This window comes from Bradyrhizobium sp. AUGA SZCCT0177, from assembly GCF_018130125.1.
GTDB lineage: Bacteria > Pseudomonadota > Alphaproteobacteria > Rhizobiales > Xanthobacteraceae > Bradyrhizobium.
The window spans coordinates 169546-225308 of the sequence record NZ_JAFCMA010000010.1; the positions used below are offsets into that span (position 1 = coordinate 169546).

Annotated in this window: 52 protein-coding genes and 1 pseudogene (1 of these 53 running past the window's edge); 28 read left to right on the forward strand and 25 right to left on the reverse strand. The window is 63.6% G+C overall.

From position 1 onward, the window contains the following. The first annotated feature begins 96 nt into the window (after positions 1-96). From JQ597_RS14305 to JQ597_RS14335, 7 genes are all read left to right on the forward strand, one after another. A complete protein-coding gene (locus JQ597_RS14305) occupies positions 97-756 on the forward strand; it encodes an amino acid ABC transporter permease (protein ID WP_212264900.1) in 660 nt (219 codons plus the stop codon). A gap of 13 nt (positions 757-769) precedes the next feature. Continuing rightward, positions 770-1420: an amino acid ABC transporter permease gene (locus tag JQ597_RS14310; protein WP_212264901.1), complete on the forward strand. Its 651-nt coding sequence runs from the start codon at positions 770-772 to the stop codon at positions 1418-1420. Next, positions 1407-2135: an amino acid ABC transporter ATP-binding protein gene (locus tag JQ597_RS14315; RefSeq protein ID WP_212264902.1), complete on the forward strand. Its 729-nt coding sequence runs from the start codon at positions 1407-1409 to the stop codon at positions 2133-2135. Before JQ597_RS14310 ends, JQ597_RS14315 begins: the two co-directional genes overlap by 14 nt. A 47-nt stretch (positions 2136-2182) precedes the next feature. After that, on the forward strand, positions 2183-2980 hold the full coding sequence (locus JQ597_RS14320) for a transporter substrate-binding domain-containing protein (RefSeq protein WP_212264903.1): 798 nt from the start codon (positions 2183-2185) through the stop codon (positions 2978-2980). A 38-nt stretch (positions 2981-3018) separates the two neighbouring features. Then, complete coding sequence (locus JQ597_RS14325; RefSeq protein WP_212034121.1) at positions 3019-3363, forward strand: RidA family protein; 345 nt, start codon at positions 3019-3021, stop codon at positions 3361-3363. Positions 3364-3429: 66 nt separating this feature from the next. Then, the gene (locus tag JQ597_RS14330) at positions 3430-4458 is read left to right on the forward strand and encodes a succinylglutamate desuccinylase/aspartoacylase family protein (protein WP_212264904.1); all 1029 of its coding nucleotides are present in this window, start codon (positions 3430-3432) and stop codon (positions 4456-4458) included. Between the two features lie 150 nt (positions 4459-4608). Beyond that, entirely contained in the window at positions 4609-5673 is a 1065-nt protein-coding gene (locus tag JQ597_RS14335) for a LacI family DNA-binding transcriptional regulator (RefSeq protein WP_212264974.1), read from the forward strand. A 10-nt stretch (positions 5674-5683) separates the two neighbouring features. Here the strand turns inward: JQ597_RS14335 and curA are convergent, their stop codons facing one another. The 4 genes from curA to JQ597_RS14355 form a co-directional block, all read right to left on the reverse strand. Next, a complete protein-coding gene (gene curA / locus JQ597_RS14340) occupies positions 5684-6703 on the reverse strand; it encodes an NADPH-dependent curcumin/dihydrocurcumin reductase (RefSeq protein WP_212264905.1) in 1020 nt (339 codons plus the stop codon). A gap of 161 nt (positions 6704-6864) precedes the next feature. After that, positions 6865-7488 (reverse strand): hypothetical protein, encoded by a 624-nt coding sequence (locus JQ597_RS14345; RefSeq protein ID WP_212264906.1) that lies wholly within the window; start codon positions 7486-7488, stop codon positions 6865-6867. Between the two features lie 135 nt (positions 7489-7623). Further along, positions 7624-9114: an IMP dehydrogenase gene (gene guaB / locus JQ597_RS14350; RefSeq protein WP_212264907.1), complete on the reverse strand. Its 1491-nt coding sequence runs from the start codon at positions 9112-9114 to the stop codon at positions 7624-7626. Positions 9115-9310: 196 nt separating this feature from the next. Further along, entirely contained in the window at positions 9311-9559 is a 249-nt protein-coding gene (locus tag JQ597_RS14355) for a hypothetical protein (protein ID WP_212264908.1), read from the reverse strand. Positions 9560-9695: 136 nt separating this feature from the next. Between JQ597_RS14355 and JQ597_RS14360 the strand changes: the two genes are divergently transcribed. After that, a complete protein-coding gene (locus JQ597_RS14360; protein WP_212264909.1) occupies positions 9696-11171 on the forward strand; it encodes an MFS transporter in 1476 nt (491 codons plus the stop codon). Between the two features lie 5 nt (positions 11172-11176). Here JQ597_RS14360 and JQ597_RS14365 read toward each other — a convergent pair whose 3' ends face one another. Further along, entirely contained in the window at positions 11177-11707 is a 531-nt protein-coding gene (locus JQ597_RS14365; RefSeq protein WP_212264910.1) for a hypothetical protein, read from the reverse strand. On the opposite strand from JQ597_RS14365, the gene JQ597_RS14370 reads away from it, so the two are divergent. From JQ597_RS14370 to JQ597_RS14385, 4 genes and pseudogenes are all read left to right on the forward strand, one after another. Continuing rightward, positions 11691-11867, forward strand: coding sequence for a hypothetical protein (locus tag JQ597_RS14370; RefSeq protein ID WP_212034130.1), 177 nt, complete (start codon positions 11691-11693; stop codon positions 11865-11867). The two genes, JQ597_RS14365 and JQ597_RS14370, sit on opposite strands and share 17 nt — an antisense overlap. Before the next feature lie 320 nt (positions 11868-12187). Then, a pseudogene (locus JQ597_RS14375) lies at positions 12188-13811 on the forward strand (ABC transporter substrate-binding protein). A 165-nt stretch (positions 13812-13976) separates the two neighbouring features. Continuing rightward, a complete protein-coding gene (locus JQ597_RS14380) occupies positions 13977-14144 on the forward strand; it encodes a hypothetical protein (RefSeq protein ID WP_212264911.1) in 168 nt (55 codons plus the stop codon). A 30-nt stretch (positions 14145-14174) separates the two neighbouring features. Further along, a complete protein-coding gene (locus tag JQ597_RS14385) occupies positions 14175-14336 on the forward strand; it encodes a hypothetical protein (RefSeq protein ID WP_212034131.1) in 162 nt (53 codons plus the stop codon). 68 nt (positions 14337-14404) lie between these two features. On the opposite strand, the gene JQ597_RS14390 is transcribed toward JQ597_RS14385, so the two are convergent. Further along, complete coding sequence (locus JQ597_RS14390; protein WP_212264912.1) at positions 14405-15097, reverse strand: RlmE family RNA methyltransferase; 693 nt, start codon at positions 15095-15097, stop codon at positions 14405-14407. Between the two features lie 212 nt (positions 15098-15309). Continuing rightward, entirely contained in the window at positions 15310-16353 is a 1044-nt protein-coding gene (locus tag JQ597_RS14395) for a Ppx/GppA phosphatase family protein (protein WP_212264913.1), read from the reverse strand. A gap of 195 nt (positions 16354-16548) precedes the next feature. Between JQ597_RS14395 and JQ597_RS14400 the strand changes: the two genes are divergently transcribed. Together JQ597_RS14400 and JQ597_RS14405 are read left to right on the forward strand one after the other, a co-directional pair. Then, positions 16549-18924 carry a xanthine dehydrogenase family protein molybdopterin-binding subunit gene (locus JQ597_RS14400; RefSeq protein ID WP_212264914.1) on the forward strand — a complete coding sequence of 792 codons (2376 nt, stop codon included), beginning with the start codon at positions 16549-16551 and terminating at the stop codon, positions 18922-18924. A 1-nt stretch (position 18925) separates the two neighbouring features. Then, positions 18926-20314 carry an FAD-binding oxidoreductase gene (locus tag JQ597_RS14405; RefSeq protein WP_212264915.1) on the forward strand — a complete coding sequence of 463 codons (1389 nt, stop codon included), beginning with the start codon at positions 18926-18928 and terminating at the stop codon, positions 20312-20314. A gap of 10 nt (positions 20315-20324) precedes the next feature. On the opposite strand, the gene JQ597_RS14410 is transcribed toward JQ597_RS14405, so the two are convergent. Then, complete coding sequence (locus JQ597_RS14410; RefSeq protein ID WP_212264916.1) at positions 20325-20933, reverse strand: 2-hydroxychromene-2-carboxylate isomerase; 609 nt, start codon at positions 20931-20933, stop codon at positions 20325-20327. 2 nt (positions 20934-20935) lie between these two features. Then, positions 20936-21736: a hypothetical protein gene (locus JQ597_RS14415; RefSeq protein WP_212264917.1), complete on the reverse strand. Its 801-nt coding sequence runs from the start codon at positions 21734-21736 to the stop codon at positions 20936-20938. Positions 21737-21911: 175 nt separating this feature from the next. Here JQ597_RS14415 and JQ597_RS14420 point away from each other — a divergent pair, with 175 nt between their 5' ends. The 3 genes from JQ597_RS14420 to JQ597_RS14430 all read left to right on the forward strand — a co-directional run bounded on the left by JQ597_RS14420 (position 21912) and on the right by JQ597_RS14430 (position 25448). Further along, complete coding sequence (locus JQ597_RS14420; protein ID WP_212264918.1) at positions 21912-22397, forward strand: YaiI/YqxD family protein; 486 nt, start codon at positions 21912-21914, stop codon at positions 22395-22397. 8 nt (positions 22398-22405) lie between these two features. Beyond that, positions 22406-24217, forward strand: a complete 1812-nt coding sequence (locus JQ597_RS14425; protein WP_212264919.1) for an ABC-F family ATP-binding cassette domain-containing protein — start codon at positions 22406-22408, stop codon at positions 24215-24217. Between the two features lie 151 nt (positions 24218-24368). Then, a complete protein-coding gene (locus tag JQ597_RS14430; protein ID WP_212264920.1) occupies positions 24369-25448 on the forward strand; it encodes a D-TA family PLP-dependent enzyme in 1080 nt (359 codons plus the stop codon). Positions 25449-25541: 93 nt separating this feature from the next. Here JQ597_RS14430 and JQ597_RS14435 read toward each other — a convergent pair whose 3' ends face one another. From JQ597_RS14435 to JQ597_RS14470, 8 genes are all read right to left on the reverse strand, one after another. After that, positions 25542-26723 carry a TIGR03862 family flavoprotein gene (locus JQ597_RS14435; protein ID WP_502754442.1) on the reverse strand — a complete coding sequence of 394 codons (1182 nt, stop codon included), beginning with the start codon at positions 26721-26723 and terminating at the stop codon, positions 25542-25544. 208 nt (positions 26724-26931) lie between these two features. Beyond that, on the reverse strand, positions 26932-27849 hold the full coding sequence (locus tag JQ597_RS14440) for an SDR family NAD(P)-dependent oxidoreductase (protein WP_212264922.1): 918 nt from the start codon (positions 27847-27849) through the stop codon (positions 26932-26934). A gap of 117 nt (positions 27850-27966) precedes the next feature. Then, positions 27967-28446 carry a MaoC family dehydratase gene (locus tag JQ597_RS14445; RefSeq protein WP_212264923.1) on the reverse strand — a complete coding sequence of 160 codons (480 nt, stop codon included), beginning with the start codon at positions 28444-28446 and terminating at the stop codon, positions 27967-27969. Between the two features lie 3 nt (positions 28447-28449). After that, complete coding sequence (locus tag JQ597_RS14450) at positions 28450-30183, reverse strand: AMP-binding protein (protein ID WP_212264924.1); 1734 nt, start codon at positions 30181-30183, stop codon at positions 28450-28452. A 10-nt stretch (positions 30184-30193) separates the two neighbouring features. Further along, complete coding sequence (gene mmsB, locus JQ597_RS14455) at positions 30194-31081, reverse strand: 3-hydroxyisobutyrate dehydrogenase (protein ID WP_212264925.1); 888 nt, start codon at positions 31079-31081, stop codon at positions 30194-30196. A gap of 33 nt (positions 31082-31114) precedes the next feature. Continuing rightward, entirely contained in the window at positions 31115-32188 is a 1074-nt protein-coding gene (locus JQ597_RS14460; RefSeq protein WP_212264926.1) for an enoyl-CoA hydratase/isomerase family protein, read from the reverse strand. Beyond that, positions 32185-33330 (reverse strand): isobutyryl-CoA dehydrogenase, encoded by a 1146-nt coding sequence (locus tag JQ597_RS14465; protein ID WP_212264927.1) that lies wholly within the window; start codon positions 33328-33330, stop codon positions 32185-32187. The genes JQ597_RS14460 and JQ597_RS14465 overlap by 4 nt, the downstream gene beginning before the upstream one ends. 21 nt (positions 33331-33351) lie before the next feature. Next, on the reverse strand, positions 33352-34848 hold the full coding sequence (locus JQ597_RS14470) for a CoA-acylating methylmalonate-semialdehyde dehydrogenase (protein ID WP_212264928.1): 1497 nt from the start codon (positions 34846-34848) through the stop codon (positions 33352-33354). Between the two features lie 99 nt (positions 34849-34947). Here JQ597_RS14470 and JQ597_RS14475 point away from each other — a divergent pair, with 99 nt between their 5' ends. Next, positions 34948-35862, forward strand: a complete 915-nt coding sequence (locus JQ597_RS14475) for a LysR family transcriptional regulator (RefSeq protein ID WP_212264929.1) — start codon at positions 34948-34950, stop codon at positions 35860-35862. 152 nt (positions 35863-36014) lie between these two features. Here the strand turns inward: JQ597_RS14475 and JQ597_RS14480 are convergent, their stop codons facing one another. Together JQ597_RS14480 and JQ597_RS14485 are read right to left on the reverse strand one after the other, a co-directional pair. Next, positions 36015-36641, reverse strand: coding sequence for a TetR/AcrR family transcriptional regulator (locus JQ597_RS14480; RefSeq protein WP_212264930.1), 627 nt, complete (start codon positions 36639-36641; stop codon positions 36015-36017). Between the two features lie 66 nt (positions 36642-36707). Then, on the reverse strand, positions 36708-37247 hold the full coding sequence (locus JQ597_RS14485; RefSeq protein ID WP_212264931.1) for a PaaI family thioesterase: 540 nt from the start codon (positions 37245-37247) through the stop codon (positions 36708-36710). 158 nt (positions 37248-37405) lie between these two features. Here JQ597_RS14485 and JQ597_RS14490 point away from each other — a divergent pair, with 158 nt between their 5' ends. Both JQ597_RS14490 and solA read left to right on the forward strand, forming a co-directional pair. Beyond that, a complete protein-coding gene (locus tag JQ597_RS14490; RefSeq protein ID WP_212264932.1) occupies positions 37406-38176 on the forward strand; it encodes an enoyl-CoA hydratase in 771 nt (256 codons plus the stop codon). A gap of 14 nt (positions 38177-38190) precedes the next feature. Further along, a complete protein-coding gene (solA, locus tag JQ597_RS14495; RefSeq protein WP_212264933.1) occupies positions 38191-39357 on the forward strand; it encodes an N-methyl-L-tryptophan oxidase in 1167 nt (388 codons plus the stop codon). A 57-nt stretch (positions 39358-39414) separates the two neighbouring features. Here the strand turns inward: solA and JQ597_RS14500 are convergent, their stop codons facing one another. Then, positions 39415-40230: an enoyl-CoA hydratase/isomerase family protein gene (locus tag JQ597_RS14500; RefSeq protein ID WP_212264934.1), complete on the reverse strand. Its 816-nt coding sequence runs from the start codon at positions 40228-40230 to the stop codon at positions 39415-39417. A 121-nt stretch (positions 40231-40351) separates the two neighbouring features. Between JQ597_RS14500 and JQ597_RS14505 the strand changes: the two genes are divergently transcribed. The 4 genes from JQ597_RS14505 to JQ597_RS14520 all read left to right on the forward strand — a co-directional run bounded on the left by JQ597_RS14505 (position 40352) and on the right by JQ597_RS14520 (position 44986). Further along, entirely contained in the window at positions 40352-42022 is a 1671-nt protein-coding gene (locus JQ597_RS14505; protein WP_212264935.1) for an FAD-dependent monooxygenase, read from the forward strand. Further along, positions 42019-42204: a hypothetical protein gene (locus JQ597_RS14510; protein ID WP_212264936.1), complete on the forward strand. Its 186-nt coding sequence runs from the start codon at positions 42019-42021 to the stop codon at positions 42202-42204. Before JQ597_RS14505 ends, JQ597_RS14510 begins: the two co-directional genes overlap by 4 nt. Before the next feature lie 176 nt (positions 42205-42380). Continuing rightward, on the forward strand, positions 42381-43574 hold the full coding sequence (locus JQ597_RS14515; protein WP_212264937.1) for an acetyl-CoA C-acyltransferase: 1194 nt from the start codon (positions 42381-42383) through the stop codon (positions 43572-43574). 113 nt (positions 43575-43687) lie between these two features. Beyond that, positions 43688-44986, forward strand: a complete 1299-nt coding sequence (locus JQ597_RS14520; protein ID WP_212264938.1) for an MFS transporter — start codon at positions 43688-43690, stop codon at positions 44984-44986. Between the two features lie 3 nt (positions 44987-44989). Here the strand turns inward: JQ597_RS14520 and JQ597_RS14525 are convergent, their stop codons facing one another. The 3 genes from JQ597_RS14525 to JQ597_RS14535 all read right to left on the reverse strand — a co-directional run bounded on the left by JQ597_RS14525 (position 44990) and on the right by JQ597_RS14535 (position 48338). Then, on the reverse strand, positions 44990-46342 hold the full coding sequence (locus JQ597_RS14525) for a carbohydrate porin (protein WP_212264939.1): 1353 nt from the start codon (positions 46340-46342) through the stop codon (positions 44990-44992). A gap of 25 nt (positions 46343-46367) precedes the next feature. Beyond that, complete coding sequence (locus tag JQ597_RS14530; protein WP_212264940.1) at positions 46368-47426, reverse strand: transporter; 1059 nt, start codon at positions 47424-47426, stop codon at positions 46368-46370. 129 nt (positions 47427-47555) lie between these two features. Beyond that, positions 47556-48338, reverse strand: coding sequence for an acetoacetate decarboxylase (locus tag JQ597_RS14535; protein ID WP_212264941.1), 783 nt, complete (start codon positions 48336-48338; stop codon positions 47556-47558). Positions 48339-48564: 226 nt separating this feature from the next. On the opposite strand from JQ597_RS14535, the gene JQ597_RS14540 reads away from it, so the two are divergent. Then, entirely contained in the window at positions 48565-49728 is a 1164-nt protein-coding gene (locus JQ597_RS14540) for a patatin-like phospholipase family protein (RefSeq protein ID WP_212264942.1), read from the forward strand. A gap of 132 nt (positions 49729-49860) precedes the next feature. Here the strand turns inward: JQ597_RS14540 and JQ597_RS14545 are convergent, their stop codons facing one another. Both JQ597_RS14545 and JQ597_RS14550 read right to left on the reverse strand, forming a co-directional pair. Beyond that, positions 49861-51420 carry an acyl-CoA carboxylase subunit beta gene (locus JQ597_RS14545; RefSeq protein WP_212264943.1) on the reverse strand — a complete coding sequence of 520 codons (1560 nt, stop codon included), beginning with the start codon at positions 51418-51420 and terminating at the stop codon, positions 49861-49863. Beyond that, complete coding sequence (locus tag JQ597_RS14550; RefSeq protein WP_192739702.1) at positions 51350-52327, reverse strand: IclR family transcriptional regulator; 978 nt, start codon at positions 52325-52327, stop codon at positions 51350-51352. Before JQ597_RS14550 ends, JQ597_RS14545 begins: the two co-directional genes overlap by 71 nt. Before the next feature lie 130 nt (positions 52328-52457). Between JQ597_RS14550 and JQ597_RS14555 the strand changes: the two genes are divergently transcribed. The 3 genes from JQ597_RS14555 to JQ597_RS14565 form a co-directional block, all read left to right on the forward strand. Then, positions 52458-52679 (forward strand): acyl-CoA carboxylase biotin carboxyl carrier protein subunit, encoded by a 222-nt coding sequence (locus JQ597_RS14555; RefSeq protein ID WP_192739703.1) that lies wholly within the window; start codon positions 52458-52460, stop codon positions 52677-52679. A gap of 158 nt (positions 52680-52837) precedes the next feature. Further along, on the forward strand, positions 52838-54001 hold the full coding sequence (locus JQ597_RS14560) for a TAXI family TRAP transporter solute-binding subunit (RefSeq protein WP_212264944.1): 1164 nt from the start codon (positions 52838-52840) through the stop codon (positions 53999-54001). Between the two features lie 52 nt (positions 54002-54053). Next, on the forward strand, positions 54054-55763 hold the 5' portion of the coding sequence (locus tag JQ597_RS14565) for a TRAP transporter permease (protein WP_212264945.1). Its footprint extends 537 nt past the window's final position; only the first 1710 of its 2247 coding nucleotides appear in the window; its start codon is at positions 54054-54056; its stop codon lies beyond the right edge, outside the window.

Consider the following 55763-nt stretch of genomic DNA (forward strand, 5'->3'; position numbering starts at 1 on the left):
GCACCCAGCTCGATCGGTGGCGCGTGATCTTCGGTCCCGATGCGGACAGGACCCTGAGGCCGGTCCTGCACACCCGTTTCGGCTGATGGAACGGCGATGAACTTCCTGCCGCTGTGGCGCTATCGCGACCAGTTGATCGATGGGACGATCGTCACGCTCGAACTGACCGTCATAGCCGCTTGCTTCGGCCTGTTGATCGGCACCGCCGGCGCCGTCGCACTCAAGGGGCGCGTGAAGCCCACGCGCTGGCTGGTGCGCGGCTACATCGAGCTGTTCCGCAATACGCCATCGTTGATCCAGCTCTTCATCGTGTTCTTCGTGCTGCCGAATTTCGGCTTGAAGCTGCCGGCGTTCGAGGCGGCGGCGGTGGCGCTGTCACTCTACTTCGGCGCCTATTCGGTCGAGATCATCCGCTCGGGCCTCGACTCCGTCCCGAAAAGCCAGATCGAGGCCGGCCAATGCCTCGGTCTCAGCGGCTGGCAGGTGTTTTTCCATATCCTGCTGCCGCCGGCGCTGCGCAACGCCTATCCGGCGGTGACCAGCCAGTTCGTGCTGCTCCTGCTCGGGACTTCGCTCGCCTCGCAGGTCGCCGCCGACGAGCTGTTCCACGTCGCAGGCTTCATCGAGAGCCGCACCTATCGCAGCGTCGAAGTCTACGCGATCATCTGCGCGGTCTATTTCGCGATGGCGATGTCGTTCAAGATCCTGTTCGCGGTGGTAGGCGCCCTCGCCTTCCGCTGGCCCCGGCGGCGTTGAGGCAGGCCGCCGCATGCGATCCTTCTCCTTCATCGATTTCGTCTCGCTGCTCTCGGCGCTGCGCTGGACGGTGGTGCTTGTCGTTCTCGCGCTCGGCTTCGGCGCGCCGCTCGGACTTGGGCTGGCGACGGGCCGGATCAGCCGCCTCGCCCCACTGCGCTGGATCTCGGCCGCAGCGATCCAGGTGATCCAGGGCGTGCCACTGCTCGGCCTGCTCTTCTTCTTTTACTTCGGCATGCCGGTGTTCCTTGGCATCCAGGTGCCGGCGCTCGTCGCGGTTACGGTGGCCTACACGCTCTACACCGCAGCCTTCCTGGGCGAGATCTGGCGCGGCGGGCTCGAGGCCGTGAAGCAGGCGCAATGGGAAGCCGGTGCCTGCCTCGGCCTGTCGCGCTGGCAGCAATTCCGCCACATCGTCGGGCCGCAGGCGCTGCGCCTGTCGCTGCCGCCGACGGTCGGCTTCCTCGTCCAGCTCGTGAAGGGCACCTCGCTCGCTTCGATCATCGGCTTCGTCGAGCTGGCGCGCGCCGGCCAGGTGGTGAGCGCCGCGACCTTCCAGCCCCTCCTCACCTACGCCGTGGTCGCGGCGATCTACTTCGCAACCTGCCTGCCGCTCACGCTGTGGTCCCGTTCCCTGGAGGCTCGCCTCGATGGCTCTCGTTGAAATCCGCGACGTCCACAAGAAGTTCGGCCGGACCGACGTGCTCAACGGCGTTTCGCTCGACGTCGAAGAGGGCGAGATCGTCACGATCATCGGCCGCTCCGGCTCGGGAAAATCGACGCTGCTCCGTTGCATCAACGCGCTCGAGACGGTCGATGCCGGCGAGATTCACGTCGAGGGACAAAGGGTCCACGCCAGGATGCCGGACTTGCGGCAGTTTCGCCAGCGCGTCGGCATCGTCTTCCAGGCCTTCAACCTGTTTTCCCACCTCAAGGTCGAACGCAACATCACGCTGGCCCCATTGCTCACCGGCCGCATCGGCAAGTCCGAAGCGCGCCCGCTTGCCCTGGATGTCCTCGCCCGCGTCGGCCTCGCCGACAAGATCGACGCCTGGCCGGAGCAGCTCTCCGGCGGTCAACAACAGCGGGTGGCGATTGCCCGCTGCCTCGCCATGGCCCCGCACCTCATGCTGTTCGACGAGGTGACGTCGGCGCTCGACCCCGAACTGGTCGGCGAGGTCTTGAAGGTGATGGAGGCGATGGCGCGCCAGGGCATGACGATGATCCTTGTCACGCACGAGATGGGATTTGCCCGCAACGTCGCCGACCGCATCGTCTTCATGCATCAGGGCCGCGTCTGGGAACAGGGACCGCCGTCGAAACTGTTCGTCCGACCCGAGACCCCCGAACTCGCAAGTTTCATCGCCTCGGTGAAATGAGCACCTTCCAAGCAAACCGGCCATCGTGCCGCCACCAGGAGAGAGTTATGAGAAGATTGAAATCCCTCTTCGCTATCGCCACCACGGCGCTCGCCGTCCTCGCTGCGCCGGGTCTTGCCAGGGCCGACAAGCTGCAGGATGTGCTCGGTGCCGGACGTCTGCGCGTCGGCATCCTCACCGACGCTGCACCCTGGGGCTTCAAGGACGACAAGGGCGAAATCGCCGGCCTCGACGCCGACCTCGCCAAGCTGATTGCGGCTGATATGGGCGTAAAGCTCGAACTCGTCCCGGTGACGGGCGCGGCGCGCATCCCGAGCCTGCTGTCCGACAAGATCGATGTCCTGATCGCAGGTCTTGGTGCAACGCCGGAACGCGCCCAGCAGGTCATGTTCTCCCAGCCCTACGCGGTTGTGAATCTCGGCGTTTATGGTCCGAAGTCGATTGCCACAGCGACCGGCAAGAAGGCCGAAAACCTCGAACGCCACACCGTCGCTGTGGCCAAGGGAACGACGCTCGACGTCTGGCTCACCGACAACGCGCCAAAGGTGAAGCTGGTGCGCTTCGAGGACACTCCCGCGGCGATCGCCGCCTATCTCGCCGGCCAGGCCGACACCTTCGCCGAGAACAGCGCGATCGCGCTCAAGGTGAAAGAGCAGAATCCAACCAAGGAGGTCGAGCTGAAGTTCCTCATCCGTCAGTCGCCGGCGCATATCGGCTTGCGGCAGGGCGAGCAGAATCTGCTCAACTGGATCAACACCGACCTCTTCACCAACAAGCTGAACGGCAAGCTCGGCGCACTGCAGCTGAAGTGGTTCAAGGAAGAGCAGTCACTGCCGACCTTGTGAGTTCAGGCGAACTTCTTTTTTCTCGAGGAGCTGCAAACATGATTGAACGTTATTTGGTCGGCCCGCGCATGAGCCAGGCCGTTGTCTGCGCCGGCATGGTGCATATCGCCGGCCAGGTGGCCGACGACCGCAAGGCGGGGATCGTTTCCCAGACGAGCCAGGTGCTCGGCAAGATCGAGGCGCTGCTGAAGCAGGCGGGATCCGATCGCTCCAGGCTGGTCGCGGTCAACGTCTTCCTGCCGCACATCACCGACTTCGAGGCGATGAACTCGGTGTGGGACGCCTGGATCGATCCCGCCAATCCGCCTGCACGCGCCTGCGTCGAAGCGCGGCTCGCCGACCCCGATTTGCGCGTCGAGATGACGGCCGTCGCCGCCGTCTGAGACGCGCTTCGTGCTCTCCTTCAACCTTCGGCCGGCGTCGGTGACGACGCGGCCCTGAGGCATCCAATGCATACCGGACTTTTCCACGAGATCGACTTCGACGCCGACCACAAATGGTCCGGCCACCTCAGCATCCCGTTCTCGATCGATCGATCGCCCTATTTCCAGGTCAAGATTCCGATCTTCCGGATCCGCAACGGTGCGGGCCCTCGGGTTCTGCTGATGGCAGGTAACCACGGCGACGAATACGAGGGTGAGATCACGCTCGCGCGGCTGTTTCGCCGGCTCGATCCCGCCATCATCAAGGGCGCGGTGACGATCCTGCCCTTCGCCAATCTCCCGGCGGTGATGGCAGCCCGCCGACGCTCGCCGCTTGACGAGGGCAATCTCAACCGCGCCTTCCCTGGCGACCCCTCGGGCACGCCGACTTTCCGGCTCGCTCATTTCCTCGAACATGAACTCTTCCCCCGCCACGACGTGATCTTCGACATCCATTCCGGTGGGACGTCGATGGCGCATCTGCCTTGCGCCCTGATCGAGCGCCAAGGCCCGCCGGACATGTTCGCCCGCGCGCTCAGTCTCATGGAGGGGCTCGGAATGCCGTTCGCCTTCGTCGCCGAAAACGGTCCCGAAGCCCCGACCTCGATGGCAGCCGCCGCGCGGGCACGAGCGATCGGCATCTCCGGCGAATTCGGCTCCGGCGGCACCGTCACGCCGCAGACGATGGCCCTGACCGCCCGGGCCGTGGACCGCCTGCTGCTCGCGCTTGGCATCATTGATGCACCGGTGCTCGGCCCACACGTCCCCATCGAAGGACAAACCGAACTGCTGGCGCTGGAGAGCCACGCCCAGGCGGTGTTCGCGACACGGCGCGGCTGGTTCGAACCGGCGGTCGTGGTCGGCGCGCGGGTCAGGGACGGCGACGTGGCGGGCTGGTACCACGATTTCGAACGACCCGAGGCGCCGGAGGAAGTGCTGCACTTCCCCGCCGCCGGGATCGTGATCTCGCAACGTCTCCACACGGACTGCCAGAGCGGTGATTGCCTGGTCCAGGTTGGCCGGCCGTTGACACGGGGTGAGGTTTCGGGCCGATGAGATTTTGATGCGCGAAACGACTCTAGAGCGTTTTCCAGCGAAGTGGACGCCGGTTCGCGTCAAGAAAACGCGTCAAATCAAGAATCTAGAGCCCCGTTCCGATTCCATCGGAACGGAAAAGGCTCTAGACAACGCCAGCACTTGGGTTCGATGGCCGATCCGACCGTGACAACCTTCGATGATGTCGTGCGAATTCCGGCGCCGCCCGGGCGCGGCACTGCGGTCGGGCGACCGCCGCGCATCGAAGAGGTGGCGGAACGCGCCGGGGTCTCCCCGATCACGGTGTCGCGGGTGCTGCGTCATCCCGAGAAGGTCAATCGCGAGACCCGCGACCGCATTCTCGAGATCATCGAGGCGACCGGATACGCTTCCAACCCTCACGCGCGGGCGTTGCGTTCGGGCCGCTCCAACGTCGTCATTGCCTTCGTCTCCAATATCCTCAGCCAGCAGTTCGGCCTGGCCGTTCGAAGCTTCGCTGCGGCGCTCGAGCCGGAAGGATACGAAGTGTTGGTCGGTCAGACCTCCTACTCCTATGCCCGGGAAGTGGCGATGCTGCAGTCGCTGCGCGGCATCCGGCCGGCGGCCGTGCTGTTTACCGGCGTGATCGAGCTCGAAGAGAACCGGGCCGCCCTGCAGGAACTGGCCATTCCGGTGATCGAGACATGGGCCTATCCGCGTGATCCGATCGACATGCTCGTCGGATTCTCCAACGCCGACGCCGGAGCGATGGCGGCACAGCGACTGGCGGCCGCCGGACATCGCCGCGTTGCCTTCATCGGTCGCAGCAGCGGCCGCGGCGCGCTACGCCGCGATGGTTTTCGCGCAGCGGCTGGAAAGCTCGGCATCGAGATCGTGCACGAGATCGCCGTCGGCGAGATCACCGGTCTTGTCGACGGCCGCACCGCCTTCGGCGCCCTTCTCGCCCGTGGCGGTCCGGTCGACGCCGTCTTCTGCGCCAACGATCTGTTGGCAACGGGGGCGCTGATCGAAGCGCGCTCCCGCGGCCTGTCCGTGCCGCGCGATCTTGCTTTGCTTGGCTTCGGCGACAACGACGTGGCGGATCAGATGACGCCGGGCCTCACCACGATCGCATTTGATTCCGCGGCGATCGGCCGGATCGCCGGCGAACTTCTGCTGGCGCGTTTGGCCGGTACGCCGCATGCGCTGCAGCGACACGCGGTCGAACTCTTCTTCGTCGAGCGCGGCAGCATCTGAGACCGATTCCCTACGCCTTGTCCGGCCCGACGCGCACCAGTTGCTTGCCGAAATTGGCGCCCTTGAGCAGGCCCATGAACGCCGCGGGCGCGCTGTCGAGGCCTTCGGTGACGAATTCCTTGTGCTTGATCTTGCCGTCGCGAAACCACTGCGACATGTCGCGCAGGAAGTCGCCGTGGCGCGCGGCAAAATCGCTGACGATGAAGCCGCGGATGGTGAGGCGCTTGGTCAGCACCGCGCGCATCATCTTGCCGGCCCATTTCGGCGAGGTCTCGCCGAAATTATTGTACTCGGCGATCAAGCCGCAGACCGGCATGCGCGCGAACGCATTGAGCTGCGGAAATACCGCCTCGAACACCGCGCCGCCGACGTTTTCAAAATAGACGTCGATGCCCTTCGGGCAGGCGTCCTTCAGCTTCGCCGCGAGATCGGGATCGCGGTGATCGAGGCAATCGTCGAAGCCGAGTTCCTTTTTGACGTAGTCGCATTTGTCCTTGCCGCCGGCGATGCCGATCGCCCGCGCGCCCTTGATCTTCGCAATCTGGCCGACGGCCGACCCGACGGCGCCGGAGGCCGCCGCCACCACGACGGTTTCGCCCGCCTGCGGCTTGCCGATATCGAGCAGGCCGGTATAGGCGGTCATGCCGGGCATGCCGAGCACGCCGACCGCGGTCGAGATCGGTGCGAGCTTCGGATCGATCTTGGCGAGTCCCTTGCCGTCGGAAATCGCATGCGTCTGCCAGCCGGCGCGCGACAGCACGATGTCGCCTTTCGCAAAACCGGGATTGCTCGAGGCGATCACCTCACTGACCGTGCCGCCTTCCATCACGCCGTCGATCGGCACCGGCGCCGCATAGGACGGGCCGTCACTCATCCGCCCGCGCATGTAGGGATCGAGCGACAGCCAGATGGTGCGCAGCAGGACCTGGCCCTCACCGGGCGTCGGCGCGGTATATTCCTCGAGGCGGAAGTCGGATGGCTTCGGTTCGCCCACGGGGCGAGCAGCGAGAACGATGCGTTTTGCGGACATGGTTGTTTCCTCCGGATTGTTATTTGTCGTCATTGCGAGCGTAGCGATGATGCTACGTCATTCCGGGATGGTGCGTAAGCACCAGACCCGGAATCTCGAGATTCCGGGTTCGATGCTTCGCATCGCCCCGGAATGACGGCTGATATTACCGTACTCGAATATCAGGCCGCGATTTTTGCCAGCGCGGCCTCAAACGCCGCCGCAGCGCTTGGCAAATCCGCGAAAGCAAGCCCGCTATCGGCGGTCTGCTTCTGGTCCGCGGTCGCGGTGGGACGCACTTCCGCGATCGGCTTTGCCCCATCGAGCAAGGCCGCCGGCGCGATCACGTGAAATTCATGGGTTTCGACCGGCTGATCCTTCAGCAGGAAGACACTGAGCGAGACGATGTCAGTACCTCGCCGATAGGAAATATAGCGGTCGACCGCCACCGAACCGTCGCGCTGCATGCCGCCGAGTTTTGCAAAGCCCTTGGAGTCGAGCAGCTTGTGGGCCTTGAAACCCTTGATGCCAACCGACTTCGCTTTCGCGGTCTCTTCCGACAGATCGAATTTGGCGGCCATCGCCTTGCCGATTTCGGCGAGCTGCTCCGACATCGCGTGCTCGAACTCTTTTGCCTCGGTGCGCGGCTTCGATGCCTTGCCTGGCTTGGCCGCGTTGCGCTTTTGCAGCTCGGCGTTGCACCGCGCGATGATATCAGCCGCGGCTTTCCGCTCGGCGTTGACGAGCAGATTCTTCAAATCCTGATTTGAAAGCGCGGCAATCCTGTCGTCCGACCAATCGACCATGATGTTCAATTTCTTTCAAAAACAGCGCTGCTAGCGCATGAAGGCAGCGTCATTCCGGGATGGTCCGGACCAGGCCCGGGATCTCGAGATTCCGGGTTCGATGCTGCGCATCGCCCCGGAATGACGGGCCTTAGCTCAAACTCCGCCCGGATAGTTCGGGCTTTCGCGGGTGATGGTGACGTCGTGGACATGGCTTTCGCGCAGGCCCGCACCGGTGATGCGCACGAACTGCGCCTTCTCGTGGAATTCGGCGAGGTTGCGCGCGCCGACATAGCCCATTGCCGCGCGAAGACCGCCGGCGAGCTGGTGCATGACGTTGCCGACCGGGCCCTTATACGGCACCTGGCCCTCGATGCCCTCGGGCACCAGCTTGAGCGTGTCCTTGATGTCCTGCTGGAAGTAACGGTCCGCCGAGCCGCGCGCCATCGCGCCGACCGAGCCCATGCCACGATAGGCCTTGTAGGAACGGCCCTGCCACAAGAACACTTCGCCCGGGGTCTCGTCGGTGCCGGCGAGCAAGGAGCCGACCATGGCGATGTCGGCGCCGGCGGCGAGCGCCTTCGCCAGATCGCCGGAATATTTGATGCCGCCGTCGGCGATCACGGGGATGTCGGATTTCTTGGCGGCTTCGACCGCATCCATGATCGCTGTCAGTTGCGGCACGCCGACACCGGCGACGATGCGCGTGGTGCAGATCGAACCCGGCCCGATGCCGACCTTGATCGCATCCGCACCGGCATCGATCAGCGCCTGCGCGCCTTCCTTGGTGGCGATGTTGCCGGCGATGACCTGCACGGCGTTGGAAAGCCGCTTGATGCGATTGACGGCTTCCAGCACCCGCGAGGAGTGGCCGTGCGCAGTATCCACCACGATGAGGTCGACACCAGCGTCGATCAGCAGCTCGGTGCGCTCAAAGCCGCCCTCGCCGACCGTAGTCGCCGCCGCGACGCGAAGCCGTCCCTGCGCGTCCTTGCAGGCGAGCGGATGCGCGACCGCCTTTTCCATGTCTTTCACGGTAATCAGGCCGACGCAGCGATATTGCTCGTCGACCACCAGCAGCTTTTCGATGCGATGCTTGTGCAGCATCCGCTTCGCCTCGTCCTGGCTGACGCCTTCGCGCACCGTGACGAGGCCTTCATGCGTCATCAGCTCGGAGATTTTTTGCCTGGGGTCGGTGGCAAAACGGACGTCGCGGTTGGTGAGGATGCCGACCAGCTTGCCGGGAACGCCCTTGGAGGCACCGGTGACCACGGGAATGCCGGAGAAGCCGTGATCGGTCATCAACGTCATCGCGTCCGACAGCATGGCGTCGGGGCCGATGGTCAGCGGATTGACCACCATGCCGGATTCGTACTTTTTGACCTGCCGCACCTGGGCGGCCTGGCCTTCGGGATCGAAATTGCGGTGAATGACGCCGACGCCGCCGGCCTGCGCCATCGCGATCGCCATCCGCGCTTCGGTCACCGTATCCATTGCGGAAGCAATGATCGGGATGTTGAGCGGGATTGCGCGGGTCACGCGGGAGCGGATATCCGCCTCCGAGGGCAGGATGTCGGAAAGACCGGGTTTGAGCAGCACGTCGTCGAACGTGTAGGCTTCGCGGATAGCCTGAAGTCCCTGCGCCATTTGCCAACTCCTTTCGGCGGCCTTCCGCCGCATATTATTTAAGATGAACGTCGCCTTCGGCTGCGCGAGCGGCGCTGCCGTCGAATCGAAGCCCATCGGTGGGGTTGACGGTGGTCGATAGCATGGCAGGCGGCCGAATCAAAGCGTTTGGCCGCTATGCACAGGCTTTTCCCGAAAAGCCCTTAGTTAAAGGGCCTTAACGTTGATATCCCGGCGGCGGGCCGTGCTGGCGGATCGCCTCCACCACCTCCCGGTGCCGGCGGTCCTCCCGCCTCATGTGAACCGCGATGAGCGCATGCGCCGACGGCACCAGCAGCAGGACGTGGAAAAACAGGCCGAAAACCAGACAAAACACCAGCAGAACGAGGTTGAAGATCGCCGAAAATGGCTGCCCGTTCAGGAGCAGCCCAAGTGGCGGCAACAGCGCGGCGAGCAGGTAGATCATCGTCGGGTCTCCGGTGGCGCCAGTTGGCGGCGTCACGCAGGATTTAGGTGGTTTGCACGGTTCCGCAATGGCTTGTCCGACAGCGGGGTGATACAGCCCAATTCACCCCGCCTGCCCTCCCGCACCCCGATTCCCGATGGACAAACAGCGCCTGATCCCGCTCATCGTGGCCACCGCCCTGTTCATGGAAAACATGGACGCGACGGTCATTGCGACGTCGCTGCCGGCGATCGCGGCTGACATCGGCACCAGCCCGCTGACGCTGAAACTTGCGATCACGTCCTACCTGCTCTCGCTCGCGGTGTTCATTCCCGCCAGCGGCTGGACCGCCGACCGCTTCGGCGCGCGGATGGTATTTTCCATCGCCATCGGCGTCTTCATGCTGGGATCGATCGGCTGCGCGATGTCGACGTCGGTCACGCATTTCGTGATCGCGCGCATCCTGCAGGGTCTCGGCGGCGCGATGATGACGCCGGTCGGACGACTGGTGCTGCTGCGCTCGATCGACAAAAGCGGGCTGGTCCAGGCGATGACATGGGTGACGGTGCCGGCGCTGATCGGCCCGGTGATCGGGCCGCCGCTCGGCGGCTTCATCACCACCTATTTCTCCTGGCACTGGATCTTCCTGATCAACATTCCGATCGGGCTGCTCGGCATCTTCATGGCGATGAAATACATCGATCCGATCCGCAGCGAAGACCCGGAGCGGTTCGATCTCTACGGGCTGGTGCTGGCGGGCATTGGCCTCGCCGGCATCGCCTTCGGCCTCTCGGTCGCCGGGCTCAATCTCCTGCCGTGGACGGTCGTCGCGGGCCTGGTTGCGGTGGGTTCGATCTCGATGGCGCTCTATATGGTGCACGCGCGGAAGACGGGTTCGCCGGTCCTCGACTTCTCGATGCTGCGGCTGCAGACGCTGCGCGCCAGCATCTATGGCGGCTTCCTGTTCCGGCTCGGCATCGGCGCGCTGCCATTCCTGCTGCCGCTGCTGATGCAGGAAGGTTTTGGGCTAACGCCGTTCCAGTCCGGCCTCGTGACGTTCTCGTCCGCGGTCGGCGCCATGGGCATGAAAACGCTGGCCGCGCGCATCATCCGCACCTTCGGCTTTCGCAACATGATGGCGGTCAACGCCATCATCAGCTCGGTATTTCTCGCCGCCTGCGCCCTGTTCACGATCACGACGCCCCTGACGCTGATCTTCCTCATCCTCGTGGTCGGCGGCTTCTTCCGCTCGCTGCAATTCACCGCGATCAACACCGTCGCTTATGCAGAAGTCGAACCGGCGCAGATGAGCCGCGCCACCACGCTTGTGAGCGTCAACCAGCAGCTGGCGACCTCGGCCGGCGTCGCCGTCGGCGCGTTCTCGGTGGAATCGACCATGCTGTGGCATCACGCCACCGAACTGGATGCAACCATGTTCGGCCCGGCCTTCATCGTGGTCGCGATCATCTCGGCGGTGTCGGCCTGGTTCTTCTGGCAGATGCCCGATGACGCCGGGCACGAAATTTCGGGCCGCAAAGCGGTCGAGATTTCCAGCCGCAAGGGCGCAGAAAAGGCCGCGACCAAAGCCGCCAGCGAAGGCACCGAGGACGCGCGCGATCAGCGGCTGGGATAGATCCGTCACACCCAGTTGATCCCGACACCGGAAACATATCCGGGCGCAACCGTTTTCCTTTCGTACCTCGAAAGGAAAGACACCATGAAACTCGCAAAATTCGGAACGCTTGGATTGGCCGCGGTACTTGCACTTGCAAGCAGCTTCGCGCTCGCACAGACCGGTACTGGTTCCACCGGTGGCAGCACCGCAACCGGCGGATCGACCACAAGCGGCTCCACCACGGGACCGTCGGTCAACAGCACGACGACAGGCAGTTCGACCACCGGCTTGAGCAACGATGCCGGCAGCGCTGCCGCCGGCGCGAACAGCGCGCGGAATCCCTCTGGAAATCCCGCAATCAATACCTCCCCCAGCGGATCGCCGGTAACTCCTGCTCCGGGTTCGGGCGTGGGACGATAGCGCCGTGTCCTGACATACGGTTGTATGTGATTTTTATCACTGCGATCCATCGATACACTGGCAAAGATTTCCCTCCTGGCGAGATGGGCTCGCCAGAAATCAAGGAGGGAAACGTCTATGACCAAAGCGAACACGGAAGCTTCGACCAATCGTCTCGACGACACCGATCTGGAACTCGTGAGCGGCGGTGAACGCACCCTTTACGAGAACCTCCATCGGCTGTGGTTCGCGGCGAGCTGCGTCCTCTCAGGCAGTACGCTGACCGTGAAGGGCGATCAGTTGCACTGCAGCTGACACGCTGGCGCGAATAGCGCTTCTGACTCTAACGGCCTCGGCGCCGAAGCTTGAAAGGCGCTGAGGCCGTTATTGCGAGTTTTTGGAAGCTGAGCCGCGACGCCGCGCATGGACCGACGCCTTCTGCGGACGCGCCAAGCCGCGCCGCCGGCGAAACTGCCTGCGCTTCATTCGATCGCCTCGTCGACGGGCAATCGCGTCGATTTCAGCATGTTTGCACCCGGCCCAATGAAGGCGCAACGCACCGAAGCGCTTACCCACCTGTGGCACAGACCTTGCCTGCAAATGAGCATCTTTGTTCTGCAGAGGGATCGCTGCTCATGTCGCATTCATCGTTTTTCCTCAGCCGCCGGCACTTTCTGCAGACCACCCTGGCCGGCGCGACAGCCGTAGGTTTCCACGGTTCGGACGCCGCTGCGCAAGGCCGCTCGGAAACATTGCTGGTCGTGCAGGAGCTCGGCCCCAATTCGCTTGATATGCAGGGCGTCGGTTCGAACCAGACCGTCAACGGGCTGTCCTGGAATTGCTACGACCGGCTCCTGACCTACGCGTCAAAAACGCTGCCCGACGGGACGCTGTCCTACGACCGCGAAAAACTCGCGCCTGAACTGGCCGAGGGCTGGGAAGTTGCGGCCGACGGCATGTCCTGCACCTTCAAGCTGCGCAAGGACGCAAAGTTTCACGACGGCACGCCGGTCACGTCCAGCGACGTCAAATGGTCGTTTGATCGCGCGGTCAAGGTCGGCGGTTTTCCCACCTTTCAGATGTCGGCGGGCTCGCTGGAAAAAACGGAACAGTTCGTCGTCGTCGACGACCACACTTTCCGGATCGACTATGTCCGCAAGGACAAACTGCTGCTGTTCAACGTCGCCGTCGTCGTCCCCTTCATCATCAATTCGCAACTGGCGAAGAAGAATGCGACGCCAGAGGATCCCTGGGCATTGAGCTGGCTGAAGAACAACGAGGCCGGCGGCGGCGCCTACAAGCTTGACAGCTGGAAGCCCGGCACCGAGACCGTCCTGACGCGCTTCGACGACTGGAAGAGCGGCCCGCTTCCGAAAATCAAACGCATTATCATGCGGGACATCCCTTCCGCCGGCACGCGGCGGGCCACGCTGGAACGCGGCGATGCCGATCTCTCGAGCGGCTTTGCCCCGCGTGATTTCGATCAGGTCATCAAGGACGGCAAGGTCAAGGTCTCCGGCGTGCCGATCCCGAATGCGCTTTGGTCGTTGGCGCTGAATACCGCCAAGCCGCCGTTCGACAATGTCAAACTGCGCCAGGCGCTCGCCTGGGCGATGCCTTACGAACAGATCCAGAGCAGCGCCTTCTTCGGCCGCGCCGTTCCGATGTATGGCGGCCCCACTGAGGTCTCGAAGCCGGTATGGCCACAACCCTTCCCCTATGTCACCGACCTCGACAAGGCCAGGGCGCTGATGAAAGAGGCCGGTTTTGAGACCGGGTTCGAGACGACGCTCTCGCTTGACACCGGCACGGCAACGGTCGGCGAGCCCACCATCGTGCTCATTCAGGAGAGCCTCGCCAAGATCGGTATCGAGGCCGACATCAGCAAGATTCCGGGCGCCAACTGGCGGACGACGCTGAACAAGAAGGAATTGCCGCTGGCGCTCAACCGATTCAGCGGCTGGCTCGATTATCCCGAATATTACTTCTACTGGAATTTCCACGGCAACAATTCGATCTTCAACATCTCCTCGTACCAGAACAAGGAGATGGACTCGCTGATCGACAAAGCGCGCTTTGCTGACCGATGCCGCGGAGTACGAAACGACCGTGAAGGCGTTCATTGCGCTGTGCATGCGCGACGTTCCGGTGATTCCGCTCAACCAGCCGATCCACGACGTCGCGATGCAAAAGAACATCAGCGGCTACGAATTCTGGTTTCACCGCGAGCCCGACTTCAGGCAGTTCGTCAAGGGATAGCCGATCAAGCGATCGGCGCCGGCTAGCCAGCCTCTTCAATCTGCAATGGAAACCCGTCTGATTTGCTGTGTGATGTCAGTCACGGCAAAGGCCCGGCCGGTGCCGTATCCCTGTGAGCATGGATGGCGGGAACGGTCCCGCTTCAAAGACAAACGGGAGACGACCATGACCGAGTTCAAGACCTCAGATCTGCTCGACGACGCTGCGCTGGAAATCGTGGCTGGCGGCGTGCAGGAAGGCGGCTGCATTCCGGGACGCCCGGTGCCGAAGCCGCCGTACCCGACCGGCGACTGGACGTTCAAGGACGTCTTCGTGCGTTGGACCATCGGCTAACCATCAATCCCAAACCAACAGGAGACTGACATGAACAAGAATGAACTGAGCCTCGATGAATTGAACAAGGTTGCCGGCGGCATGATCAAGCAGACCTGCCCACGACTTCCGACCGGGACCGGCCCGACCTTCCCGACCGACCCGTTTCCGTTCCCGATTCCGTTTATTCCGCTTGGTCCGTTCCGTTTCTGATCCTTCGCGGCATCAGGCCGGCAAGAGGCCGCCCAGTCGGGCGGCCTCTTTTATTTGAAGGTCTTTCGTCATTGCTGTGACTTCGCTCCGCCGCGAAAGCCCATCGCCAGCACGTAGCGCTCGGACGAGTCCTGGCGGCTCGAGGCCGGTTTGACGTGTTTGACGGTGGCAAAATCGCGCTTCAGCTGCGCCAGCAGTTCGCCTTCGGCGCCGCTCTGAAACACCTTTGCGACGAAGGTGCCGCCGGGATTGAGCACCTCGGTGGCGAACGCCGCCGCGGTTTCGACCAGCCCGATGATGCGGAGCTGATCGGTCTTGCGATGACCCGTGGTGTTGGCGGCCATGTCGGACAGCACCACGTCGGCGCGGCCGCCCATCATCGCCAGCAGTTTTTCCGGCGCGTCATCGGCGAGAAAGTCGAGCTGTGCGAAGGTGACGCCCGGCACCTCCGGCATTTCCAACAGATCGATCGCGACCACCTTGCCCTTGCCGTTGGCCGCCCCGATGCGTTTGGCCGCGACCTGGCTCCAGCCGCCGGGGGCCGCGCCGAGATCGACCACGGAGATGCCTGACTTCAGAAAGCGATGCTTGTCATCGATCTCGATCAGCTTGTAGGCCGCGCGCGAGCGCCATCCGTCCTTCTTGGCCTGCGCCACATAGGGATCGTTGAGCTGCCGTTCCAGCCAGAGCTTTGATGACAGCTTGCGCTTGCCACCAGACTTGACCGTGACGTGCAACCGGCCGGTGGTGTCTTTCGCCATACGGATGCTTGCCTTTGGATACTATTGAAACGCGATACAGTGGTTCTCCCTCTCCCCGTTCTTCACGGGGAGAGGGTTGGGGTGAGGGGCTCTATCCGCGAAATTGGTTCCAGTTGATGGACCTGTACCCCCTCACCCGGATCACATCTGCGATGTGATCCGGCCTCTCCCCGCAAGCGGGGCGAGGTAAGCCAGGCCGCACGTGCGCCGCCTTAGCACGACCTTAGCGCGCCGTCCTCCCGCATCATTTCGACCAGCATGCCCTCGCGCAGGCCGCGGTCGGCGACGCGCAGCCGCGGCAGCGGGAACGCGTCGCGGATCGCGTCGAGAATGGCGCAACCGGCCAGCACCAGATCGGCCCGCTCGATGCTGATGCAATTGTTGTTGGCGCGCTCCTGATAGCTCATGCCGAGCAGCCGCTGGATCACCGAGGTGACGTCGGAATTGTTCATCCAGATGCCGTCGATGCGGCGCCGGTCGTAGCGCTGCAGATTGAGAAACACGCCGGCCAGCGTCGTCACGGTGCCTGATGTGCCGAGCAGATGCATGTCACGCAGATCACCGCCATGCTCGGCCGCAAACGGCGCCACGTATTGCGCGACCTCGGCGATCATCCGCGCATAGGATTCGGCCGTGACGTCCTTGCCGCCGAAATGTTCGGCGATGGTGACGACGCCGAGCGGGATCGACATCCAGGCCTTGATCCGCGGGACGGCGTTTTCTTCCCCTGGATCGCGCTCGATCCGGACCAGTTCCGTCGATCCGCCGCCGATATCGAACAGGATGGCGCCTCGCCCTTTGGGGTCGAGCAGCGGCGAGCAGCCGATCACCGCGAGCGTCGCCTCGGTCTCGCGATCGATCACCTCGAGCCGGATGCCGGTGTCTTTTGCCACCCTCTCGCGAAAGCTTTCGGCATTGGCCGCGGCGCGGCAGGCTTCGGTTGCGATCAACCGCAGGCGCCGGGCCTTGCGGTAGCGGATCTTGTCGCTGCAGATACTCAAGGCCGCAATGGCACGGTCGATCGCCGCTTCGCTGATGGAACCGGTCGAGGAGATGCCCTCGCCCAGCCGGATGATCCGCGAGAACGAATCGACCACGCGGAAGCCGTCGCCGGCCGGACAGGCGATCAGGAGCCGGCAGTTGTTGGTGCCAAGGTCGAGCGCGGCGTAGACGCCGCTTTCCGCCCCTGCCACAGCAGACCCTGACGGGCTTGCGCGGGCCGCAAGGCCATCGGCAAGCCGCGTATCCTCGTTCATCAAAACTGTCTTTCCGCGGCTTTGCTGCCGCCGAAGAATGAGCGCTCACGGAAACTTTAGCAGCGCCAAGGGCCTACGCAACATCCCATCACATAGGACCATGCCCAAACAGGCGTTGTCGCTGGGGGATCGGTGGGTTATTTGGTTTCGAGCCCGCGAAAGTCGCGGAAATCCAAGCATTTCAGGTATTTTTCGATGCAAGATCATACGTCGCCGTCGTCGCTGGAAAACGCTATCGCAGTGCAAAAATACGGCGTCGGGCAGCCTGTGCGCCGCAAGGAAGACGACACGCTGGTCCGCGGCAAGGGCAAATACACCGATGATTTCAGCCTGCCGGGCCAGGCCTATGCCTGGATCGTGCGCTCCAGCCACGCCCACGGAATCATCCGCGGCATCGATATCAAGGCCGCGCGGACCATGCCGGGCGTGCTCGGCGCCTGGACCGGCCAGGACCTTATGGCCGCCGGCTACAACCCCTTCACCTGCGGTCTGCCGCTGAAGAGCCGCGACGGCTCGCCGCTGCTGCAGACCAACCGCATGGCCTTGGCGACCGACAAGGTGCGCTTCGTCGGCGATCCCGTGGCCTATGTCGTCGCCGAAACGCTGGCGCAGGCGCGTGATGCGGCGGAAGCCGTCGAGCTCGATATCGAGCCGCTGCCCGCGGTGACCAGTGCCGAGGAAGCGGCACAACCCGGCGCGCCGCAGCTCTACGATGACATCCCCAACAACACAGCGCTCGACTATCACTATGGCGATGCAGCGAAGATCGATGCGGCATTCGCCGGCGCCGCGCATGTAACAAAGCTCGATATCGTCAACACCCGCGTCGCCGTGGTGTCGATGGAGCCGCGCGTGGCGTTGGCTTCCTACGACAAGGCCAGCGAGCGCTTCACGATCCAGGTGCCGACCCAGGGCGTTTCCGGCAACAAGGTCACGTTTGCAAAAATCCTGAACGTGCCGAACGACAAGGTTCGCATCCTGACCGCCAATGTCGGCGGCTCGTTCGGCATGAAGAACATGAACTATCCGGAATACACCTGCATCGCGCATGCCTCGAAGGTGCTGGGCCGTCCGGTGAAGTGGACCGACGAGCGCTCGACCAGCTTCCTGTCCGACAGCCACGGCCGCGCGCAGATCATGCATTGCGAACTGGCGCTCGACGCCGAGGGTAAATTCCTCGCCGTGCGTCTCCAAGGCTACGGCAATCTCGGCGCCTACATCACCGGCGTGGCGCCGGGCCCGCTGTCGCTCAACACCGCCAAGAATCTTGCGAGCGTCTATCGTACGCCGCTGCTCGGCGTCGACATCAAGACGGTGCTGACCAACACCACCTTGATGGGCGCCTATCGCGGCGCCGGCCGGCCCGAGGCCAATTACTACATGGAGCGGCTAATCGACCGCGCCGCCGATGAAATGGGCATCAACCGGCTCACCCTGCGCAAGCGCAACTTCATCAAGCCGGCGCAACTGCCGTTCCCGGCGGCATCCGGTGTCACCTATGACAGCGGCGATTTCCAGGGCGTGTTCGCCAAGGCGCTGGAATTGTCCGACCACGCCAATTTTGCCAAGCGCAAAAAGGAAAGCAAGAAGCAGGGCAAACTGCGCGGGATTGCAGTCGGCTCCTATCTCGAAGTCACCGCACCGCCGAGCGGTGAACTCGGCAAGATCAATTTCGAGCCGGACGGATCGGTGAAGCTGACCACCGGGACGCTCGATTACGGCCAGGGGCATGCCACGCCGTTTGCGCAGGTACTGTCCGCAGAGCTCGGCGTACCCTTCGAGAAGGTCACGCTCGAACAGGGCGACAGCGATCTCGTGCGTTTCGGCAACGGCACCGGTGGCTCGCGCTCGATCACCGCGACCGGCCAGGCGATCGTCGAAGCCGCGGCGCTGGTGGTCGCCAAGGGCAAGCAGGCGGCGGCGCATCTGCTGGAAGCCAGCGAGGGCGACATCGAATTCGGCAATGGCCGCTTCACCATCGCCGGCACCGACCGCTCGATCGGCATCATGGAGCTGGCGCAGCGGCTGCGCGACGGCAAGGTGCCGGAGGGCGTGCCCGATACGCTCGACGTCGACCACGCCACCAAGGACACGCCGTCGACCTTCCCCAATGGCTGCCACGTCGCCGAAGTCGAGATCGACCCCGACACCGGGGTTACGAAAATCGTGCGCTACACCGGGATCTCTGACTTCGGCACCATCGTCAATCCGATGATCGTCGACGGCCAGCTGCATGGCGGCGTCGCGCAAGGCATCGGCCAGGCGCTGATGGAGGAAGTCAGCTACGATTCCAGCGGCCAGCCGATCACCGGCTCGTTCATGGATTATGCGATGCCGCGCGCCGGCGACATCCCGCTGATGGCAACCGCCGATCATCCCTCACCCGCCAAATCCAATCCACTCGGCACCAAGGGCTGCGGCGAAGCCGGCTGCGCCGGCAGCCTCGCCTGCATCGTCAATGCTGTCATCGATGCGCTGTCGGAGTACGGCATTTCGGAGATCGATATGCCATTGACATCGGAACGCGTCTGGCGTGCGATCCAGGAGGCCAAGGCGAGGAAGGCGGCATAGGATGCAACCAGCCATCATCGGTGAACTCCGCGCAGCATTCGACGCGACAACGGTCCTGACCGGCGCCGATATCGATGCGCGCTATTACACCGATATAGCCGGCATCCCCGTTCCTCCGCCGATTGCGGTGATGCGGCCGCGCTCAACCGAGGACGTCTCGCGATTCCTGGCGATCTGCCACCGGGCGCGCGTTGCGGTCACGACCCAGGGCGGCATGACCGGGCTCGTCGGCGCCACGATGCCGATGGCCGGCGAGATCGTGCTGTCGATGGAGCGCATGAACGCGATCGAAGAGGTCGACACCGGCGGCGGGGTCGTCATTGCCCAGGCCGCCGTGCCGCTGCAGCGCGTGCACGAGCGCGTCGCGCAGGACGGCTTCATGTACCCGCTCGATCTCGGCGCCCGCGGCAGCTGCACGATCGGCGGCAACATCTCGACCAATGCCGGCGGCAATCGGGTGATCCGCTATGGCATGACGCGCGATCTGGTGCTCGGGCTCGAAGCGGTGCTTGCTGACGGCACCGTGCTCAAGGGCGTGCGCAAATACATCAAGAACAACACCGGCACCGACCTCAAGCAATTGTTCATCGGAACCGAAGGCACGCTCGGCGTGGTGACCCGCGCGGCATTGCGGATTTTCCCGGCGCCGGCCGAACAGCAGGTGGTGCTGTGCGCGCTGCCGAGCTTCGACAAGGTGCGGGCGATGCTCGACCTGGCGCGCAAGCGGCTTGGCGGCGAACTGACCGCCTTCGAGGTGATGTGGAACAGCTATTACCGCCTTGTGACCCAGCTGGTGCGAGGCGTCGCCGCGCCGCTGCCGGTTACCCATCCCTTCTACCTGCTGATGGAATCCTCGGGCAGCAATGCCGAGCGACTCCGCGCCGACGTTGAAAGTCTGCTCGAAGAGGCGCTCGGTGAAGGCATCATCCTCGATGCGATCATTGCCAATTCGGGTGCTTCTACAGCCGCGATCTGGCGGGTGCGCGATTCCAGCGTCGAGCTGAGCCGGGCGACCGCGCCCACGGTCGGCTTCGACATCAGCCTCGCCATCGACCAGATGGAACCGTTCACGGAAGCCGTCGCAAAGGCGATCAAGGCGGTCGACAAGGACGCCTACACCATCGTGCTCGGGCACGTCGGCGACGGCAACCTGCACGTCAACACGAAATACTCGCCTCCGGCCGACAAGCATGAGGAGATGAAGAAGCTGGTGTTCGGCCTTACCAGTGACTTCGGCGGTTCGATCTCGGCCGAGCACGGCATCGGCATCTCCAGGCGGCCCTATCTCAGGCTCAGCCGCACCGCGGAGGAGATCGAGACCATGCGCACGCTGAAGCGCGCGCTTGATCCGCATCACATCCTCAATCCCGGTCGCGTCTTCGAGATGTGAAGCGCGCCGGTCAGGCGGCGAGCTTCAAAGCGCGCTCCAGGAGCTCCAGCCGGTCCTGGCCCCAGAAGATCTCGCCCGAGGGCAAGACGTAACTGGGCGCGCCGAAGACGCCCGCCTTCAGGGCATCCTGCGTGTACTGCTCGTACAGCGCATCGAGTTCCGCATCCGATGGGCCGCCGGCCCGCAGCGCGGCGGCATCGAGGCCGGCGCGTTGCGCTGATGATGCCATCACCGCGGGATCCGCAAACGACTCCTCGCGCTCCCAGATGGCGCGCGCCAGCTCCAGCGACAATTTATGAGCGTCCTTGCCCTGCAGCTTGGCCGCGATCACGAGGCGTGTCGCCGCCGCGTCATCGCTGGGGAAGAATTTAGGCTCGACATTGAGCGGAAGTCCCCGCACCTCACGCCAGCGCCTGAGCTCCATCAGTCGGTAAGCCTGCCGCTGCGGCGAGCGTTTTGGCAGCGGCAGCCCGCCGGTCTGCTCGAAAATCGGGCCGAACTTGGCGGGCTTGACGTTGACTTGCGCGCCATAGCGCCGCGCAATCTCGGCGAACGGGCCGCTGCCCATGTAGGTCCAGGGCGAGTTGAGTGAGAGGTAATAGTCGATGGTAATGCCCATGGTTACGCCGCCACCTGTTCGCGCGGCTGATAGATCGCGGTGTGGTGGCAATGCGCCAGCGGCGTCTTGCCGTTGGCGACCACCAGCGCGTCGAGTTCGACGAAACGGTGCCCCTTCTTGTCGTAATTGCCGATCACTTTGGCACGCGCGGTCAGTTCATCGCCGATGCGGGCCGCGGACAGGAGCTGCATCCTTGTGCCGACATGAATCCATGGGCCCATGATGGCGTTGTCGACCAGCACCATGTTCATCACCCGCGGCAACAGGCCGGGGTGGCCGAGTCCTTCCTGCGCGTAGATCACTTCGGTTTCGCGAATATCCGCCAGATATTGTTTTGCCGCGTCCGTCGCCCAGGTGCGCGGCGCCGCGCCGAGCCATTTACCCAGTGCATAGGACGACGCATCGACCGGCTTGCGCTCGCCTGCGGCTGCGACCTCGACAAAGTCGGAAAGCGAAAATGATGGCACTGCCGATGGCAGCGAAGCCGTGCCGGTCGCACAAATATCTCCCCGGCTCTCGACCTCGAGCTCAAGCACGCCGTTGGTTTCCTCGCCCATGACATCGGCCTGCTCGCCGTCATAGACCGGCTTGACGAAGCGCGCCTCGATCAGTCCACGCTCAAGAAAGGCCCGGCCCCATTTTGCGACCGGTAAGTGCATCATGTAGGCCATGACATCGACACCGGGCACCAGACCGCCGCTAAAACCATAGCGCTTCGCCACCGTGTCATCGTGCATCTTGTTCTCGGAATGCTTGGAAGTGTTGTAGGCCGAGACGCGATACGGCCCGATCCGGCTTGTCATGCCCGTTTCCTCTATTTTCTTGTTGTTTCCGGGCGTTATCGTACGCAAAGAAAGTGTCGTGGCAAGCGTGTTCCCCGGCCTGTTTTCCTCGCATTTTTCCGCCCCATGGAGTACCACGCGCGGACGAGACGAACTGACCGAATCCACCCCGATGAACTGACCTGAAGTGCCTGACTTGAACCCACCCCGCATCTATGTCGACGCCGACGCCTGCCCGGTCAAGGACGAGATCTATAAGGTCGCGAGCCGGCACGGCCTGCCCGTCAGCGTGGTCGCGGGCAATTTCATCCGCGTGCCGCAGGATCCGCTGATCGAGCGGATCGCCGCCGGCGCCGGGATGGATGCCGCCGACGACTGGATTGCGGAACGCGCCGGCAAAGGCGATATCGTCATCACCTCCGATATCCCGCTGGCGAGCCGTTGCGTGAAAGCCGGCGCCGAGGTGCTGGCACCGAACGGCAAGCCGTTCACCGAACAGTCGATCGGCATGACGCTCGCGGTACGCAATCTGATGACCGACCTGCGCTCATCAGGCGAAGTGACGGGCGGCCCGCGATCCTTTGCGCCGCGCGACCGCTCGGCGTTCCTCTCCGCGCTCGACCAGACCATCCGGCGCATCCAGCATCAGCGGGCTTCGCAGCCTGCGCCGAACCAGAATTGAGCTGAACGATGCCGCCGCCGCTGATCCAGTTGAAAGATATCGCGCTGACCTTTGGCGGCACGCCGCTGTTATCCGGCGTGGAACTGTCCGTATCGACGGCCGAGCGCGTGTGTTTGATCGGCCGCAACGGCTCCGGCAAATCGACGCTGCTGAAGATCGCCGCCGGACTCGTCGAGCCCGACAGCGGCAGCCGCTTCGTGCAGCCCGGCGCCACCATCCGCTATCTGCCGCAGGAGCCTGATTTCGGCGCGCACAAGACGACGCTGGCCTATGTCGAGGCTGGTCTAAATCCGGGCGACGACCATTATCAGGCGCGCTATCTCATCGAGCAGCTGGGCTTGAGCGGCGATGAAGATCCCGCCCATGTCTCGGGCGGCGAAGCCCGCCGTGCGGCGCTGGCGCGGGTGTTGGCGCCCGCCCCCGACATTTTGCTGCTGGACGAGCCGACCAACCATCTCGATCTCACCACCATCGAATGGCTGGAAGGCGAACTGGAAAGCCGCCGCTGTGCGCTGGTCATCATCAGCCATGACCGCCGCTTCCTCTCCAACCTGTCGCGCTCTACCGCCTGGCTCGACCGTGGCCAGATCAAGCAGATCGACCGCGGCTTTTCCGCATTCGAGGCCTGGCGCGACGAAGTGCTGGCCGAGGAAGAGCGCGACCAGCACAAGCTCGACCGCAAGATCGTCAATGAAGAGCATTGGCTGCGCTACGGCGTCTCCGGCCGCCGCAAGCGCAACGTCAAGCGGCTCGGCAATCTGCATGCCCTGCGCGACCAGCGGCGCACTTATCGCGGCGCGACCGGGAATGCCAGCCTCGCCGCCGCCGAATCGGACAAATCGGGCAAGCTGGTCATCGAGGCCAAGAACATCGGCAAATCCTTTGGCGACCGCAAGATCGTCGACGGATTCTCGATCCGGGTGCAGCGCGGCGACCGCATCGGCATCGTCGGCCCGAACGGCGCCGGCAAGACCACGCTGATTGACATGCTGACCGGCGGTAGTCCGCCCGACAGCGGCACGATCCGGCTCGGCGCCAATATCGAAATGGCAACGCTGGACCAGCACCGCGAAAGCCTCGACCCCAAATCGACGCTGGCCGACGCCCTGACCGGGGGCGGCAGCGACCACGTCATGATCGGCGGAAAGCCGAAGCATGTCGTCAGCTACATGAAGGACTTTTTGTTCGCGCAGGAACAGATGCGCACGCCGCTGGAAGTGCTGTCCGGCGGCGAACGCGGGCGGCTGATGCTGGCGCGCTCATTGGCCAAGGCATCCAACCTGCTGGTGCTCGACGAGCCGACCAACGATCTCGACCTCGAAACCCTCGACGTGCTCGAGGAAATGCTCGGCGACTACGAAGGCACGGTGATCCTGATCAGCCATGACCGCGACTTCCTTGACCGCGTCGTGACCTCGGTGATCGCGCCCGAAGGCGACGGAAGCTGGATCGAATATGCCGGCGGCTATACCGACATGCTGGCGCAGCGCGGCGCGGACCTGAAGCGTGAGGCAGTGAAGGCCGCCGACGAAAAGCGGGAAGCGAGGGTTGCCGCTGGATCGACCCAGACCGGACCGAAACGGCGCCTGAACTTCAACGAAAAGCACGCGCTGGAAATGCTGCCCAAGACCATGGCGAAGCTGCAAGCCGAGATTGCCAAGCAGCAGCGCATCCTCGACGATACCGATCTCTACAAGAAGAACCGCAAGAAGTTTGATTCCGCCTCTGATGCGCTTACAAAGGCGCAGAAGGAATTGCAGGAAGCCGAGGACAAGTGGCTGGAGCTTGAGGTGCTGCGCGAAGAGATAGAACAGGCATGATGCGTGGGATGGTTGCCATCGTCATTGCCTGCGACAAACGCGAAGCGTTTGCGCAAGGGAGCGCAGCGACGAAGCAATCCATTCTGCACCTCGGATAGATGGATTGCTTCGCTTCGCTCGCAATGACGAGCATGCTGAATTGGAGTGAAAAATGACCACACCCCTCGCCGCCAAGATCGCCCGTGAATACGGCACCCCCGCCGCCGTGATCGACATGGACCGGGTCGAGCGCAACATCGCGCGGATCCAGGCGGCGTGCGATGCCGCCGGCGTCGCCAACCGGCCGCATATCAAGACCCACAAGAGCCCGCTGCTGGCCGCGATGCAGATCAAGGCTGGCGCCAAGGGCATCACCTGCCAGAAGCTCGGCGAGGCCGAAGTGATGGCGGACGCCGGGATCGACGACATCCTGATCAGCTACAACCTGATCGGCGAGGAAAAGATGGCCCGGCTCGGCGCGCTGCAGGGCAAGGCCAACATGACGGTCGCCTGCGACAATTCCGTCGTGGTGGCGGGCCTGCCGCAGGCTGCCGCTGCATCCGGCCGGCCGCTGTCGGTGGTGGTCGAATGCGACACTGGCCGCAAGCGTGCCGGCGTCGAGACCCCGGCGGAAGCCATTGCGCTGGCGCGTGAGATCGCGGCGTCAAAAGGGCTGAAATTCGCCGGCTTCATGCTGTACCCGACAGAAACCGGCTGGGCGGAAGCGCAGAAGTTCTTTGACGAGGCGCTGGCTGGCGTCCGCGCCCACGGCCTCGATGCAACCATGGTCTCGACCGGCGGCTCGCCGAACATGAAGAACGTCGGCAAGCTCAAGGGCGCCACCGAGCATCGGCCCGGCACCTACATCTACAACGACCGCATGCAGGTCGCAGCCGGCGTCGCCAGCTGGGACGATTGCGCGCTCAGCGTCTATTCGACGGTCGTCAGCCGCGCCGGCCCAGATCGCGGCATTCTCGATGCCGGCTCCAAGACACTGACGTCCGACACCGGCGGGCTCGAAGGCCACGGCCTGATCCTCGAGCATCCCGAAGCCAAGATCGCGCGTTTTGCCGAAGAGCATGGCTTCCTCGACCTCACCCGCAGCAATACGCGGCCGAACGTCGGCGACGTCGTGCGGATCGTGCCCAACCATGTCTGCGTCGTCGTCAACATGATGGACGAAGTGGTGATGGTGCGCGGCGACGAGATTTTGGGAACGCTGCCGGTCGCGGCGCGGGGGAAGTTGCGGTGATACGCACGTAGGGTGGGCAAAGGCGCGTTCTTCGCGCCGTGCCCACCATCTATCTATCCAACGAAATGGTGGGCACGCTTCGCTTTGCCCACCCTACGAAGCCAGGCCGAGCCACTTCAATACGCCCCTGCCCGCCGCAGCGCCGGTGGCAAACGACGCCTGCAGCAGATAGCCGCCAGTTGGGGCTTCCCAATCCAGCATTTCACCCGCGGCGAATACGCCTGGCAAACGACGGATCATGAAGGCGTCGTCGAGTTCATCGAAGGCGATACCGCCCGCGGTCGAGATCGCGCGCGCGATCGGCGCGACGCCGTTGAGTTCTATGGGCACGGCGTTGATCAGACGGGCAAGATCAGGTGGCGATAGCGACGCCAGCGACACGCCGGATATCTTGACCGCCTCCTGCAATAACCCGATCGCAACAGGCGAAAGATGCGCGGCCTTGCGCAGGAAATTCGACTGGGATTGTTTGCCCTTTGGCGCTGAGAGCCGCGCGGTCAATTCCTCGATCGCCAGATCGGGCCGTAGCGCGACGTGCAGCGGCGCCTTCCCTGCGCTGAGGATCGCTTCGCGCAAATCCGCCGAGAGCGCATAGATCGCGCCACCTTCGATGCCCGTGCGGGTGAAAATGGCCTCACCGCGAACGCTGTGTGCGCCAAACGTCAACGCCACGCCCTTGAGCGGCTGGCCTTCGAACCGATCGCGAAAAATGTCCGACCAGGCGATGCTGAAGCCGGAATTGGCCGGGCGCAGCGGGGATAGCTTGACGCCCTTGGCAGCAAGCGTTTCCGCCCATGCGCCGTCGGAGCCGAGCCGCGGCCAGCTGGCGCCGCCGAGCGCCAGCACGGTTGCCGTCGCCTCGATCTCGCGTTGGCCATCGGGTGTTTGAAACGTGAGGCGGCCGTCGTCATCCCACCCGGTCCAGCGATGACGCAGCGCGAACTGCACGCCCTGAGAATCCAGCCGCCGCAGCCACGCCCGCAGCAACGGTGAGGCCTTGAACGCCTTCGGGAAAACCCGGCCGCTGGAGCCGACAAAGGTCGGTTGCCCCAGTGCCTCGCTCCAGTCGCGCAGCGCCTGTGGCGGAAAGGCATCGATGGCCGCCTTCAGGTTCGGCATTGCTTCGGCGTATCGCGCGAGAAACGCGGGCAGCGGTTCGCTGTGCGTCAGATTGAGCCCGCCCCGCCCGGCCATCAGCAGCTTGCGGCCGGCGGACGGCATCGCGTCATGGACGGTGACGGCAGCGCCGCCATTGGCCAACACCTCGGCGGCCATCAGGCCGGCGGGGCCGGCACCGATGATGGCGATGTTGTTGGCGCGAGGCGATGACATGGCGTGAGTGTAAGCCGGATTCGCCTACCGCAACAAAGAACGTCATTCCGGGATGGTCCGAAGGACCAGACCTCAGGGGCGCAATTGCGCCCTGGGGAATCTCGAGATTCCGGGCTCGACGCTTCGCGTCGCCCCGGAATGACGGCGAGCGCTACAGCTTGATCCCCGCTCTCGCCGCGGCCTGCCCCACGTACTTCTGCGTCTGCTCGAACGCGCCCTGCAGCGCCTTCGCCGTGGACATATCGCCGATCGCGGCAAAGTTCGCGGCGATCGCGTCCGGCGTCCAGTCGGACTGGGCCAGGTTGATGCCTTCGGTCTCGACGACCTTGATCACCGCAAACGAGCCGGCACCGGCGCCCATGATGGTGCGGGTCGGCGCGTCCTCGCTGAGCAAGAATTCCACCGCCGGCGTGATCGCCTCGGGGCGCATCAGCGCCAGCGCCTGCGGCGGCAGCAGTTCCTCGGTCATGCGCGTCGCCGCGGTCGGCGAGATGGTGTTGACGCGGATGTTGTTCTTGCGGCCCTCCTCGGCCAGCACGTTCATCAGGCCGATCATGCCGGCTTTGGCCGCGCCGTAATTGGCCTGGCCGAAATTGCCGAACAGGCCGGATGAGGAGGTGGTGACGACGATGCGGCCGTAATTGCGCTCGCGCATGCCGGCCCACACCGCCTTGCAGCAATAGAAGGTGCCGGTGAGATGGACATCCAGCACTTTTGCGAAATCAGCGACTTCCATTTTCGTAAACGACTTGTCGCGCAGGATGCCGGCATTGGCGCACAGCAAATCGACGCTGCCCCACTCTTTGGTGGCGCGCTCGACCATCGCCGTGACCTGCTCGAAATTGGAGACATCGGCGCCGTCGGCGATCGCGGTACCGCCGGCTTTGCGGATTTCCTCAACCACGGTCTCGGCCGGGGTCAGCGAGCCACCGGTGCCGTCGCGCGCGCCGCCGAAATCATTGACGACGACCTTGGCGCCGCGGCTGGCCAGCCCCAGCGCATGCGCCCGTCCCAGACCATTGCCCGCGCCGGTGACGATTGCGACGCGTCCGTCAAACCTGATTGTCATGATTGCAGTTCCTGCTCTTCGTCATGCCCGGGCTTGACCCGGGCATCCATCCAAAATCGAGAGGTTTTTGAGCAGTGATGGATTGCCGGGTCAAGCCCGGCAATGACAGACCGGCGGCTAAGCGAAATAGATCAAGCCGAGCCAGTTGGCGACCAAAGCGGGTTTTGCTTCACCCTCGATCTCGACGGTGACATTGGTGCGCGACTGCAGCTCCTTCGGTTTGCGCAAAATTGCCTCCAGCAGCGTGAAACGGCCGCGGACGCGGGAGCCCGCGCGCACCGGCGACATGAACCGCAGCCGATCGAACCCGTAGTTGACCCCCATCGTGGTGCCTTCGATGACCGGCATCACCTCGTAGGACATGATCGACAGCAGAGACATCGTCAGAAAGCCGTGCGCCACGGTGGTGCCGTAAGCGGTTTCCTTCTTGGCGCGCTCGGGATCGACATGGATGAACTGGTGGTCCTCGATCACGTCGGCATAGAGGTTGATCCTGGCTTGATCGACCAGGTGCCAGGACGAGACGCCGATCTCCTTGCCGACCATGGCCTGATAGGCTTCAAACGACACCGGCGGCTTCTTCCAGACTTCATTCATCTATCAACTCTCCAATCCGGCGGTCCGCACTTTCTGGAGTCCCGGAAACTGTTCCTCGCGGAATTCGGCGCCGCGCAGCGCATCACCGCGATTATCGTCATGCTCGAGCCGGCGCAACTGCACGCGGCGGATTTTTCCGGAAATCGTCTTCGGCAATTCGGTGACGAGCTCGATGCGGCGGATACGCTTGAACGGTGCAAGCCGCGTATGCAGATGCGTGAAGATCGACAGCGCGGTTTCCGCCGAACGCTCCACTCCCGCCACCAGCAGCACATAGGCCTTTGGAATAGCGAGGCGGATCGGATCTGGACTCGGCACGACGGCGGCTTCCGCGACCAGTTCATGCTCCAGCAGCACGCTCTCCAGTTCGAACGGACTGATGCGGTAGTCGGAGGATTTGAACACGTCGTCGGAGCGGCCGACGAAGGTCAGATACCCCTCGTCATCGGCGAACACCACGTCGCCGCTGCGATAGAGGTCGCCATCGGCGCCGCTCAATTTGCCGTCCTCGCCCTGATAGCCCTGCATCAGGCCGGCCGGACGGTCCGAGCCGAGCACCAGTGTCACCTCGCCCTCCTTGGTCGCGTGGCCATCATTGTCGGTGATCTGCACGCGGTAGCCGGGCAACGGCCGGCCCATCGATCCGACCTTGACGGTCTGGTCCGGCGAATTGCCGGCGAGCGCCGTGGTTTCGGTCTGGCCATAGCCGTCGCGGATGGTCAGACCCCAGGCGGTGCGGACCTGATCGATGACTTCGGGATTGAGCGGCTCGCCGGCGCCGCAGACTTCGCGCAAGGAGACCTTGAAGGCCGCAAGCTTCTCCTGGATGAACAGCCGCCACACCGTCGGCGGTGCGCACAAGGTCGTCACGCCACAACGGCCGATGGTCGCGAGCAACGCCTTGGCGTCGAAGCGCGGCTGGTTGACCACGAACACGGTGGCGCCGGCATTCCAGGGCGCGAACAAGCAGCTCCAGGCATGCTTGGCCCAGCCCGGCGAGGAAATGTTGAGATGCACGTCGCCCGGCTGCAGCCCGAGCCAGAACATCGTCGACAACGCGCCGACGGGATAACTGCGCTGGCTGTGCCGCACCAGCTTTGGCTTTGCCGTGGTGCCCGAGGTGAAATAGAGCAGCATCGGGTCGTCGGCGTTGGTCGGACCATCGGCTGCGAATGTTTCCGAAGCGCCGGCGGCCTCTTCGAACGGCAACCAGCCCTCGTGCTTCGCCGTCGCGCCGACGACGATGCGCACCAGGCCTTCGGCGCCGAGACTGGCAAATTTCGCGACCTGATCCTGCGAGGCCACCACCACCTTGGCCCGGCCGCGGTCGAGGCGGTCGCGCAATTCGTCTGGTGTCAACAACGTGGTGGCTGGAATGACCACGACGCCGAGTTTCATCGCCGCCAGCATGGTCTCCCACAGCGGCACGACATTGCCGAGCAAGAGCAGCAGATGATCGCCGCGTTTCAATCCCTGTGCGCGCAGGAAGTTGGCGACCTGGTTGGAACGGCGCGACAGCGCGGCAAAGGAAAGCTTTGTCTCCTTGTCGCTGCCGGCATCGACGATCCACAGCGCCGCGCGGTCCTTGCTGTCGGAGTTACGCGCCAGTTCGGCATCGAACCAGTCCAGCGCCCAGTTGAACGGAACCGGATCCGGCCAGCGGAACCCCTTTACCGCGGTGTCGTAGTCGGTGCGGTGCTTGAGCAGAAAGGCGCGCGCTTCCTGGAAACTCGTCATCGGCTCTCCGTTATTTCCCGGCGAGACTCCGAACGTGCTGGATAATCCCGGAAAAATCCACCCCGCCATGGCCGGCGGCGTCGAACGCCTTGTAGATCTCCTGCGCGTGCTTGCCCAGAGGGGTCGCGGCGCCCGCGGCATTGGCGGCGTCCTGCGCCAGCGTCAAATCCTTCACCATCAGATTGGAGGCGAAACCGGGCTTGTAGTCGTTGTTGGCCGGAGAGGTCGGAACCGGGCCCGGCACCGGGCAATAAGTCGTCAGCGACCAGCATTGTCCCGATGAGGTCGAGGCGACGTCGAACAACGCCTGATGCGACAGGCCCAGTTTCTCGGCGAGCGCGAAGGCCTCGCCGACCGCGATCATGGAAATGCCAAGAATCATGTTGTTGCAGATCTTGGCCGCCTGCCCTGCGCCGGCGCCGCCGCAATGCACGATCTTCTTGCCCATGTTTTCCAGCACCGGCTTGGCGGCGCCGAACGCCTTCTCCTCGCCGCCGCACATGAAGGTCAGCGTCGCGCCCTTGGCGCCGCCGGTGCCGCCGGACACCGGTGCATCGACGGAAGCCATGCCGTGCTTGGCCGCCAGCGCATGCGCCTGTTTTGCACTCTCGACGTCGATGGTCGAGCAATCGATGATCAGCGCGCCCTTGGCCATCGCCGGAACCACGTCGGTCCAGACCGAGACCACGTGCTTGCCCGCGGGCAGCATGGTGATGACGGTATCCGCCCCCTTCACCGCGGCCGCGGCGCTTTCCGCAATCGTGGCGCCGTCGCTCTTGGCCTGATTCTTGGAGGCCTCGACCAGATCGAAGGCGATGACCTTATGGCCGGCCTTGACCAGGTTGGCCGCCATCGGCCCGCCCATATTGCCGAGGCCAATGAATGCGATAGTTGCCATCTCGAATCCTCCGCGTGAGCTGTTCTTGTTGTTTCAGTTGAACCTGAGTTCGTCGGCGCCGATCTCGGCGAAATAAGGCGCCTGCATCGCAGGGGTCACGTCCTCGATCCGTGGCGGCGACCATTTTGGACTGCGGTCCTTGTCGATCACGGCGGCGCGCACGCCCTCGCGGAAATCGTCGCTGGCAAACACTTCGAGGGCCGCGCGATATTCCCGCACCAGGCATTCTTCCAGCGAGGACGACGCCCGCGCCAGTCGCAGCAGTTTCAGCGTGACCACCATGCCGCGCGGCGATTTTTCGCCAAGCGTCTTCAGCGTTGAAAGCGCCAGTTCCGAGCCGTCGCGCTGCAGGGCGGCGACGATATCTTCCATCCGGTCATGGGCGAACCAGTTGTCGATTTTTGCCTGTATCGCGGCGACGGGACCGGCAGTCTCGCCGGTCGCAAAGCCATCAATAAGGGTCTTGATTTCGGCTGATGTTGCTCCGGGCCGGACTTTGGTGAGCGCCTCGCGCAGCGCGGCCAATTTGGCCGACGGCACCACCGTGTCGGCAAAGCGCGCATTAATCGCGTCTGGACCATTCATGGTTTGGCCGGTCAGGCCAAAATAGGTTCCGATCTCGCCCGGCGAATGCGAGAGTAGCCAGGTGCCGCCGACATCTGGGAAAAATCCGAGGCCGACTTCAGGCATGGCGAGCTTTGTCCGCTCGGTCACCACGCGATGGCTGCTGTGGGCGGATAGCCCGACGCCGCCGCCCATTACGATGCCGTCCATGAAGGCGACATAGGGCTTTGGGAATCTCTTGATGCGGGCGTTGAGGATGTATTCCTCGCGCCACAGGATTTTGCCGAGATCGCCGGCGACCTTCGAGCTTTCCCAGAGCGCGCGGATATCGCCGCCGGCGCAGAGGCCGCGCTCGCCTGCCCCCTCAAGCAGGATCACCGCGACCGCTGGATCGGCCTCGAACTGATCGAGCGCCTTGTCGATGTCGCGAAACATCTCCAACGTCACGGCATTGATCGCCTTCGGCCGGTTGAGGCGGATTACGCCGCAAGATCCCTCGCGCCGCGCGATCAGGTCACCCTCTGGCGATTCGACTGCTGTCATCGCGCGCCTTCGATCAGTTTTCGCGACACAATCAACCGCATGATCTCGTTGGTCCCTTCCAGGATCTGGTGCACGCGCAAATCGCGCACGATCTTTTCGATGCCGTATTCGCTGAGGTAACCGTAGCCGCCATGCAGTTGCAGCGCCTGGTTGGCAACCTCGAAACCGACATCGGTGCCAAAGCGTTTGGCCATCGCGCACAGCATGGTTGCGTCCGCATCCTTGCGGTCGAGCGCGGCGGCTGCGCGCCACACAAAGGTCCGCGCAGCTTCCAGTTCGGTCGCCATGTCGGCGAGGCGAAACTGCAGCGCCTGGAATTCGTCGAGGCGCTTGCCAAAGGCTTTCCGCTCTTTCATGTAGCTAAGCGATTTATCGAGCGCGTTCTGCGCGCCGCCGAGCGAACAGGCGGCGATGTTGATGCGGCCGCCATCGAGCCCGGCCATCGCGATCTTGAAGCCGATCCCTTCGTCGCCGAGGCGATTTTCGATCGGTACGCGAGCGTTTTCGAAAATCACCGCGCGGGTCGGCTGGGCGTTCCAGCCCATCTTGCGCTCATTGGCGCCGAACGACAGCCCTGGCATATCGCCCTCGATCACCAGGGTCGAGATGCCGCCGGGGCCATCGGCGCCGGTGCGCACCATCACCACATAGAGATCGCCCTTGCCGGCGCCTGAAATGAACTGTTTCTGGCCGTTGAGCACGTAGTGATCGCCGTCGCGCACCGCGCGGGTACGCAAGGCAGCCGCGTCCGATCCGGAGCCCGGCTCGGTCAGGCAATAGCTCGCCAGCAGCTCCATGGTGCAGAGTTTTGGCAACCACTTCTGGCGCTGGGTATCGTTGCCATAGGCATCGATCATCCAGGACGCCATGTTGTGGATCGAGATGAACGCCGACACCGTCGGGCAGCCCTGCGCCAGGGCCTCGAAGATCAGCGCGGCGTCGAACCGCGTCAGCGCCGAGCCGCCGACATCGTCGCGGATATAGACCCCGCCGATGCCGAGCGTCGCGGCCTCGCGCATCACGTCGACGGGAAAATGCTTTTCCTCGTCCCAGCGGATCGCATGCGGCGCGATTTTTTCCGCGGCGAACTCCCGCGCCATATCGCGAACCGCAATCTGGTCCTCGTTGAGAGCGAAATGCATTTTGCGCTCGGCTTCTGCGCGCTAGTTCATCGTCGGAATCGAGAACTCCGCGCCCTCCTTCACACCCGACGGCCAGCGCGAGGTGATGGTCTTGGTCTTGGTGTAGAAGCGGATCGAATCCGGGCCGTGCTGATTGAGATCGCCGAAGCCGGACTTCTTCCAGCCACCAAACGTGTAATAGGCGATCGGCACCGGGATCGGCACGTTGATGCCGACCATGCCGACTTCGACCTTGGCGGCGAAATCGCGCGCGGCGTCGCCGTCGCGGGTGAAGATCGCAACGCCATTGCCATAGTCATGGTCCGACGGCAGCGCCAGCGCTTCCTTGTAGTCGTGCGCGCGCACCACCGACAGCACCGGCCCAAAAATCTCTTCCTTGTAGATCCGCATGTCCTTGGTGACGTTGTCGAACAGCGAACCGCCGAGATAGAATCCCTTCTCATAGCCCTGCATCTTGAAGCCACGGCCGTCGACGGCGAGCGTCGCGCCTTCCTTGACGCCGATATCGATGTAGCTCTTCACCTTCTCGACCGCTTCGCGCGTCACCAGCGGGCCGTAATCGGCGGAGGGATCGATCGAGGTGCCGATCTTGAGCGACTCCACGCGCGGGATCAGCTTTTCCATCAGGCGATCGGCGGCGGTCTTGCCCACGGGCACCACGACCGAAATCGCCATGCAGCGCTCGCCGGCCGAACCGTAGCCGGCGCCGATCAGGGCATCGACAGCTTGGTCCATATCGGCGTCGGGCATGACGATGGCGTGGTTCTTGGCGCCGCCGAAACACTGGCACCGCTTGCCGGTCTGTGCAGCGCGCTCGTAGATGTACTGCGCAATCGGCGTCGAGCCGACAAAGCCGATCGCCTTGATATCGGGATCGTCGAGGATGGCGTCGACGGCCTCCTTGTCGCCGTTGACGACGTTGAGCACGCCGGGCGGCAGGCCGGCCTCGATCATCAGGGCGGCCAGCATCATTGGCACGCCGGGATCGCGCTCCGACGGCTTCAGGATGAAGGCATTGCCGCAGGCGATCGCCGGCGCGAATTTCCACATCGGGATCATCGCCGGGAAATTGAACGGCGTGATGCCGGCGACGACGCCGAGCGGTTGCCGCATCGAATAGATGTCGATGCCGGGGCCGGCGCCTTCGGTGTATTCGCCCTTCATCAGGTGCGGAATGCCGCAGGCGAATTCGGCGACTTCGAGTCCGCGCTGGATATCGCCCTTGGCGTCGGGAACGGTTTTGCCATGCTCACGCGCAAGGCAATCAGCGAGTTTGTCGTAATCACGCTGTACCAGTTCGACGAATTTCATCATCACGCGCGCGCGGCGCTGCGGGTTGGTCGCGGCCCATTCCGGCTGAGCTGCCCTGGCGTTCTCGACGGCGGCGTGAACCTCGGCCTTGGAGGCTAACGCCACCTTGGCCTGGACGTCTCCGGTCATCGGCTCGAAAACGTCGGCCGTCCGGCCCGAATTGCCCTTGACCTCTTTGCCGCCGATGAAATGTCCGATTGAACGCATGAATCTTCTCCCTAGACCCGGTTAGATCGCTTTACCGCCCTTTTTGACCTGCATTTCCTAGGATACAAGTGCGATAAATTGCACCATAGATGTGCGGAAATGCTGGATCAAGGCGGCGGTACGATCGATTGGGATGACTTCCGTTTTCTGCTGGCGATTGCGCGCGGCGGAACGGTATCCGCTGCCGCAAAACAGCTTGGCGTCGATCATGCCACAGTGATCCGGCGTGTCGACCGGCTGGAACGGCATCTGTCCGCAAAACTGTTTGATCGGCGTAAAACCGGATATTTGCTGACCGAGGCCGGCCAGCGCGTCGCCGACAGCGCGGAAGCAATGGAATCGACCATCGTCGCCAACCAGGAGGCGGTCGGCGGCTCCCGCGCGCATCTGACCGGCACGGTGCGGATCGGGGCGCCGGACGGGTTTGGCAGCCACTTCCTAGCCTCGCGGCTGGTAAAATTCGTCGAGCGATACCCGGACCTCGACCTGCAGCTGGTCGCCACCGCGCGGCTGTTCAGCCTCTCCAAGCGCGAGGCCGATATCGCGATCAGCCTGACGATGCCGAAGGAAGGCCGGATCGTGGGGCGCAAGCTGCTCGACTACAGCCTCGGGCTTTATGCCGCCCCCGCCTATCTCGATCGCGCGCCCGGGATTACCGGGCGCAGTGACCTCGCCGCACATCGTTTCGTCGGCTACATCGAGGAACTGCTGTTCACGCCGGAACTGGATTATCTGCCGCAGGTTAGCCCGAAGATCTCCGCTAAATTCCGCAGCGCCAATCTGATCGCCCAGCTCAACGCCACCATCGCCGGCTTCGGCATCGCCGTGCTGCCGCATTTCATGGCGACGGCGCATCCCGAGCTGCGCCCGGTGCTGCCGGACGAGATCACGATCTCGCGGACGTTCTGGCTGCTGATGCATGCCGACAGCAAGGATCTGGCGCGGATCCGCGCGGTGGCGGATTACATCTATGAGACGGTGGAGAACGAGCGCGCGCTGTTTAGTGGGCGGTGAAGCGACGTGTGTCGTCCCGGCGAAGGCCGGGACCCATAACCACAGGCTGCAATCGTCTGCCGAGATCGTTGTTAATTGCTTTCTTTTCCAACACGGCCGTCACGGCGTATGGGTCCCGGCCTTCGCCGGGACGACAGCGGTGGTGGTGGCTTCTAATTCGGCTTCGACTTCGCTGCGGCCTTCTTCGCCGCCGGTTTCGCCGCCGCCGCGCGACCGAGCACGGCCTCGCGCCCGGCGGCCAGCATTTCGTCGGAAAACTCGCCATTGCCGGCGATCCGCGACAGCACCAGCGTGCCCATCATGGTCGCGAGCGCCGCGACCGCCTGCTTGCGCGCGACTTTGCGCGGCACGTCGAGAATCTGATCGGCCATCATGTCGATCATCGCTTCCAGCTTGGCCGCAAAAGCCTTCCGCGTCTTCGCGCTCTCACGCGCGATCTCGGCGCCGAGCGTCGGAATCGCGCAGCCATGGCCGGGATCGTCGCGATGAACAGGCGTCAGATAGTTCTCGACGATGGTTGCGAGACGCTTGTCCGGCGGGGTCTCGTCGGCGACCTTGCGCCAGCGCTCGGTCGAGCGGTCCATCGCATAGGCAAAGGCTTCGATGACCAGCGCCTCGCGGGAATCGAAATGGGCGTAGAAGCCGCCATGGGTCAGGCCGGCCTCCTTCATCAGGTCGGCGACGCCGATGCCATGCGCGCCCTTTTCGCGAAGCCGCACGGACGCCTTCTTCACGATCCGCGCGTGGGTTTCCTGCTTGTGCTCCTTCGAATAGCGCATCGCGATTCCTGAACCATTAGATGTTTGCAGTCATATAATAGCAGTTGCGTGCGAAAAAAGCTGCACCTATTTCGTCTTAGGCCCCTCGCCGATCATCGAGAAGGTGGCGGTCGCGTGCACTGCAAGATTGCCGGCGCCGTCGCGGACAAAGCCTTCGGTATAGCTGGTCTGGCGGCCGAGTTTTATGATTTTGCCTTCGGCCGAGATCTTGCCCGACTTGACCGAGAGCGGTCGCAGATAGGTCAGCTTGAGATCGAGGGTCACCGCGCCCTGCCCGGCCGGAAGCATGGTCGAGATCGCACAACCCATGGCGGTATCGAGCAGAGCTGCCGCGGTTGCGCCGTGCAGCAGACCGATGGTATTTTCCAGGCTCTCGTGCGGTTGGAGTTCCATCACGATCCGCCCCGGTTCGACAGTGCGAAGGCGGAAATCGATCAGGCGGGCCATCGGCGGTTCCGGCAGCACGCCGTCGCGGATCGCGCACATCGCCTCCATGCCCGTCATCCCTGCGGCGGCCTTCGCGGCCGGCCCCGGCGCCTGCCAGTCGACCACGCGCTCCCGGCGCATGGCTGAAGAAAACAGGTCGGCGGTATCAATCGCGCTCATGGCAACTCCTTTTAGATGACGATTGTCATATTATATGGCCGACCGTCGCCGCGCAACGCCTCTCGCCTGCCTGCCCTTGACAATTCAGCGCATTGTCCGGGAAGTGGCGTGAACCGTGCCATTGAACCCAAAAACCAAAACCAATCAGAGAAAATCAGATGGAAATGCTCAATCCCCATTGCGGTATCGACCGCGATCCGCGCGGCGTGGTGCGGCTGTCGATCTGCAACGCCGGTTCGCTGAACATCCTGAGCTCGGCCGTCACATCAGGCGTACGCGAAGGCTTTGAGAAACTCGCCACCGATCGGACCATTCGCGCGGTGATCCTGGCCGGCCAAAGCGAGAAGAGCATGATCGGCGGCGCCGACATCAAGGAAATGGCAAAACTCGACCAGAAATCCGCCGAAGCCTTCATCACGCGGCTGCGCGACCTCTGCGAAGCCGTGCGCCAATTCCCGGCGCCCGTGATCGCGCGGTTGCCGGGCTGGTGTCTCGGCGGCGGCCTTGAAGTCGCGGCTGCCTGCGATTTCCGGATTGCCGCGCACGACGCCCATTTTGGCATGCCGGAGGTCAAGGTCGGGATTCCCTCGGTGATCCACGCAGCACTCTTGCCGCGGCTGATCGGCTGGGGCCGCGCCCGCTGGCTTGTCATGACGGCCGAAAACATCGACGCGCCGACGGCGCTGGCCTGGGGACTGGTCGACAAGGTCGCGCCGGCCGGCGGCCTCGATGACGCGGTCGAGCATACGGTCAAGGCGCTGCTCGAATGCGGAGCGGAAGCGCTGCGTTCGCAGAAGGCGCTCATGCGACAATGGGAAGAGCTGCCGCTGACGGAATCTGTCAATCTTAGCGTTGGCGTATTCGGGCAGTCCTTCCTGACCGGCGAACCGCAGCGGATGATGCAGGGATTTCTCGACCGGAAGCGATAGGCGCAGGAGAAGAAATGGAACGGTCGTTCGACGCAATCGTACTCGGTTTGGGAGCAATGGGCTCCGCCGCGACTTACCAGCTGGCCAGTCGAGGCGCCTCCGTTCTCGGGATTGATCAGTTCAAGCCGCCTCATGAGTTGGGTTCGACGCACGGCGATACCCGAATTACGCGTATCGCCTGCGGCGAGGGTCCCGAGTATTCGCCATTTGCCCAGCGGTCGCACGAGATATGGCGCGACATCGAGAGCCGAACCGGTCGGGATCTTTTCACCCAAAATGGACTGCTGGTGATCTCAGGCAAGGGTCAGCGTGCAGCTGGACATGAAAATCCGGAATTCCTCAAGACCACGGTGGCAGCGGCCGACGAGGCCAGGATCCACTACGAAATTCTGGATGGCAAAACGATCAAGGAACGTTTTCCCGCCTTCAATGTCAACGACGACGACGAAGCCTATTTCGACGAGGTCAGCGGCTTTGTGCGACCTGAATCATGCGTCGAGGCACAGCTTCAGCTCGCGGCCACCTCGGGCGCCGTGCTGCGCTTTTACGAGAAGGTGCTCAAATTCGAACCCGATGGCGACGGCGTGCAGGTGACGACAGGCGTCAGCACCTATCGCGCCAAAAAACTCATCGTAACCGCTGGTCCATGGATCAACCAGGTATTAGGCCTGGATCGGCAATTCAGCATAACACGGCAGGTGCTTTACTGGTTTGGCCTGAAAAACCAGCACCAATACCCGGAATTTCTTCCAGAGCGATTTCCGGTTTACATCTGGCAACTTCCGGCACCCCAGAGCATCTACGGCTTTCCATTGATTGGCCACCCCGAACAAGGGGTGAAGATCGCCACCGAGCAGTATGTCGATACTACGACGCCCGACACGGTTCGCCGGAGCGTTGATCCAGACGAGATCACCAGGATGTTCAGAACCTATGTCGGGCCGTTCTTCCCCGGCCTCGACGAAAATTGCGTGAAGGCGAAGGTGTGCCTTTACACCTGTGTGAAGAACGCCCGATTTATCATTGACCATCACCCCGACATGAAGAACGTCATCATCGCCTCGCCGTGCTCGGGACACGGGTTCAAACATTCCGCAGCTGTTGGAGAAACCCTTGCGCAGATGGCGCTTGGTCAATCACATCTGGACGTAAGCAAGTTCTCGTTTTCAGGCGCTATCTGAGATCCCGGCGCGCTTCGCCGCAAAAGGCGGCCACGTCACGACAATTTATCCCCCGCCTCAACGGCCCTCGAATTTCGGCTCGCGCTTCTCCATGAAGGCATTGATGCCTTCCTGCATGTCCTGCGTCTTGAACAGCGGCAGGAGCTGCAGATAGACGTGGTGCACATGGTCCGGGAATGTTTCGTTCAGCCCCATCCGCATCATCCGCTTGGCGGCCTGCACCGCCAAAGGCGCATTGGCGGCAATCTCCCGCGCCACCGCACGCGCCCTCCCCATCAGATCCGCATCAGGAACCACCTCGTTGGCGAGTCCCCATTCGAGGCATTCGCGCGCGCTGAGCGTGCGCCCGGTAAAGATCAGTTCGGAGGCCTTGGCCCAACCAATCATGCGCGGCAGGAACCAGGTGCCGCCGGACTCCGGTACTACCCCGCGCTTGACGAAGGCGGCAGCCAATTTGGCGGATTCCGCCATGATGCGGATGTCGCAACCGAGCGCGGTATCCATGCCGTAGCCCGCAGCGCCGCCGTTGACGGCGCAGATCGTCGGCTTGTCCATCGCCTGCATCACCGTCGGCGGCGTGTTGCGCAGGTCGAGCGAGGTGCTCGATGAGGCCGAGCTGAGCCCATCCCCGCTGCGCTCCTTGCGCAAATCCAGCCCCGCGCAAAAGGCCCGCCCCTTGCCGGTCAGGATCACGCAGCGCACGGCCTTGTCCTCATTGGCCCTGATCAGGAGGCGCGTCAGGTCGTTCAGCATCGGCCCGGAGATGGTGTTCATACGCTCAGGCGCATTGAGCGTGATGACCGCAATACCCTCGTCGACCTCGTAGAGAACTTCGTTGGATTCCGTCTGCTCGCTGCGGGCTGGCTGATTCATCGTACGGCCTTCTTTCAATCGTGAAGGTTGTTCGCGTTCGACACATGCTGCCTTGCCATCCCGCTTCTTTCAAGCTGTAGTCGGCGTGAACAAGGAACCGGATGAACAAAGCGGGAAACGCATGAGACCTGCCGGCAAGGGGCCGCTGGATTCGCTCTACTTCAACTATCCGATCTTTCCGGCGCGGCGCGTGCCCGAACTGGACGGCGTGGCCGCTCGCCATCCCGTTGCGATCGTCGGCGCCGGCCCGATCGGGATGACGGCAGCGCTGGTGCTGGCGCGCTACGGCGTTCGCAGCGTGCTGATCGATCGCAAGGACACTTTCAACGACGGCAGCCGCGCACTCTGCATCGCCCGGCCGAGCATGCATATCCTGGAACGGATCGGCGCGGTCGCGCCCTTCCTCCAGAAATCACTGGGATGGCGCTACGGCCGCAGCTACTACCGCGGCGAGCAGATCTTCCGGCTCGAGATGCCGCATCCGCCGAATGAAAAATATCTGCCGATGTACAATCTGCAGCAGCAGTATATCGAGCAATATCTGCATGACGCGGTCGCGGCGTGCGACCTCATCGACATGCGCTGGCAGAGCGAGCTTTCCGACATCAAGCCGAACGCGGATGGCGTTTCGATCGGCATTGCCTCGCCCGCCGGCAACTACCGCCTCGATGCCGGGTATGTCCTGGCCGCCGACGGCGCGCGCTCGCCGATCCGATCGCAGCTCGGGTTGCGGATGAAGGGCGACAATTACGAAGGTCGCTACGTGATTGCGGATATCCGCATGGATCACGATTTCCCGACCGAACGCCGGGCCTTCTTCGAGCCGAGTGGCAATCCCGGCGGCACGGTGCTGATCCACAAGCAACCGGAAGGGATCTGGCGCATCGACTACCAGCTTCGCGAAGGCGAAAGCGAACAGGATGCGATGCGCGAGGAAAACATCCGCGCCCGCGTCGGCGCCATCCTTGGTGACATCGGCCACGACAGACCGTGGGAACTGGAATGGTGGAGCGTCTATTCCGCCAACACGCTCTGCCTCGACGACTACCGGCACGGCCGGGTGTTCTTCATCGGCGACGCCGCGCACATCGTGCCGATTTTTGGCGTGCGCGGCCTCAACAACGGCCTCGCGGATGCCGAAAATCTCGGCTGGAAGCTGGCGCTCGTCCTCAACGGCGCGGCGGATGAAGTCCTGCTCGACAGCTATTCGCCGGAGCGCCGCGGCGCCACGCTGGACGTGTTCGCCAACGCCACCAAGAGCACGCGCTTCATGACGCCGCCGACCCGTGGCTGGCGGCTGGCGCGGGAGGCGGCGCTGTCGCTGAGCCTGAAGCACGAATTTCCGCGCGGCCTTGCCAATCCTCGGCAGATGCAGCCCTACACCTATTCCGAGAGCCCGCTGACACCCTATGCCATCAGAGATGCCGAGTTTACGGGCGGCCCCGTCTGCGGCAGCGTTGCGCCGAACGCGAAGCTTCCCGACGGCAGTCATTTGCTGGATCAGGCCGGCATTGGCATGACGGCAATCCTGTTCTGCCGGGGCGCGCCGTCCACCGACGACATTATGCTCCTCGACCGGCTTCGCAACACGGACAAGCGCCTTGCCGCACTCTTGATCGGAACCAGTCACATCAGCGATGCCGACGGCGAGATCGCTCGCCTGTACGCGGCGGCTCCTGGCACGCTTTATCTGCTGCGTCCCGACCTGCATGTCGCCGGGCGATGGAAAACGATCGCCGCAAATGAGGTGCTGCGGACCGCCGCCTTGTGCCTCGGGAGGGCCAGAGCATGAGCACGATGCCATCAGCGGATTTCGAAACCGCCTATGAGACGCTCGCAACGGCCATCGATTCGGCCGGGCCCGAGCGCGAGGCACTGTTCCTGACCCGGCTGGCGCTGCTGCTCGGCCACGAGCTCGGTGACATCGCCGTGTTCCAGAACGCAATCCGGACGGCGCTCGACGGGCTGGAATAGCGCGACGCCGCTCCGTAGCGGCCTGCCCGGCAAACGGATCAATCCAGCTCATCCGAAAGCCAAGATTTTCTCATGGAATGATCCACTCATTTCCGTGAGATCATCCGTTGCAATTTTTGCAGCGCATCATATGATGTTCATAATCTTATTATTCGAACATCCCTGGGAGTTCCGCCATGGCCGCCTCCGATCCCGTCGTCATCCTGTCCGCCGCCCGCACGCCGCTTGGCCGGTTCATGGGCGAGTTGTCACCCTTCAGCGCCCACAAGCTCGGCTCGCATGTGATCGGCGCGGCGCTGGAACGCGCAAAACTGGCGCCGGAGCGGATCGACGAAGTGTTCATGGGCAATGTGCTGCCGGCCGGCCAGGGCCAGGCCCCGGCGCGCCAGGCCGCACGCGGCGCCAAGCTGCGGGATGCCACCGGCGCCACGACCGTCAACAAGGTCTGCGGCTCCGGCATGAAGGCCACCATGCTGGCGCACGACATCATCAAGGCCGGTTCGGCCGAGATCGTGCTGTCGGGCGGCATGGAGAGCATGTCGAACGCGCCCTATCTGCTGAGCAAGGCGCGCGCGGGTTACCGCGCCGGCCATGACCGGATCATCGACCACATGATGATGGACGGGCTTGAGGACGCCTATGAGACCGGCCGCTCGATGGGTGATTTCGGCGAGGCCACCGCGGAAGCCTATCAGTTCACCCGCGCCGATCAGGACGCCTACGCGATCGAGACGCTGACGCGCGCGCGCAAGGCGGTGGAAGGCGGCGCGTTCAAGGCCGAGATCGTCCCCATTACGGTAGCTGAGAAAGCCGGTCCGCGCGTGATCGCCAATGACGAGCATCCGCTCAAGGTGGATCCCGCCAAAATTCCCGGGCTGAAGGCGGCGTTCCGCGCCAACGGCACGATTACGCCCGCCGCCTCCTCCGCCAACGCCGACGGCGCCGCGGCGCTGATCCTGGCGCGGCGCTCGCTCGCCGATCGCGAAGGTCTTCCCACGCTCGCCGAGATCAAGGGCCACGCCACCCACAGCCAGGAGCCGCAATGGTTCACCACGGCGCCGATCCCGGCGATCCGGAAGCTGCTCGACAAGGTCGGCTGGAGCGTCGGCGATGTCGATCTGTTCGAGATCAACGAGGCGTTTGCAGTGGTGGCGATGGCGGCGCAGCGCGACCTCGGGATTCCCCGCGCGAAGCTGAACGTCAACGGCGGCGCCTGCGCGCTCGGTCATCCGATCGGCGCCACCGGCGCGCGCCTGATCGTCACGCTGCTGCATGCGCTGGAAGCGCAGAACCTGAAGCGCGGCGTCGCGGCGCTCTGTATCGGCGGCGGCGAAGCCACCGCGATCGCGGTCGAGCGCATCGTGCATTAGATGCATGTCCGAAAACGAGGGAAGTTCAGCATTTATGTCGCTAGGCGTTTGTGTCAGGATGTGGTGCTCCGCCACATCCTGCAAACCTTCCAATTGAATTTTTCAGAGGCCCAATGATTTCGAACTGGCTCTCCGCCGCCCTCGCCCGCCGCAACATCCATTATGGCTGGGCGATGGTCGGCGTGACCTTCTTCACCGCGCTGATCTCGGCCGGCACCGTTGGCGCGCCCGGCGTGTTCATCGTGCCGCTGCAGGAGGAATTCCACTGGAGCGCTGCCGAGATCTCCTCGGCGCTGTCGATCCGCTTCATCCTGTTCGGGCTGATGGCGCCGTTCGCGGCAGCCCTGCTGAACCGTTACGGCCTGCGCAACATGTCGCTGTTGTCGTTGCTGATCGTCGGCACAGCGCTGATCGCGTCGCTGTTCATGACCCAGGTCTGGCACCTGATGCTGCTGTGGGGCGTCGTGATCGGTCTCGGCACCGGCATGACCGCGCTGGTGCTCGGCGCCACGATTTCGGCTCGCTGGTTCGTGGCGCGACGCGGTTTGGTGGTCGGCATCCTCACCGCGAGCGTGGCGACGGGCCAGCTCGTGTTCCTGCCGCTACTCGCCACGCTGACGCAGCATTACGGCTGGCGGACCGCGCTGGGATTGATCTGCGTGATGCTCGGCGTCGCGGCCTTTGCCGTGGCGATGATCATGCGCGACCGCCCGAGCGACCTCGGTTTGCGTCCATACGGCGATACGGGCACCGAGCCGATCGCAGCGCCGCCGCCGAGCAACGCGCCAATCATGGCCGCGGCGCTCGGCACCTTGCGCGACGCCTCGAAGACGAAAGTGTTCTGGATCCTGTTCGGCACCTTCTTCATCTGCGGCGCCAGCACCAACGGCCTGATCCAGGTGCATCTGATTCCGATGTGCTTCGATTACGGCATCCCGCAGGTCCAGGCCGCGAGCCTGCTTGCCGCGATGGGCATCTTCGATTTCGTCGGCACCATCGTGTCCGGCTGGCTGTCGGACCGCTACGACAATCGCTGGCTGCTGTTCTGGTATTACGGCCTGCGTGGGCTCTCGCTGCTGTTCTTACCCTTTACGGATTTCTCGTTCTACGGCCTGTCGGTGTTCGCGGTGTTCTATGGACTGGACTGGATCGCCACGGTGCCGCCGACGGTACGCCTGACCGCGCAGCGGTTCGGAGCGGAACGCGCCAATCTGGTGTTCGGCTGGATTTTCGCCGGCCACCAATTGGGCGCCGGCGTCGCGGCCTTCGGTGCGGGCCTGTGGCGGACGGTCTCTGGGACCTACCTGCACGCGTTCTTCGCCGCCGGTGCGCTCTGCATCGTCGCGGCCCTGATCACGCTGGCGATCTCGCGGCCGGCGCCGAAGCCGGCGGCGGCAGTGGCGCCGGCGTAAAGCTCAATACGTGATGGTGGCGCGAACACCCACCATCACGCCGTCCTTGATGCGCTTGGACTGCGTCGGATCGTTCGGATCGGGTATGCCGCCACCGGGATGGGCGATGTACTGCACCACCGGTTGCAGCAGAAAGCCCGGCCGCACTTCGTGCTGGTAGGTGATCTCCAGGATCGCCTCATAATCGCGCACCGGGTACGGCGTGCCGGTAAAGATCTGCGTGTCGCGGTCGAGCGCGCGGGCGCGATCGGAGATCCGCGCATAGGTCGCGGCGATCCCGAACCTGTCGTTCGGGCGCTGCGCGCTGAAGCCGGTGAACAGGAAGCCGCCATCGATATAGGCGCTGACCAGGTTGCGGTCCGACGGGCTCATCGAGGCACGCATGAAGAAGGCGATGCCCTTGTCGGAGCCCGGCGACGCGCGCATCAACAACTGCTCGTAGACCATGAACACGCCGGGATTCCGCCGCCGCCATGCGGTCTCGCCATTGCTGTTGGGATCGGCCAGCGACAGGCCATCGGCGGAGAGCCGCTGATCCGGAAACGACTTTATGTGGTACCAGCCGCCGCCGGTGATCGTCCCGGGCAGCCGGCTTTCACCAAGTTCAACTTTGTATTTGAGCTGGGCGATCCACCACGGTGGATCGCTGACGCGAAACAACAGCCCGTGGGGATTCTTGATCTGCGGATCTTCCGGCCCTGGTGGAGCCGAGTCGCCGTTAAACAGCGCGAAGTACGCCGTGAGCCGGTCCGTGAGTTCGGCTTTCACCCTGATGCCCATCACCGAGAGTGGTGGCGACGGCCCGCCGCTCGGCAAATTGATGCCGGCATGGCCCGGCCAGCCCAGCGCCGAATTGACGAAGATGTCGTCATAGGAACTGTCGATGAACTCGATGTCGGACGCCTGCTGCCCGACACGGACGGCGAGCTTGCCGCCAAGCAGCTTCTGCTCGACCCAGAATTCGTAGAGCCGCGTGGCCGGCAACGCCTCGACGCCGCTGGCCAGCATCAGATTGCCGATATAGCTGCGGGACAGCCCGTCGCCGTGGATCTGGAACATGTTGGCGTGGAAGCTGGCGCCGGTCCAACCCGCCACCTTCTCCAGATCGATCGTGGTGCCCAAATCGAGACGGCCGGTGTAGATCGCCCCCGTCCGCATGCCGCCGGAGATATTGGCGAGCCCCTCTCCGATGTAGATCAGACTGAACTGATAGCCGGCATCCGCCAAGGCTTCGCGCGCGTCCTGTGGCGTTTCCTTTGGCTTCGCCGGAGCGGTGTCGGCATACGCGACCGGTGCGAGTACAAGACAGGCCGCCGTCGCGAGCAAGGTGACGGCGCGGGAAAGAACGCTGTACATGGTGTCGATACCGCCGCCGACTGCTCTATTTGAAGAAGCCTGAGCGGCGCATGGCGAGATAGGCCGCACCGGCGACGCCAACCATGATCGCCGCCGCCCACAAAAATCCGGTTTCGGTGTCGGTGAGCGGCAGGCCCTTGGTGTTCATGCCGAAGATGCCGGTCACCAGCGTCGGAGGCAGCAGCATCGTCGTGACGATGGACAGCGTGTGGAGGTGCCGGTTGCTCTCCTCCTCCATCTTGAAATGTATTTCATCCTCCAGCAGGCGGCTGCGCTCGCGCAGTTCGACGATATCGTGGTCGAGGCCATCGAGCCGCTGCGCCAGTTTTCCGGCCTGAAGCCGCAGCGCCGGGCTGAGGTGTTCAACGCTCTTCTGCTCGAGCCGGTGGAACAGCACGCGCAATCCCGCCAGCTGCCGGTGCAAACGCACGCAGGTCCGCCGCGACCGGCCAAGTGCTGCGCGCATTTCCGATCTTGTCTCGCCTGCGAGAATCCGCTCCTCGATATTGTCGATTGCGGTGCCGATCTTGTCGGCCATGCGGTCCATGGTATCGGCGACCTCGTCGACGATCTTCTCCAGCAACGCGGCGACGGTATCGACGCGATGACCGCTCTCCAGCACACGGCGGGTGGCATCGACGGCGCAAAGCGCCTGATGCCGGCCACTGATGAGAAAGCGTTCGGTCATCGCGAAACGAAGAAATCCGGTTTCCTCGGTCGCGGTGTCGATGGCGCGGACGAGATCGGAGAACACGCCGTAGACGCAATGGTCCGAGATGTGGAGTTGCTGATAATTGTCTTTCGACAGCAGCAGCTCGCGCGCCGGCAGTGGCACGTCCACACCCGCCAGCCACGACCGCGCCCTTGCGTCGGTCAGATTAAAGTGCAGCCACAGCCGCCCGTCATGGCTGAATTCGATCGGCACGTTGATCGGCAGCGGCTCGGCGCTGCCATCGCTGTGCAGGCGAAACACCCACACCAGTCCCGGGATAGCCGAAGCGGCATCCGGGATAGCCGAAGCGGCATCAGCTATCGGCATGCCGACACCTATTGCAGGCTCGGCCAACGTATCCATCGAAGACATCAGCAGCCCCCGCCAAACCCTGCGCAGCGGCCATAGGAGAACTCAGCCGCAGCGGCCCTCGTGCATGCCAGGCGATTCAATTGCACTATTGTTACAGTTTGATGTCACCGAAGAGATCGCTCTCGCCGCCTACTCCGCGGCGAGACCGGTTACCGCTGCCTGTTCGACTTCCTTGTTGTAGTCGTGAACCACGCGGCCGAACGGCAACGTCAGGTCGGCCAGGAAATGATGGGCGCCGACCACCCGGCGCACCGGAACATCCGCCACCGGCGCGTTGACGTGCGGCACCAGATGCAACCGCCCCGGCCCGATCCATGAGCCCTTGACGACGATGTCGGTGAGATTGATCGCGACGAGCTGACAGATCTCGAGGCGGCCATCGACGCCCGGGATCATCTTGAGATTGATCTGCGTCTTCGACAGCGTGGCGCGCGTGATTTCACCATTGCCGGCCATGCTTTCGTGCTTGTAGCCCATGGTGCCCATCGCCACGAGCTGGCCAGCATATTCCAGCGTGCCGGTGAAGGTGTCCTTGACGATCTCGAGTTTTGGGTGGGCGTATTTCTTCGGAAAGCCCCAGATTTCGCGCCCCGCTGCGATCGGCGGATCGTCGTCGAGATACATTTGCGAGACGAAATTGACTTCCTCGCCATGCAGCCGCGCCGGGATGACCAGCCCGGATTCGGTGTAGCTGCCGAAGCCGGAACTGTCCGGCATCTTGATCCATTCATAGTGCACGATCGGCTGATCGACCGGCTCCAGCGGCTCGGGCAATCCGGCGCGGATCAGTTCGGGATCGGTCTCATAGGTGATGACGAGGAATTCGCGGTTGACGAAACGATACGGACCGGCGGGATAGCTTGGCCCTGCGGCCGGCATCGACGGAAACTTGAGCAAGTCTTCCCTGCGCATTGCAATCCCCTGCTGAAAATCGTCCTGCCGATTGCTAGCGGCCGAAATTGACAGGGATGTGAGGGATTTCCTTCAGCGTCATGACCGCAAATTTCGGCCTCCGTTTTTCGAACACGTCAATGCTTCAGGCGCAGGCAAAACGCGAGGCGGCAAAAGCCGATCGACACATTTGTCATCATCGCGTCACCAGCGCGCGGAATTGTCGGGCAGTTTTGGAGTAATGAACATGGACGCGCGAACCCCACATCTCGAACAGACCATCCATGCGCGCGGCTGGCGGCCGGAGCGCTGCGACCGCGTTGCGCTGGTGCTGCAGGGCGGCGGCGCGCTCGGCGCCTATCAGGCCGGCGTCTATCAGGCCCTGCACGAGGCCCATATCGAGCCGGACTGGGTGTGCGGAGTGTCGATCGGCGCGATCAATTCGGCGATCATCGCCGGCAACCCGCCGGAGCGCCGGCTCGAACGCTTGCAGATTTTCTGGGACCGCATCACCAGCCGCAAGATCTGGCACTACACGCCGGACGGCGACATCTATCGCAAGGCGCGCAATTTCGCGAGCTCGCTCATGACGACGTCGCTGGGCCAGCCCGGCTTCTTCACCCCGCACATGACCAACCCGTGGCTCAGCGCCACCGGCGCCCGGACGGCGACGAGCTATTACGACACCGAGCCGCTGCGCCAGACGCTGCTCGAGCTCGTCGATTTCGACATGATCAACGACAAGCGGATCCGGTTTGCGGTGGGCGCGGTCAACGTGCTGTCAGGCAATTTCATTTATTTCGACAACGCCCATGACGAGATCATTCCCGAGCACATCATGGCGAGCGGCGCGCTGCCGCCGGCCCTGCCGATGGTGAAGGTCGGCACCGACCATTTCTGGGACGGCGGCATCGTCTCGAACACGCCGCTGCAGCATCTCTTGGACCAGGAGGACAGCCTCAATTCGCTGGTGTTCCAGGTCGACCTGTTCAGCGCCCGCGGAGCCTTGCCGCGCGACATCCAGGACGTGATGGCCCGGCACAAGGACATCATGTATTCCTCGCGCACGCGCCACAATACCGACGTCTACCGCAAGACGCACAATCTGAAAGCGCGCCTGCACAAGGCGCTGTCACGAATTCCCGACGATCAGCTGTCCGACGAAGAGCGTCAGATCAAGGCCAGCATCGGCAATCTGCCCGAGATCGCGATCCTGCAACTGATCTACCAGCAGAAGGCCTATGAAGGCGACGCCAAGGACCACGAATTCTCGGGCACCTCGATGCGCGAGCACTGGATGAGCGGCCACGAGGACACCAAACGCACCCTGAAGCGCCGCGACTGGATCCGGATGCCCGACGAAGGCATGGGTATTGTGATCCACGACGTGCATCGGGAGAACGAGGCGTAGCTCGACTATCGTCATTGCCGGGCTTGACCCGGCAATCCATCTTTCTTCGAATGAATCGCGATTGTCCGCTAGCGCGGGCGATGGATACGCGGGTCAAGCCCGCGTATGACGAGTTGAGTGCGCGGCAACCACCTACGGCCTGATGGCCATGTTCGTCGCCGGCCCCGTCGTGAGGACCCGTTCAGCCAGCCGCGCGAATTCGCACAATAGCGAGCGCGTCTTGCGGGGATCGATCACTTCCTCGACCCAGAATTTTTCGGCCGAGCGGAACGGCGAGCGCAGCTTGTTGAGACGGTCCTCGATCTCTTTCAGCTTTGCCGCCGGGTCTTCCGCGGCATCGATGTCGGCGCGATAGGCGGCCTCGATGCCGCCCTCGAGCGGCAGCGAGCCCCAATAGGCCGAGGGCCAGGCGTAACGCATCGAATAGCGGTTGGCCGGCTGGTGCACGACGCCGGCGACGCCGAAGGCGTTGCGCACGATGATGGTGCACCAGGGCACGGTGCTCTGGTTGACGGCGGCCATCGCGCGCACGCCGTGCCGGATGGTCGCCGACTTCTCGGCCTCGAGCCCGATCATGAAGCCCGGGCAATCCATCAGATAGACCACCGGCAGATGGAAGGTTTCGGCGAAGTCGACCCAGCGCACCACCTTCTGGCAGGCCTCCGCCGTCCACGACCCGCCATAGTGGAAGGGATCGCTGGCGAGCAGCAGCACCGCGCGGCCTTCGAGACGCGCGAGGCCCGTGATGATCGGGCGGCCGAAATTGGCGTTGACCTCGAAGAACGAGCCCTTGTCGACGACGGCGTCGATGATCGGGCGCATCTTGTAGACCTGACGGCGGTTGCGCGGTACCGCCTTCATCAGCGCTTCCTCGGCGCGCTCCGGATCGTCGGTGCAGGGCGTGGTCGGCGGCAGCTCGTAGACCGATGACGGCAGATAGGACAGGAAGCGCCGGGCGCGCTCGAACGCCTCTTCCTCGGTATCGACGGCATCGTCCACACCGCCGGCGCGGGTCTGGATGTCAGCGCCGCCGAGTTCCTGTTTGGTCAGGTCTTGGCCGAGACGCTTCACGACCGGCGGCCCCGCGACGAACATCGCCGAGTTCCTGGTCATGACCGAATAATGGCTCGCCGCCAGCCGCGCCGCGCCGAGGCCCGCGACCGAGCCGAGGCCGAGCGCCACCACCGGCACGCGCGCCATGTTCGCCGTCGTGAACCAGTACCAGCGCGTGCCGCCGACGCCGCCCGGCAGATTAGCGGCCCCTCGCGTCTCGATCGTCTTCACCGAGCCGCCGCCGCCCGAGCCTTCGATCACGCGGATGATCGGCAGGCGGAAATCATGCGCCATCTCCTCGGCCATCAGCGGCTTGGCGGAGATCGAGGCGTCGGCCGAGCCGCCGCGCACGGTGAAATCGTCGCCAACGACGACCACCGGACGGCCTTCGACCTTGGCCCGGCCGAACACGCAGTTCGCGGGCGTCAGGTGCTTGAGTTCGCTGTTCTCGTCATATTCGGCGATGCCGGAGATGGCGCCGATTTCGTGGAAGGACTTCTGGTCAACGATCTTGTCGATGCGCTCCCGAACGGTGAGCCGGCCCTGGTCATGCTGACGCTTGACCTTGTCAACGCCTCCCATCTCGCGCGCGAACGCTTCGCGCCGGGCGAGGTCGTCGAGTTCCGGCTTCCAGTTCATTCGTATCCTCCGCCTTGATGATTTTATTATTGTTATGCACTGACACCGGAAGCGCTTTTCTTTCCAGCCGGTTGGTGAAGATGTCGCCGTCGGCGCCTTCGAGCAGACCGCCGAGCGCAGCCCCCAGTTCGACCATCACCGGCGCCACGTCGCGGTGCACCCGCTTTTCATCGAACATCGCGGACAACAGACCGATCGTCGCGACGACGTAGGTTTGATATTGCGGCGACCACAGCGGCACGGCGCAACCGTTGATGTGCGGGCTCCAGGTGCCGCAGGCCACGACATAGCCGTGTTCGCGCAGATGACGGCGATTGTCCTCGATGCGCGACTTCAGCATCCGCGCGCTATCCGGCATCTCGCGTTCCATTTCCACGATGAGCGCATCGCCGACATCGTCGTCGAGCGCCGCGGTGTAGGCGTGGCCCGCCGCCGTGCTCGCCATCGCAATGCGGCTGCCGGTGGTCTCGTGCAGGCCGAGCGCATTCGCGGCGCGGGCGAACTCGAGATAGACCAGTTGAAAACGATCGGGGATCACGAAACCGACGGTGCCCGGCAATTGCTCGGCGACATCCTGCAACCGCAACCGGATCAGATTGCGCAGCTGCAATCCCTTCATCATCGAGGTGCTCATCGCCACCGCGCTCGGGCCGATGCGGTACTTCTGGTCGCGCGGCAGATAGACCAGCTGACCCATCCGCGTCAGCGTGTGCGTCAACCGCGACACCGTCGATCGCGGCAGACCGCAGCGATTGGAAATTTCGAGATTGCCGAGTCGGGCTTCGTGACCCTCGAAGCAGCGCAGGACATCGAACGCCCGCGACACCACTTGGATCACATCGCCCTCGCCCGCCAGATCGCTGGCAAGCATTCCCTGTTTGCTAAGCCGCTCTGAGCGTCTTCCCATATTTTGGCTCCGTTCCGCCCTGCGGAATAAAATTCCACTTGCAGATCAAGCTACCTCAGGCAATCTGCAGCCACAACAAAAAGCCGTTCGCGGGACGAAATTGTCACGTCACACGGTACCGGAGGGTGGCATGCCAGAGATCAAGATTGTGACCGAAGTCGCCGGACGCGTGTGCGCGCTGGCTGCAGAAGCTGGAGCGAGTGTCGGTGACGGCGACGAGATTGCATTCGTCGAAGCGATGAAAATGGAAATCCCGGTAACGTCGACAATTACCGGGAAAATCAAGGCAATTCTGGTCAAACTCGACGACGTGATCGCTGAAGGACAGGTGGTCGCGATCGTCGAAGCTTAGCTCTTTCGCGCTCATACTTTTGATGCGTGACGATCTGTCCGCCAGTGCAACTGGCATAATGGTGGACGTGAACGTGCTCGGACGTTGCCATAGCAATGCTGCGATGACATCATCCTAATCAGAAAAAGTTTCATCTAGCGAAACAATTTGGGGGAAACATGAACCGTCGACTGTCGAACTTTGCGCCTGCCGCACTCGCAGGCATCTCGCTCATGGCGTTTGCGCCGGCGCTGGCCCAGGACGTCAAGCTGCCGCCGACCATGACGTTCACCGCCTATGACACCGGTACCGCCGGATTCAACATTGCGGTCGCCGTCGGCAAGATGATGAAGGACAAATACGGCACCGACCTGCGGGTTCTCCCGGCAGGCAATGACGTGGCGCGCCTCGCGCCCTTGCGCGCCGGTCGCGCGATGTCTTCGGCGATGGGGTCCGGCACCTATTTCGCGCAGGAAGGCATGTTTGAATTCGGCGCCAAGGAATGGGGGCCGCAAGCCTTGCAACTGGTGCTCTCGTCGGTCGACTGCAACGCAGGTTCGCTCGGCGTCGCCCGCGATACCGGGGTCAAGGAGGTCAAGGATCTCCGCGGAAAGCGGGTCGGATTCGTCGTCGGCTCCCCGGCGCTGAACCAGAATGCGCTTGCGATCCTGGCGTTCGGCGATCTCAAGCAGAGCGACGTCAAGGCGGTGGAATTCTCCAGCTATGGCGCGATGTGGAAGGGCTTGATCAACAACGACGTCGACGCTGCCTTCGCGACCACCATCACCGCCCCTGCAAAGGAAGCCGAGACCTCGCCGCGCGGCATCGTCTGGCCCCCGCTCCCGCACAGCGACAAGGCTGGTTGGGAACGCGTCAAGAAAGTCGGTTCGTTCTTCTTCCCGCACGTCGCCACCTGCGGCGCCGGCATTACGAAGGAAAAGCCGATCGAACTCGGAAACTATCCGTATCCCATTTTCGTCGTCTATGGATCGCAGCCGGCTGATCAGGTCTATGCCGTGACCAAGGCGATGATCACGGGCTACGACCTTTACAAGGACGCTGCTGCCGGCGCCGCCGGTCTAGCGGCCGACCGCCAGACCAAAAACTGGGCGGTGCCCCTCCATCCCGGCGCGGTGAAGGCGATGAAGGAAGCCGGCCAATGGAGCGACGACCAGGAGGCGCACAACAATGCGCTGTTCAAGCGGCAGGCCGTTCTGGCCGCGGCGTGGGCCGACTACGGCAAAGCCAGCCCGCCGTCGGATGAGAAGGCATTCCTGGATGGCTGGATGAAGGCTCGCGCCGCAGCCCTTGCCAAAGCCGGCATGCCGAACGGATTCGAATAGACCATCGCAAACCCGCGCACGACCGATCGCCCGCAACTATTGGAACAGATGAATGACGCTTCCTCCATCCGATAGAGCGCAGCAGCCGCGCGCCGTGTCGTCGCCGACCGGCGGCGGCCCGGCCGAGCCGGCCAAGGTCGAGTTGGCCGATCCGCTGGTCGCGGTAGCCGACCTGCAGGAAGCCGAGGTCTCGCGCATCCGAACGCTGAAAGGCGGCTGGCGCTGGTTGCTGATCGTCCTGACCGCGGTGACGATCCTGCTCTGCGTGAACCAGCAATTCTCATTGCGGTTCTTCATCGACTACACGCAGCTCAACACCGAATATTTCTATCTGCTGATCGCGTTGATGCTGCCTTTTACGTTCCTGATATTTCCAGGTTCGGAGAAGGCAAGCATCGAGCGAATGCCCTGGTATGACATCGCGCTGTTCCTGCTGACATTCGGTGCGGCGATCTACCTGATGATGAACGTCCGCAAGGCGGCGTCGGCAGGCTGGGAATTCGGCGGCGCGCCGACGCCGGTGATCGCAGCCGGCCTGGTGATGTGGTTCGTGCTGATGGAGGCGTTGCGGCGCACCGGCGGCTGGAGCCTCCTGCTCAGCGTGCTTCCATTCACGCTGTATCCGATGTTCGCCGATTCCAAATGGCTTGGACCATTTCGCGGCACCCAATCGAACCTCGAACAGACCACCGCCTATCACACGCTGTCGGGCGAAAGCCTGCTCGGCATTCCGGTCCAGGCCTTCGCCGACACGGTGATCGGCTTCCTGGTGTTCGGCACCGCGTTGATGATGACCGGCGCCGGCAAGTTCTTCATCAATATCGCATTCGCGATGTGCGGAACGTTCCGCGGCGGCGCGGCAAAGGTCTGTGTCTTTGCCAGCGGCCTGCTCGGCACCGTCGGCGGCAGCATCGTCTCCAACGTGCTGACGGCCGGCACGATGACCATCCCGGCGATGAAGAAGACCGGCTTTACACCATCCTACTCCGCCGCGATCGAAGCCTGCGCCTCGACCGGCGCCGTTCTGGCGCCGCCGGTGCTCGGCGCCACCGCGTTCGTGATGGCGCAGTTCATGAACACCAGCTATGCCGACGTCGCGCTGGCGGCGACCATCCCCTCGATCCTGTATTATGTCGGCCTGTTCGCGCAGGTCGACGCCTACGCCGCGCGTCACAAGCTGAAGGGGCTGCCGCGGGAGGAGCTCCCGCGCTTCTGGGATGCCTTCAAGGAAGGCTGGTACTACCTCTTTGTCATCGCGATCCTCGTGGTCATGCTGCTGCACTTCAAGCGCGAAAGTCACGCGCCGTTTTACGCATCCGTGCTGCTGGTGATCCTGCATCAATGGTCGGGACCGGCGCCATGGAAGCGCGGCAATACGGCGGTGCTCGTCCTCTCGATCGTCGCGACCGGGCTGATGTTCTGGTTCGACGTGCTCAACGCGATCCTCTGGGGCATGTGCCTGCTCGCCGCGCTCAACGAATTCTTTCCGGGCAAGAACTGGGGCGGCGCGCGCTGGCTGCAGTTCCTCGAACTGAACGGCAAGACCTTCGTCGAGCTGATCGCCATTCTCGCTGGCTGCGGTCTCCTGATCGGTGCGTTCTCGCTCACCGGCGTGATTTCAAGCCTTGCCAACGATTTGCTGAACATCGCCGGCGGCGACGCGTTCCTCCTGCTCATCATGTGCGCGTTCACCAGCCTGATCCTCGGGCTCGGGCTGACCACGACGTCCTGCTACATCTTCCTCGCGATCCTGGTGGCCCCT

Excerpts from the sequence above, each read along its gene's own strand:
- JQ597_RS14305 (WP_212264900.1), top strand. The coding sequence starts at position 97 with ATGAACTTCCTGCCGCTGTGGCGCTATCGCGACCAGTTGATCGATGGG.
- JQ597_RS14310 (WP_212264901.1), top strand. The coding sequence starts at position 770 with ATGCGATCCTTCTCCTTCATCGATTTCGTCTCGCTGCTCTCGGCGCTG.
- JQ597_RS14315 (WP_212264902.1), top strand. The coding sequence starts at position 1,407 with ATGGCTCTCGTTGAAATCCGCGACGTCCACAAGAAGTTCGGCCGGACC.
- JQ597_RS14320 (WP_212264903.1), top strand. The coding sequence starts at position 2,183 with ATGAGAAGATTGAAATCCCTCTTCGCTATCGCCACCACGGCGCTCGCC.
- JQ597_RS14325 (WP_212034121.1), top strand. The coding sequence starts at position 3,019 with ATGATTGAACGTTATTTGGTCGGCCCGCGCATGAGCCAGGCCGTTGTC.
- JQ597_RS14330 (WP_212264904.1), top strand. The coding sequence starts at position 3,430 with ATGCATACCGGACTTTTCCACGAGATCGACTTCGACGCCGACCACAAA.
- JQ597_RS14335 (WP_212264974.1), top strand. The coding sequence starts at position 4,609 with ATGGCCGATCCGACCGTGACAACCTTCGATGATGTCGTGCGAATTCCG.
- curA (WP_212264905.1), bottom strand. The coding sequence starts at position 6,703 with ATGTCCGCAAAACGCATCGTTCTCGCTGCTCGCCCCGTGGGCGAACCG.
- JQ597_RS14345 (WP_212264906.1), bottom strand. The coding sequence starts at position 7,488 with ATGGTCGATTGGTCGGACGACAGGATTGCCGCGCTTTCAAATCAGGAT.
- guaB (WP_212264907.1), bottom strand. The coding sequence starts at position 9,114 with ATGGCGCAGGGACTTCAGGCTATCCGCGAAGCCTACACGTTCGACGAC.
- JQ597_RS14355 (WP_212264908.1), bottom strand. The coding sequence starts at position 9,559 with ATGATCTACCTGCTCGCCGCGCTGTTGCCGCCACTTGGGCTGCTCCTG.
- JQ597_RS14360 (WP_212264909.1), top strand. The coding sequence starts at position 9,696 with ATGGACAAACAGCGCCTGATCCCGCTCATCGTGGCCACCGCCCTGTTC.
- JQ597_RS14370 (WP_212034130.1), top strand. The coding sequence starts at position 11,691 with ATGACCAAAGCGAACACGGAAGCTTCGACCAATCGTCTCGACGACACC.
- JQ597_RS14380 (WP_212264911.1), top strand. The coding sequence starts at position 13,977 with ATGACCGAGTTCAAGACCTCAGATCTGCTCGACGACGCTGCGCTGGAA.
- JQ597_RS14385 (WP_212034131.1), top strand. The coding sequence starts at position 14,175 with ATGAACAAGAATGAACTGAGCCTCGATGAATTGAACAAGGTTGCCGGC.
- JQ597_RS14390 (WP_212264912.1), bottom strand. The coding sequence starts at position 15,097 with ATGGCGAAAGACACCACCGGCCGGTTGCACGTCACGGTCAAGTCTGGT.
- JQ597_RS14395 (WP_212264913.1), bottom strand. The coding sequence starts at position 16,353 with ATGAACGAGGATACGCGGCTTGCCGATGGCCTTGCGGCCCGCGCAAGC.
- JQ597_RS14400 (WP_212264914.1), top strand. The coding sequence starts at position 16,549 with ATGCAAGATCATACGTCGCCGTCGTCGCTGGAAAACGCTATCGCAGTG.
- JQ597_RS14405 (WP_212264915.1), top strand. The coding sequence starts at position 18,926 with ATGCAACCAGCCATCATCGGTGAACTCCGCGCAGCATTCGACGCGACA.
- JQ597_RS14410 (WP_212264916.1), bottom strand. The coding sequence starts at position 20,933 with ATGGGCATTACCATCGACTATTACCTCTCACTCAACTCGCCCTGGACC.
- JQ597_RS14415 (WP_212264917.1), bottom strand. The coding sequence starts at position 21,736 with ATGACAAGCCGGATCGGGCCGTATCGCGTCTCGGCCTACAACACTTCC.
- JQ597_RS14425 (WP_212264919.1), top strand. The coding sequence starts at position 22,406 with ATGCCGCCGCCGCTGATCCAGTTGAAAGATATCGCGCTGACCTTTGGC.
- JQ597_RS14430 (WP_212264920.1), top strand. The coding sequence starts at position 24,369 with ATGACCACACCCCTCGCCGCCAAGATCGCCCGTGAATACGGCACCCCC.
- JQ597_RS14435 (WP_502754442.1), bottom strand. The coding sequence starts at position 26,723 with ATGGCCGCCGAGGTGTTGGCCAATGGCGGCGCTGCCGTCACCGTCCAT.
- JQ597_RS14440 (WP_212264922.1), bottom strand. The coding sequence starts at position 27,849 with ATGACAATCAGGTTTGACGGACGCGTCGCAATCGTCACCGGCGCGGGC.
- JQ597_RS14445 (WP_212264923.1), bottom strand. The coding sequence starts at position 28,446 with ATGAATGAAGTCTGGAAGAAGCCGCCGGTGTCGTTTGAAGCCTATCAG.
- JQ597_RS14450 (WP_212264924.1), bottom strand. The coding sequence starts at position 30,183 with ATGACGAGTTTCCAGGAAGCGCGCGCCTTTCTGCTCAAGCACCGCACC.
- mmsB (WP_212264925.1), bottom strand. The coding sequence starts at position 31,081 with ATGGCAACTATCGCATTCATTGGCCTCGGCAATATGGGCGGGCCGATG.
- JQ597_RS14460 (WP_212264926.1), bottom strand. The coding sequence starts at position 32,188 with ATGACAGCAGTCGAATCGCCAGAGGGTGACCTGATCGCGCGGCGCGAG.
- JQ597_RS14465 (WP_212264927.1), bottom strand. The coding sequence starts at position 33,330 with ATGCATTTCGCTCTCAACGAGGACCAGATTGCGGTTCGCGATATGGCG.
- JQ597_RS14470 (WP_212264928.1), bottom strand. The coding sequence starts at position 34,848 with ATGCGTTCAATCGGACATTTCATCGGCGGCAAAGAGGTCAAGGGCAAT.
- JQ597_RS14475 (WP_212264929.1), top strand. The coding sequence starts at position 34,948 with ATGCTGGATCAAGGCGGCGGTACGATCGATTGGGATGACTTCCGTTTT.
- JQ597_RS14480 (WP_212264930.1), bottom strand. The coding sequence starts at position 36,641 with ATGCGCTATTCGAAGGAGCACAAGCAGGAAACCCACGCGCGGATCGTG.
- JQ597_RS14485 (WP_212264931.1), bottom strand. The coding sequence starts at position 37,247 with ATGAGCGCGATTGATACCGCCGACCTGTTTTCTTCAGCCATGCGCCGG.
- JQ597_RS14490 (WP_212264932.1), top strand. The coding sequence starts at position 37,406 with ATGGAAATGCTCAATCCCCATTGCGGTATCGACCGCGATCCGCGCGGC.
- solA (WP_212264933.1), top strand. The coding sequence starts at position 38,191 with ATGGAACGGTCGTTCGACGCAATCGTACTCGGTTTGGGAGCAATGGGC.
- JQ597_RS14500 (WP_212264934.1), bottom strand. The coding sequence starts at position 40,230 with ATGAATCAGCCAGCCCGCAGCGAGCAGACGGAATCCAACGAAGTTCTC.
- JQ597_RS14505 (WP_212264935.1), top strand. The coding sequence starts at position 40,352 with ATGAGACCTGCCGGCAAGGGGCCGCTGGATTCGCTCTACTTCAACTAT.
- JQ597_RS14510 (WP_212264936.1), top strand. The coding sequence starts at position 42,019 with ATGAGCACGATGCCATCAGCGGATTTCGAAACCGCCTATGAGACGCTC.
- JQ597_RS14515 (WP_212264937.1), top strand. The coding sequence starts at position 42,381 with ATGGCCGCCTCCGATCCCGTCGTCATCCTGTCCGCCGCCCGCACGCCG.
- JQ597_RS14520 (WP_212264938.1), top strand. The coding sequence starts at position 43,688 with ATGATTTCGAACTGGCTCTCCGCCGCCCTCGCCCGCCGCAACATCCAT.
- JQ597_RS14525 (WP_212264939.1), bottom strand. The coding sequence starts at position 46,342 with ATGTACAGCGTTCTTTCCCGCGCCGTCACCTTGCTCGCGACGGCGGCC.
- JQ597_RS14530 (WP_212264940.1), bottom strand. The coding sequence starts at position 47,426 with ATGTCTTCGATGGATACGTTGGCCGAGCCTGCAATAGGTGTCGGCATG.
- JQ597_RS14535 (WP_212264941.1), bottom strand. The coding sequence starts at position 48,338 with ATGCGCAGGGAAGACTTGCTCAAGTTTCCGTCGATGCCGGCCGCAGGG.
- JQ597_RS14540 (WP_212264942.1), top strand. The coding sequence starts at position 48,565 with ATGGACGCGCGAACCCCACATCTCGAACAGACCATCCATGCGCGCGGC.
- JQ597_RS14545 (WP_212264943.1), bottom strand. The coding sequence starts at position 51,420 with ATGAACTGGAAGCCGGAACTCGACGACCTCGCCCGGCGCGAAGCGTTC.
- JQ597_RS14550 (WP_192739702.1), bottom strand. The coding sequence starts at position 52,327 with ATGGGAAGACGCTCAGAGCGGCTTAGCAAACAGGGAATGCTTGCCAGC.
- JQ597_RS14555 (WP_192739703.1), top strand. The coding sequence starts at position 52,458 with ATGCCAGAGATCAAGATTGTGACCGAAGTCGCCGGACGCGTGTGCGCG.
- JQ597_RS14560 (WP_212264944.1), top strand. The coding sequence starts at position 52,838 with ATGAACCGTCGACTGTCGAACTTTGCGCCTGCCGCACTCGCAGGCATC.